This is a genomic window from Algoriphagus resistens, from assembly GCF_001442615.1.
Taxonomy (GTDB): Bacteria; Bacteroidota; Bacteroidia; order Cytophagales; family Cyclobacteriaceae; genus Algoriphagus; species Algoriphagus resistens.
On record NZ_LMXN01000001.1, the window covers coordinates 517,813 to 575,483 of the forward strand.

The 57,671-nt window shown below is 39.8% G+C and carries 45 protein-coding genes (1 of these 45 running past the window's edge); 42 read left to right on the forward strand and 3 right to left on the reverse strand.

The window, feature by feature from the left end:
- The 19 genes from pseC to AS141_RS02245 form a co-directional block, all read left to right on the forward strand.
- Positions 1-263, forward strand: the final stretch of a protein-coding gene (pseC, locus tag AS141_RS02155; RefSeq protein ID WP_057935968.1) for a UDP-4-amino-4,6-dideoxy-N-acetyl-beta-L-altrosamine transaminase. It extends 958 nt beyond the left edge of the window; only the last 263 of its 1,221 coding nucleotides appear in the window; its start codon lies off the left edge, out of view; its stop codon occupies positions 261-263.
- 38 nt (positions 264-301) lie between these two features.
- Positions 302-997, forward strand: coding sequence for a pseudaminic acid cytidylyltransferase (pseF, locus tag AS141_RS02160; RefSeq protein ID WP_057935969.1), 696 nt, complete (start codon positions 302-304; stop codon positions 995-997).
- Entirely contained in the window at positions 997-1,812 is an 816-nt protein-coding gene (locus AS141_RS02165) for an aldolase/citrate lyase family protein (protein ID WP_057935970.1), read from the forward strand. The genes pseF and AS141_RS02165 overlap by 1 nt, the downstream gene beginning before the upstream one ends.
- Complete coding sequence (locus AS141_RS02170) at positions 1,809-2,273, forward strand: MaoC family dehydratase (protein WP_057935971.1); 465 nt, start codon at positions 1,809-1,811, stop codon at positions 2,271-2,273. The genes AS141_RS02165 and AS141_RS02170 overlap by 4 nt, the downstream gene beginning before the upstream one ends.
- Positions 2,270-3,157, forward strand: coding sequence for an HpcH/HpaI aldolase/citrate lyase family protein (locus tag AS141_RS02175; protein ID WP_057935972.1), 888 nt, complete (start codon positions 2,270-2,272; stop codon positions 3,155-3,157). Before AS141_RS02170 ends, AS141_RS02175 begins: the two co-directional genes overlap by 4 nt.
- Positions 3,154-3,813, forward strand: a complete 660-nt coding sequence (locus AS141_RS02180) for an LbetaH domain-containing protein (RefSeq protein ID WP_057935973.1) — start codon at positions 3,154-3,156, stop codon at positions 3,811-3,813. Before AS141_RS02175 ends, AS141_RS02180 begins: the two co-directional genes overlap by 4 nt.
- The gene (locus tag AS141_RS02185) at positions 3,810-4,808 is read left to right on the forward strand and encodes a hypothetical protein (RefSeq protein ID WP_057935974.1); all 999 of its coding nucleotides are present in this window, start codon (positions 3,810-3,812) and stop codon (positions 4,806-4,808) included. The genes AS141_RS02180 and AS141_RS02185 overlap by 4 nt, the downstream gene beginning before the upstream one ends.
- Positions 4,801-5,805 (forward strand): pseudaminic acid synthase, encoded by a 1,005-nt coding sequence (gene pseI, locus AS141_RS02190; RefSeq protein ID WP_057935975.1) that lies wholly within the window; start codon positions 4,801-4,803, stop codon positions 5,803-5,805. Before AS141_RS02185 ends, pseI begins: the two co-directional genes overlap by 8 nt.
- A 173-nt stretch (positions 5,806-5,978) precedes the next feature.
- On the forward strand, positions 5,979-7,061 hold the full coding sequence (locus AS141_RS02195) for a DegT/DnrJ/EryC1/StrS family aminotransferase (RefSeq protein ID WP_057935976.1): 1,083 nt from the start codon (positions 5,979-5,981) through the stop codon (positions 7,059-7,061).
- 10 nt (positions 7,062-7,071) lie between these two features.
- Positions 7,072-9,078 (forward strand): NAD-dependent epimerase/dehydratase family protein, encoded by a 2,007-nt coding sequence (locus tag AS141_RS02200; protein WP_057935977.1) that lies wholly within the window; start codon positions 7,072-7,074, stop codon positions 9,076-9,078.
- Positions 9,078-10,547 (forward strand): glycosyltransferase family protein, encoded by a 1,470-nt coding sequence (locus AS141_RS02205; RefSeq protein ID WP_057935978.1) that lies wholly within the window; start codon positions 9,078-9,080, stop codon positions 10,545-10,547. The genes AS141_RS02200 and AS141_RS02205 overlap by 1 nt, the downstream gene beginning before the upstream one ends.
- 10 nt (positions 10,548-10,557) lie before the next feature.
- Positions 10,558-11,472 carry a glycosyltransferase gene (locus tag AS141_RS02210; RefSeq protein ID WP_057935979.1) on the forward strand — a complete coding sequence of 305 codons (915 nt, stop codon included), beginning with the start codon at positions 10,558-10,560 and terminating at the stop codon, positions 11,470-11,472.
- A gap of 28 nt (positions 11,473-11,500) precedes the next feature.
- Entirely contained in the window at positions 11,501-12,694 is a 1,194-nt protein-coding gene (locus AS141_RS02215) for a glycosyltransferase family 4 protein (protein ID WP_057935980.1), read from the forward strand.
- A gap of 87 nt (positions 12,695-12,781) precedes the next feature.
- Complete coding sequence (locus AS141_RS02220) at positions 12,782-13,843, forward strand: GumC domain-containing protein (RefSeq protein WP_057935981.1); 1,062 nt, start codon at positions 12,782-12,784, stop codon at positions 13,841-13,843.
- Positions 13,840-14,967, forward strand: coding sequence for a glycosyltransferase (locus AS141_RS02225; protein ID WP_057935982.1), 1,128 nt, complete (start codon positions 13,840-13,842; stop codon positions 14,965-14,967). The genes AS141_RS02220 and AS141_RS02225 overlap by 4 nt, the downstream gene beginning before the upstream one ends.
- A complete protein-coding gene (locus AS141_RS02230) occupies positions 14,951-16,210 on the forward strand; it encodes a hypothetical protein (RefSeq protein WP_057935983.1) in 1,260 nt (419 codons plus the stop codon). Before AS141_RS02225 ends, AS141_RS02230 begins: the two co-directional genes overlap by 17 nt.
- A complete protein-coding gene (locus AS141_RS02235) occupies positions 16,197-17,285 on the forward strand; it encodes a glycosyltransferase family 4 protein (RefSeq protein ID WP_082632134.1) in 1,089 nt (362 codons plus the stop codon). Before AS141_RS02230 ends, AS141_RS02235 begins: the two co-directional genes overlap by 14 nt.
- Positions 17,282-18,565 carry a TolB-like translocation protein gene (locus AS141_RS02240; protein ID WP_057935984.1) on the forward strand — a complete coding sequence of 428 codons (1,284 nt, stop codon included), beginning with the start codon at positions 17,282-17,284 and terminating at the stop codon, positions 18,563-18,565. Before AS141_RS02235 ends, AS141_RS02240 begins: the two co-directional genes overlap by 4 nt.
- 13 nt (positions 18,566-18,578) lie before the next feature.
- The gene (locus AS141_RS02245; protein WP_057935985.1) at positions 18,579-19,367 is read left to right on the forward strand and encodes a glycosyltransferase; all 789 of its coding nucleotides are present in this window, start codon (positions 18,579-18,581) and stop codon (positions 19,365-19,367) included.
- Between the two features lie 5 nt (positions 19,368-19,372).
- Here the strand turns inward: AS141_RS02245 and AS141_RS02250 are convergent, their stop codons facing one another.
- Entirely contained in the window at positions 19,373-20,755 is a 1,383-nt protein-coding gene (locus AS141_RS02250) for a pectate lyase (protein ID WP_232424795.1), read from the reverse strand.
- A 247-nt stretch (positions 20,756-21,002) separates the two neighbouring features.
- Here AS141_RS02250 and AS141_RS02255 point away from each other — a divergent pair, with 247 nt between their 5' ends.
- The 11 genes from AS141_RS02255 (at position 21,003) to AS141_RS02305 (ending at position 36,365) form a co-directional block, all read left to right on the forward strand.
- Positions 21,003-22,727, forward strand: coding sequence for a capsule assembly Wzi family protein (locus AS141_RS02255; RefSeq protein ID WP_057935986.1), 1,725 nt, complete (start codon positions 21,003-21,005; stop codon positions 22,725-22,727).
- A gap of 236 nt (positions 22,728-22,963) precedes the next feature.
- On the forward strand, positions 22,964-24,268 hold the full coding sequence (locus AS141_RS02260) for a nucleotide sugar dehydrogenase (protein WP_057935987.1): 1,305 nt from the start codon (positions 22,964-22,966) through the stop codon (positions 24,266-24,268).
- The gene (locus tag AS141_RS02265; protein WP_317043010.1) at positions 24,265-25,137 is read left to right on the forward strand and encodes a polysaccharide biosynthesis/export family protein; all 873 of its coding nucleotides are present in this window, start codon (positions 24,265-24,267) and stop codon (positions 25,135-25,137) included. Before AS141_RS02260 ends, AS141_RS02265 begins: the two co-directional genes overlap by 4 nt.
- A 2-nt stretch (positions 25,138-25,139) precedes the next feature.
- Positions 25,140-27,500 (forward strand): GumC family protein, encoded by a 2,361-nt coding sequence (locus AS141_RS02270; RefSeq protein WP_057935988.1) that lies wholly within the window; start codon positions 25,140-25,142, stop codon positions 27,498-27,500.
- A gap of 76 nt (positions 27,501-27,576) precedes the next feature.
- On the forward strand, positions 27,577-29,376 hold the full coding sequence (locus tag AS141_RS02275; RefSeq protein ID WP_057935989.1) for an ABC transporter ATP-binding protein: 1,800 nt from the start codon (positions 27,577-27,579) through the stop codon (positions 29,374-29,376).
- A gap of 5 nt (positions 29,377-29,381) precedes the next feature.
- A complete protein-coding gene (locus AS141_RS02280; RefSeq protein ID WP_057935990.1) occupies positions 29,382-30,389 on the forward strand; it encodes a glycosyltransferase family A protein in 1,008 nt (335 codons plus the stop codon).
- Between the two features lie 19 nt (positions 30,390-30,408).
- A complete protein-coding gene (locus tag AS141_RS02285; RefSeq protein ID WP_157243363.1) occupies positions 30,409-31,476 on the forward strand; it encodes a glycosyltransferase family 4 protein in 1,068 nt (355 codons plus the stop codon).
- 4 nt (positions 31,477-31,480) lie between these two features.
- Positions 31,481-32,908 (forward strand): hypothetical protein, encoded by a 1,428-nt coding sequence (locus AS141_RS02290; protein ID WP_057935992.1) that lies wholly within the window; start codon positions 31,481-31,483, stop codon positions 32,906-32,908.
- 2 nt (positions 32,909-32,910) lie between these two features.
- The gene (locus AS141_RS02295; protein ID WP_057935993.1) at positions 32,911-34,050 is read left to right on the forward strand and encodes a glycosyltransferase family 4 protein; all 1,140 of its coding nucleotides are present in this window, start codon (positions 32,911-32,913) and stop codon (positions 34,048-34,050) included.
- A gap of 473 nt (positions 34,051-34,523) precedes the next feature.
- On the forward strand, positions 34,524-35,183 hold the full coding sequence (locus AS141_RS26970) for a glycosyltransferase (protein WP_232424796.1): 660 nt from the start codon (positions 34,524-34,526) through the stop codon (positions 35,181-35,183).
- A 105-nt stretch (positions 35,184-35,288) separates the two neighbouring features.
- A complete protein-coding gene (locus AS141_RS02305; protein WP_057935995.1) occupies positions 35,289-36,365 on the forward strand; it encodes a glycosyltransferase in 1,077 nt (358 codons plus the stop codon).
- 174 nt (positions 36,366-36,539) lie between these two features.
- Here AS141_RS02305 and AS141_RS02310 read toward each other — a convergent pair whose 3' ends face one another.
- Complete coding sequence (locus AS141_RS02310; protein ID WP_057935996.1) at positions 36,540-38,474, reverse strand: hypothetical protein; 1,935 nt, start codon at positions 38,472-38,474, stop codon at positions 36,540-36,542.
- 314 nt (positions 38,475-38,788) lie between these two features.
- Here AS141_RS02310 and AS141_RS02315 point away from each other — a divergent pair, with 314 nt between their 5' ends.
- The 12 genes from AS141_RS02315 (at position 38,789) to AS141_RS02370 (ending at position 56,268) form a co-directional block, all read left to right on the forward strand.
- Positions 38,789-39,325, forward strand: coding sequence for a serine O-acetyltransferase (locus AS141_RS02315; RefSeq protein WP_057935997.1), 537 nt, complete (start codon positions 38,789-38,791; stop codon positions 39,323-39,325).
- A gap of 28 nt (positions 39,326-39,353) precedes the next feature.
- On the forward strand, positions 39,354-40,271 hold the full coding sequence (locus AS141_RS02320) for a glycosyltransferase family 2 protein (RefSeq protein WP_057935998.1): 918 nt from the start codon (positions 39,354-39,356) through the stop codon (positions 40,269-40,271).
- A gap of 47 nt (positions 40,272-40,318) precedes the next feature.
- Positions 40,319-46,543, forward strand: a complete 6,225-nt coding sequence (locus AS141_RS02325) for a PKD domain-containing protein (protein WP_198293477.1) — start codon at positions 40,319-40,321, stop codon at positions 46,541-46,543.
- Positions 46,544-46,734: 191 nt separating this feature from the next.
- Entirely contained in the window at positions 46,735-47,418 is a 684-nt protein-coding gene (locus AS141_RS02330) for an acylneuraminate cytidylyltransferase family protein (protein WP_057936000.1), read from the forward strand.
- Positions 47,408-48,445: an N-acetylneuraminate synthase family protein gene (locus AS141_RS02335; RefSeq protein ID WP_057936001.1), complete on the forward strand. Its 1,038-nt coding sequence runs from the start codon at positions 47,408-47,410 to the stop codon at positions 48,443-48,445. Before AS141_RS02330 ends, AS141_RS02335 begins: the two co-directional genes overlap by 11 nt.
- Before the next feature lie 6 nt (positions 48,446-48,451).
- On the forward strand, positions 48,452-49,576 hold the full coding sequence (gene neuC, locus AS141_RS02340) for a UDP-N-acetylglucosamine 2-epimerase (protein WP_057936002.1): 1,125 nt from the start codon (positions 48,452-48,454) through the stop codon (positions 49,574-49,576).
- Positions 49,577-49,605: 29 nt separating this feature from the next.
- On the forward strand, positions 49,606-50,958 hold the full coding sequence (locus AS141_RS02345) for an O-antigen ligase family protein (RefSeq protein ID WP_157243364.1): 1,353 nt from the start codon (positions 49,606-49,608) through the stop codon (positions 50,956-50,958).
- 1 nt (position 50,959) lies between these two features.
- On the forward strand, positions 50,960-51,973 hold the full coding sequence (locus AS141_RS02350; RefSeq protein ID WP_057936004.1) for a glycosyltransferase family 4 protein: 1,014 nt from the start codon (positions 50,960-50,962) through the stop codon (positions 51,971-51,973).
- Entirely contained in the window at positions 51,970-53,292 is a 1,323-nt protein-coding gene (locus tag AS141_RS02355) for a phenylacetate--CoA ligase family protein (RefSeq protein ID WP_057936005.1), read from the forward strand. The genes AS141_RS02350 and AS141_RS02355 overlap by 4 nt, the downstream gene beginning before the upstream one ends.
- Positions 53,293-53,344: 52 nt before the next feature.
- Entirely contained in the window at positions 53,345-54,541 is a 1,197-nt protein-coding gene (locus tag AS141_RS02360) for a glycosyltransferase family 4 protein (RefSeq protein ID WP_057936006.1), read from the forward strand.
- The gene (locus AS141_RS02365) at positions 54,538-55,431 is read left to right on the forward strand and encodes an NAD-dependent epimerase/dehydratase family protein (protein WP_057936007.1); all 894 of its coding nucleotides are present in this window, start codon (positions 54,538-54,540) and stop codon (positions 55,429-55,431) included. Before AS141_RS02360 ends, AS141_RS02365 begins: the two co-directional genes overlap by 4 nt.
- A 159-nt stretch (positions 55,432-55,590) precedes the next feature.
- On the forward strand, positions 55,591-56,268 hold the full coding sequence (locus AS141_RS02370) for an FkbM family methyltransferase (protein WP_057936008.1): 678 nt from the start codon (positions 55,591-55,593) through the stop codon (positions 56,266-56,268).
- A gap of 575 nt (positions 56,269-56,843) precedes the next feature.
- On the opposite strand, the gene AS141_RS02375 is transcribed toward AS141_RS02370, so the two are convergent.
- Entirely contained in the window at positions 56,844-57,542 is a 699-nt protein-coding gene (locus AS141_RS02375) for a class I SAM-dependent methyltransferase (RefSeq protein ID WP_057936009.1), read from the reverse strand.
- Positions 57,543-57,671: the final 129 nt, after the last annotated feature.

A 57,671-nucleotide genomic window follows, 5' to 3' on the forward strand; every position in this document is an offset into this window, starting at 1 on the left:
TATATATTCTGGAAGTAAAAGATCGTCTGGGGTTGTATAACTGGTTGAGAGAAAAGTCTATCTATACCCAGATCCATTATATCCCTACCCACTTAATGCCCTATTACAGGGAGTTAGGTTGGAAGCAGGGAGATATGCCTTTCGCTGAAGAATATTATCGTCACTGCATCAGTTTGCCAATGTATCCCACCTTATCTCCTGATGAGCAGGGATTTGTGATAGATTCAGTACTCGCGTACTATTCTGAAGAGAATCAGTACTAAGTGCATTAGCGATAATTTGAAATTTTAATTTAGAATTTGTGTCTGCATCAACTCCTGGGAAAAAGCTTTGCATCATACCTGCCAGAGGTGGGAGCAAGCGAATTCCGCGAAAGAATATTAAGGACTTTTTGGGAAAACCGATTATAGCTTATTCTATCGAAGCTGCACTTAATTCAGGGCTTTTCGATGAGGTGATGGTATCTACAGATGATCAGGAGATAGCAAAGATTGCATTGAAATACGGCGCTAAAGTTCCTTTTTTGAGGTCTTCCATTGCGGCTAGTGATTTTGCAACACTGGCAGAGGCTATCGAAGATGTAAAGATCAACTATGAGCAACTTGGAATTTCATTTCAATATATTTGCTGCTTGCTTCCAACTGCTCCGTTAGTCAATACAGAAATCATCTTCAGGGGATTTGAAGAGCTTATATCAAATTCTGTAGATTCTGTAAGGCCAGTAGTTCAATTTTCCTACCCTATCCAAAGAGCCTTAAGAGTAAAAAATGGAAAAATATCATTCTTTTATCCAGAAAACATGTCGATTCGGTCCCAAGATCTTGAGCCTGCCTTTCACGATGCGGGGATGTTGTACTGGATGAAGTACAATGTAGGGCTTAAAGGTGACAATAAATATGGATTTGAGATTTCAGGAGACTGTGCGCAAGATATAGATAATGAAACAGACTGGAAATTGGCTGAGCTTAAGTTTAAATTAATGGGATCAAGGAAATAATGGATTCATACTTTTTTGTACCAGGAAATAGGTTACATAAAATTAATGATGCGCTGATAGCAGAAACAGCTCATATTATAATAGATATGGAAGATGCCATTAAGGAATCAGAGAAATATACTATTCTGAAACAACTTGAGGAAGAGCCAAACTATAAAAACCATTATATCAGGATTCCCATATATGATATATTTGGAAAAATAGATACTTCTAATTTTGAATATCTTTTAAGCTTGGGGTATACAAAATTTGTATTACCCAAGTTACTTTCACTAGATAACTTCCAGCTTGTTTTTCCAGTTTTTGAGAAAAAGACGGTGGAGATCATACTTCTGATTGAGACCCCTAGATTTTTAATGGAAGTAAAAGATGTTTTACTTAGATTTAAACCATACATCGTTGGAATAGGGATAGGGAGTCATGATTTTATGTCCATAATCGGCGGAATACATTCTTTGCAAAACCTTGAATATCCCAGACAACAGATTCTGTATCTTGCAAGGTTGATTGATGTTAAAGCGATCGATTTTGCTTCGATGGAGCTGAGCGATGCAAAAATATTTGAAACAGAACTAATTGATGGGTTTCAAAAAGGCTATGATGGGAAATTTTTAATTCATCCTTGGCAGCTGCAAATTTTAAGGAATACTAATTTTTATACTTTGCAGGATTATACGTGGGCCTTATCAATAAATGAAAAATTAGATCAGGTTGGAAAACCGTCTGAATTTTCACCTATTATTATTGATGGTCAGGTTATTGAAAAAATGCACCTTAAAAAGGTGAATAAAATTTTGCAACTATACAAAAAATGAAAGCAAGTAATTTTGGAAATTATTATGAGGATTTTGTAGTAGGTGATGTAATCGTGCACTCGCTTTCAAAAACCATTTTTGAAAGCGATAATAATTTGTTCAGTTTACTTACCATGAATCATCATCCTTTACACCTTAACCTGGATTATAGTTCTTCCCAGCAGCATTCAAAAATCTTAGTGGTGGGAACATTGGTTTTTAGCGTAGTAGTAGGGATGACCGTCCCGGATATCAGTGGAAAAGCAATTGCAAATCTAGAATATGAGTATGTGAAACATCTAAACCCTGTTTTTCTAAATGATACTATTTATGCAAAGACAGAAATTCTGAACAAATGGGAATCCAAATCCAAAAATGACAGGGGTATAATCTATGTTGAAACAATTGCCTATAATCAAAACCAAGTGCCTGTTCTTAGTTTTAGAAGAAAAGTGCTAATCCCAAAAAAGAAGGTGTCATGAATGAATACTTGATGAGGAGTTTGATGTTTGTTCCTGCGCATAGCGACAAATTTATGCAGAATGCAACCAACGTAAACGCGGATGTATTGATTTTTGATATTGAGGATTCTGTCCAACCTATAGAGAATAAGCAGGTGGCCAGAGTTAAAATAATTAACTATATAAAGGAAGGGAAATTCCAAGGGAAGGTAATTTATCTCAGGATTAATGACAGGGAAAGTGGAGAATTGCTCAAAGATGTAACCCAATTATGTATTGAGGGTGTGACGGGATTTATGTACCCTAAGGCCAAAAGCGGTGATGATATTTATTTTTTTGATAAGCTCTTGGAGACTATAGAATATGAAAGGGGGATAGAAATTGGACACTATAAGATTATTGCTCTTATAGAGACTACTTCAGCAGTAGTCAATATACAAGAGATTTGTACTGCTTCTAAACGGTTAGTTGCAATAGCTTATGGTTCTGAGGATTTTATTACTGATTTAGAAGGTATTCATGATGAAGAGCATATCAGTCTGTTCACTCCAAGAGCATTGATTGCTATGGCTGCTAGGGCAAACAATATAATACCTATCGATACGGTCCATGTGAGAGTAAAAGATTTGGAGGATCTGGAGAAAAATCTGATCCTTTCAAGGAAATTGGGATTTGAGGGTATGTTGGTTTTGAGTCCGGTCGAACTTCCATTGGTACATCAATATTACTCTCCACGGGAATCTGAAGTAACTTATTTCAATGAAATCCTTAGGCTTGATGAGGAAGCGAGAAAAAGTGGTAAAGGAGTTGCCATTATGAACGGTAAATTTGTTGGTCCTCCTTTTGTGTTGCAGGCAAAGAAAATTTTGAAAAAACTTGAATTGATAAATAGCAAAAATCAATGAAAAAATTGATAATTATTGGAGGATACGGCAATGGCACTGTTGTACAATCGACTGTGGAGGACATTAATGCGCTAACTCCGGAATGGGAAATTTTAGGATTCCTTAATGATAAGGAAGTAGGATTAATTAATAATTCACCTGTACTAGGTCCAGTAGATAAAATAACTGTTGATAAGTATTTAGAGGATCCGGACGTATTTTTTTTCTATTCCTTAATCTCAGTAAAATTAAATTTCAAGTTTTTGAATAAACTTTCTGATTTGAAAATTCCCCGTGAAAGATTTGCAACGATTATACACCCGACGGCTGTAATCTCAAAATTCTCTGAAATCGGTTATGGCACTTGCATTCAACCTTTAGTGGTGGTGGGGCCTAATACAAAAATTGGAAATCATGTGCATATTTTTGCGCAAGCGTTGATTGGGCATGGTGCGAAGTTGGAGGATTATAGTTATGTGGCCAACAATGCGTGTATAGGGGCTGATGTTAATTTGAAAGAGGGAGCTTATCTCGGTACTAATGCCACCACCTTGGAATTTGTGACTTTAGGTAAATGGTCAATCACGGGTATGGGGGCTGTAGTGCTTAAGACTGTTCCTGATTACGCGAAAGTGGTCGGAAATCCCGCAAGACAAATTGGAACAGTCTTAGAATGAGTAAATTCCTATTCAGGGTCGACGCTGGGGGCAAGGTTGGTTTAGGACATTTTTATCGTAGCTGGCACTTAGCAAGGGAATTAAAAAAGCGGGGGCATACAGTAGAATTTATCCATAGAGCCTCCCACTTTTGGAAAAACCTGGTGGGTTTTGACTTTATCCATAGTAATCTTGACACTGAAAAAGAACTTGTACAAACGTTAGCTATCCTTAAAGCGGGGGATTTCCACACCTTTTTTGTAGATGGAATGTTGGAATTTGAGGAAGAAGCATTTAAGACAATCAAGGAGTTGGTCAAGGTTGTGTTTTATCAGGTTAATACAGCTTCCAGACACCTTTCTGATATATTTATTTTGCCATCCATCCACCAGGAAGCTGATTTTTTTAGCGTATTTGATTCCAAAACGAAAATTTTTCAAGGTTTGCGGTATTTCACATTTAATCAAGATATCTCATCCCTTAGTACCAAACCTTTTGAAAGTTTGGAAGATGTAAAGAATGTTGGGATTATTACTGGCGGGAGTGATCCTGAAAATGTTCTGCTCAGAGTTTATAATATGATCGATTTTAAAGAGTTCGAGGGTATTATATTCAGCTTTTTTTTTGGGGAAAACTTTTTGCACTTGAATACTATACCTTTAAAAGTTCCAAAAAATGTAGTATTTAGTCCTTTTGATTTTGACCAGATTGTTCAAACAGAGCTACTGGTGTCAACCTTTGGGGTGAGTACCTATGAATTTATGTGTTTGGGAATGCCGATTTTAAGTTTGGGCCATCAAAAATCAAATGCATATGCATCCAAAGTATTGGCGCAAAGAACAAACGCCATATTTCATTTGGGTGATATCAATGAGTTAAACAGTAAAGACCTAATCAGGAGTTTGAAGAGGTTTATTAATGATAAATCCAGCCGGGAATTTTTAGTTATAAATTCCAAAAAAACTATTGATTTAAAAGGAGTGGACAGAGTGGTAAATATTCTAGAAAATGAATAACAACAATACATTTATAATAGCAGAGTTATCTGCCAACCATAATAATAATTTTGATTTAGCTGTAAAGACAATCCAAGAAATGGCTAAAGCAGGTGCTGATGCTGTGAAAGTCCAGACTTATACTCCTGATTCATTGACCTTGGATGTAGACAATGAATATTTTGGACCTAAGGAAAGCGGGCTTTGGAAAGGGAGAAGACCTTACGAGTTATTTCAGGAAGGGAGCTTGCCCTATGAATGGCATGAGCCATTGAAAAGAGCTGCTGAAAAATTGGGATTGTCTTTTTTTAGTACTCCTTTTGACAAAAGCGGAGTTGACTTTTTAGAGAATTTAAATATCCCGATCTATAAAATTGCTTCCTTAGAGATTACAGATATTCCTTTGATTGCGTATGTGGCCTCCAAAAAGAAACCCATGATAATTTCTACCGGGGTTGCAGAATTAGCGGATATTGAACGTGCTGTAAATACCTGTAGAAAAGTGGGCAATGAAGATATAACACTGTTAAAATGTACTTCTGAGTATCCAGCTACAGTTGCTCAGGCAAATTTGCTGACCATCCCTAACCTCAGAGATACGTTTGGTGTTAAAGTAGGCGTTTCAGACCATACGATGGGAAGTACTGTGCCGGTAGTAGCGGTGTCTTTGGGAGCTTCAGTAGTTGAGAAACATTTTATTTTAGAAAGAGGATTAGGCGGCCCTGATTCGGGGTTTTCTATGGAGCCTGATGAATTTAGAAGGATGGTTAATTCGGTGCGGGAAGCAGAGATTTCCTTGGGGAAAATTACCTACCATGTAAGTGAGCCTAACAAATTAAGAAGAAGATCATTATTTGTTGCCCGGGATATTAACAAAGGCGAACTATTTACCAGTGATAACATACGTTCTGTGAGACCTGGAAATGGTTTGCATCCTTGCCATTATGAAGAAATAATAGGGAAAAAGGCGAAAATGGACTTAGTAAAAGGCCAGCCCCTCGCGTTTCATCATTTTTAGCAACTATGAATATATTTGCAGTAAGAGGGCTTTGTAGCTTGAAATTAAACACTGGCAGTGATTAACCTTATCCAGAAAATGGATATTCTTGGATTTCTGTTATAATAGACCTGTCTGTGCAGAAAAAAATATTAGATCGAAAATACTCATTAAAATTATAATCGTTACAACTAATGATTCCTGTTACTAAGCCGTTTCTTCCTCCTAAAGAAGTTTACAATGCCTATTTGGATGGTATATGGAAGCGTCAGTGGCTGACTAATATGGGGCCGCTTGCCAGCGAGCTTGAAATTCGGATTAAAGAACGGGAAGAATTAAATCACCTGTTATTTGTCACCAGTGGTACCATTGCCCTTCAGATAGCCATTAAAGCACTGGCCTTGAAAGGGGAAATAATCACAACTCCTTTTTCTTTTATCGCAACAACCAGTAGCATTGTATGGGAAGGTTGTAAGCCAGTGTTTGTAGATATTGACGCATCCAGTTTGAATATTGATGCCAATAAAATTGAGGCAGCCATCACCAAGGATACTAGTGCAATTTTGGCTACTCATGTGTATGGGAATCCTTGCGATGTTGAAAAAATTGCTGAAATAGCCAAAAAGCATAACCTTAAAGTCATCTATGACGGAGCCCATGCTTTCGGGGTGAAGTTGAAAGGAAAATCAATATTTGATTACGGTGATGTTTCTATCTGTAGTCTACATGCTACCAAGCTTTATCATTCCATAGAAGGGGGCTTGATAGTGGCTCAGGATGCCACAACTTTAAAGAAAATGGAGTATATGCGGAATTTTGGATTTGCAGGACCTGAAAGATTTGCCGAGCTTGGGATTAATGGGAAAAATTCGGAATTCCATGCTGCCATGGGACTAGCCAACCTGGATTATCTGGACGGTATTCTCCAACAGAGAAAAGAACTGACCGAGCGTTATTGGCATCGCTTAGTCCAGTCCAAATTAGCTGCTCCTATTTGGCACAAGGCAGCTACTAATAACTATGGATACATGCCGGTCATATTTGAGAATGAGGAGGTTTTGCTAAAGTGTATGGAGCAATTAAAATTAAGGGAGATTTTTACAAGAAGATATTTTTATCCGTCCTTAGCTGCAATCTTACCCTATTTAGAATCTGTTCGAATGCCCGTAACCGAGGCGTTGGCCAAGAGGGTGCTTTGCCTTCCACTGTATTATGATCTCGCCGTCGAGGAGGTGGATTTAATCTGTAGGACCATGCTTAATGCAAAGAATAATTAAAATCTAGTTAATGAAATTTTATACTATTGGGATTTCCTGTATTGGAAGTGGGGTTGGAGAATCCGTAATTAATTCCTGTCGCTTGTCAGGTTTACAATTGAAGACTGTGGGGCTGGGAACAAATCCCTTCGCTTATGGGGCGTACGCCTGTGATGCATTCGATTATACCCCCACTATCTATGCTTCAGATTTTGTAGATAAGCTAATTGCAAAGTGTAAGGAGCATCAAATCGATCTTCTTATTCCGGGTAGAGATGATGAAGCATTTATATATGCTAAGAATAGAGAAAGATTTGCACTTGAAAATATCGAAATCCTGGCAGCGAGTGAAGACATGATTTCGATTTGTAGAGACAAAGAAAAAATGAGTCGGGAGTTAAATCCTATAGTAGATGTTTTTGTGAAATGCTATCAAAAAGATAGTATTTCAGAACTCATTGCTAAAGGGGAAGCCGAATATCCCCTGCTTGCAAAGCCTCGAAGTGGATTTGCTTCGATGGGGGTGGAAATCATAAGAAATGAAGCAGACCTAGGGAAAATATCTGATGATCATATTGTTCAGGAATTAGCAGTGCCTACCCCTGATGATCCCAATTATCAGCTATATATGAATGGTATAGCCAAGAATCAAAATCCCCAGGTTTCGGAGATTTCGATCCAATTGGTTTTATCCAAAGAAGGGGAGGTAATTGGTAAAATGGCTTCCTATAATAAATTAAACAACGGAGTTCCGATTGAGATTTTACCTTATGAAAATGAGGAAATCTGGGCAGTTGTGGATAAACTTCTTCCAGTTTTCAAAGAGAAAGGATTGGTTGGCCCTTTGAATATTCAAGGCAGATTGACTAAGAAAGGCCTCAAAATATTTGAGATGAATCCCCGGTTTACCGGCATTACCGGATTGAGGGCTTTAATGGGATTCAATGAGGTAGAAGCCTGTATAAAAAGCTGGCTGGGAATAGGGCCAAATTTAAAAATTACCATCAACACTAATCGGTTTGGGATCCGGCAGACCGCAGATAAAGTACTCGCATTTGACAGGAATGAACTAGCTCAATCACTTGCACAACAAGCCAGTCCAAGTGTTTTTCCCCTGACAAGGACCATCTTGGTTACAGGTGCATCAGGATATTTGGGAAGGAGCTTGGTAAAAGAATTGAATACCAAACCGCAGGTCCGGGTGATAGCCATGGGAAGGAGCCTGGACAAGTTAAAGGAACTTTTTGGTAAATCCGGAATAGAATATTACGACTATTCGGCTCTTTTCAATGGGGAATTTGCAGTAGGGAATATTGATATCGTAATCCATTCGGCATTTGCAAGACCTCATTGTACTGAAACTGAAATAGCAGAAAGTCTAGCTTTCACCTCAGACTTATTTGCATGCCTGGCAAGCCATCAGATTCCGTATATTATCAATTTATCCTCCCAGAGCGTATACGGTCAGACCCTTGCACCTTTATGGAAGGAGTCAGACCCTGTTGCTCCGACTATGCCCTATTCACAGGCTAAATATGCCTCTGAATTAATGCTCAAATCAATTGCTAAGCTGTACCCCCATATTACAACCACCTCCTTAAGATTGGCAGCCATATCGGGAGGGAAAGAGGGACTGGTACCGGTAGATCTCCTTTCCAAATTGGTATTGAAAGCAATGAAAGGTGAAAAACTAGTAATAATCGGCGGTAAGCAGGAACTGGAAATAATGGATGTGAGGGATGCGGTTACCTATATCGTTCGATTCACAGAGCAAATCAGCCCCTCTTCTGAGGAAGTGTACAATTTGGGTGCTGAAGGTATTTATAATATAGTGGACATCGCCAAAATGGTCAAACGTATAGTTGAAGATCAATCCAATCAGAGAATTGTTGAATTGGAGCTGAAACCCACAGAGACAGATTTGAAATTTGGCATGGACTCCTCCTTGATCAGGAGCAAGTTGGGTGTAACTCCCGAGCATGACCTTGAATCTATCGTTAGATCACTTGTTGCATTTTTTTATACAAATACCCACTAATGAAAGTATTAATTTTTGAAAGTTGGCACGAAGCTCCCCAATTCGAAACTAGTTTGGAATTGGCAGAAGAATATGCTGAAAAAGGACATGAAGTACATTACGTGCATATCGGGGGAATTCTTCCTTATGTAGAATGGTATAATGGAATAGACAAGGGGATTTCCAAAGGACTCTATAAAAGGAGTGTTCAGCACAAGATAAATTTGGCGAAGAGGATAATAAATCCCCATATTCGAGTATCTACAGATTCGCTGCTGTCTGTTAAAGAAGTTGAATGTTTGGATAATGAACTGATATTTAAGAATCTTGAAGAACTTAAAAAGTATGTTTGGGAAGGGATTGATATCGGGTTAGCTGCTGCCTCTTCGCATATATCAGTCACCAACGATCTTGATCCGGATACTATAGCGGATAAAGCGGTCATCAATCGAATTATACATTCCTCCAAGATTGTTGCTACTTCCTTCCAAAAATGGCTGGAGAAGGTTGAGCCGGACTTGGTACTTTTCCGAAATGGGAGGGTAGCTACCTATCGTCCAATCCTTCGCATATGTCAACGGCAGAAACAACATTTTTTCATACATGACCGGGCTTGTAATAAATTTCATTATTCCCTGGGGACTAATTATAGGCACGATTGGGAAATGAGGAAAGATGAACTGGAGGAAAACTGGGAAAAGTCAGCCTTACCCCTGAGCACCAAGCAAAAAATCGGTCGTGAATTTTTTGAAGAAAGAAAAGTAAGGAAAAATGATTCTTTTAGAGTCCATGCCAAAGATCAACAGGTAGGCCTGTTGCCAACTTCTTGGGATAAAGAGCACTTCAATGTCGTTTATTTCAATTCCAGCATATCAGAATATGCCGCCGTGGGCGATGAGGTGAATCCTCATGTGCTTTTTGATTCGCAAGAGCAGTCTCTGGTTGAAATTGCAAACCATCTTTCCAACAGAGCCAATGCAAAATTATACCTGCGGCTTCATCCAAACCTGCTCAACCAAAGTGAGCGGGAGAAAGAATTGTGGTATAATCTCGCCTCAGATCAGCTAGAAGTGATAAAGCCGGATTCTCCAATTGATACGTATACTCTTATAGAGCAGGCAGATTTGGTGATATGCTATCTCTCTACTGTCGGTGTAGAGGCAGCCTACAGCGGAACTCCTACCATTTCCCTAAGCCATTCTTTGTATTCACGGTTAAATGTGGTCTATCAGCCTTCCACAAAACAAGAGTTGTTTGCCTTGCTGGACACTAAGAATTTGCCCCCCAAACCCATGGATAGAAGTCTTGAGTATGGGTTTTATATGAAAACACATGGAATCAGGCATAAATATTTCCAAGCCATCACTCATCGTGCAGGGAGGTATAGGGGAGTTAATTTACAGAAACTTGATTTCAAGCAGACGAAGAAAAAGTTGATCAGGCCCTTCAAGAAGATCTATAAAAAGTTTATAAAAATGAAAAAAGGCTGATATCCGAATAATGAAAGTTAATCAAAATAGCTCTTCTAAAGTAGTAGTGAGCATATGTTGCCTGACCTATAATCACGCAAATTTTATTGAGCAGGCAATAGAAGGATTTTTGGCCCAAAAAACAGACTTTTCGTATGAAATTCTTATCCACGATGATGCATCCACAGATGGGACTACGGAAATTATCCAGACTTACCAGACGCGTTACCCTCACCTCATAAAGCCGATAATCCAGAAGGAAAATCAATGGTCTAAAGGTCTCCGTGCTGTATCTGCAACCTATAATTTCCCAAGAGCAGCGGGGAAATATATTGCCATGTGTGAAGGGGATGATTATTGGACAGATCCTTTAAAACTTCAAAAGCAGGTTGATTTTTTAGAAAATAACCCAGATTATGTCATTACCTATCACGATGCAATGGTTATTGATGACCATGAAAAAGTAATAAAAAAGTCCAAGATGCCTGATCACAGCAAAAGGGATTATACCCAAAAGGACCTGATAGGGGGTAAAACGAATATTCTGACTTTGTCAATGGTTTTTAGAAATCTGGATAGTATCAAAGAAAAGGCAGAAGAAACTAGCTATTTTATGAACGGGGATAATTTTATCACCGCGCAGCTAGGTCTGTCTGGGAAAGGGAAATATTTTTCAGAAATCAAACCTGCAGTATACCGGCAACATGCCGGAGGCGTATGGTCAGATATTTCCAAAGAGAAAAAGATCGCCAATAAAATCAATACCCATTATTGGATGTATCGATACTTCACAAGAATCGGCAACGAAGATGCTGCAAAACTTTATTTGCGTAAATTATCGGGGAGTGTCAGTTTAACTGACAAAAAATATCGTTTCATTCTTGTGAAACATGGAGTATTCGCGCGGATAATTTCAGGGATTTCTCAATTTTTCCTGAAATTTTAGTTTTTTAGATAGCACGCTTATTCATATTATGAATATTCTTTTTTATACAAATAGATCCCCTTACAAAACGACAAGCCAGGGTGGGGCAGAAACTTCTTTGCGATTAATTGCTTCCAAATTTGCAGCCTTGAATCATACTGTGATTTATGTAGCCAGAGACAGGCAAGTGCAGTTAAAAAAAATAAGCCAAGTCAACGGCGTTACTGTTATCCATATAAAAGAGTTTGACTTTCCTTTTTCAAAATCTGGAATCGGCAAAAGAATAAAAGAGAGGTTAAACGAGTACGTGACTTTTCTTTTGATGCCGCCTATATTAAGAAAAAATAAAATAGACATAGTCCATACCTATTATTTGCTGCGTCCGTGTTTGTGGTTTTTGAAATTTAAGGAACAGAAAAAGTTTGATTTTAAGCTGGTTGTCAGAATGGCTGGAATGCATTGGGAGAAATCCATTAGGCTGAAGCCTACACTCAAAAGCCAGTACCAACAGATCTTCACGCAGGCTGATGCATTGAATTTTATTTCCAGTGGCTTATATACTATGTTTTTGGATGCTACCGAGCAATTGGGTTTATCCAGGGGTACTGGGTATTTCATCAAAGATATTGGTGTGGAGCCGTCTATTTCAGAAGGTGCAAAATGGAAGCAGGACCAACAGGTTACCTTTAAATTGCTGATGGCGACCAGAATGGCAAAGCTGGCCAAGCGCCATGATCTTCTTATCAAAGGCCTGTCTGAACTTGATCCCAACATTGCCTGGGAATTGACACTTGTAGGAGAAGGGGAGAAAAAAGAAGAAATTGAGCAATTGATTTTAAGGTTGAATCTGCAGCACCGGATTCAGATCTTACCTTATATGAACCAGGAGAAGCTGAAAAAGTTAATGCTTGCTTCTGACTTACTATGTCTTGCTACAGATTATGAAGGATTGAGCAAAATCGTAATCGAATCCATGTCAATAGGTTTACCTGTGTTGGCATCTGATGTAGTACCCTTGAACCAATATATTATTGATGGTGACAATGGCTATTTGGCAAGCAACACCGTAGATGGGTGGAAGGATAAATTGACCAAAATTATCAAGAATAGGGAAAATTTGGCATTTGTTTCCAGTCGATCAATTGAATTTATTGAAACTAATTACAATTCTGATAAGAATATTCTTACTTACGAAAAGGAATTTCTAACCTTATTGGAGAAAAAATCACAGACAATCTCATGAAATCGAGCATGTCACAAGCATCACACACAGGGACGATTATAATGCATGCGAGATTCCTTGTGACCTTTGAAAAACAATTATAAACACATGAAAGAAAAAGAGATACGTTTTTCAGATATCATAAAAGCCCTTCAACTAAACCGAAAATTGATATTGATCAGCGTTTTAGTAGGGCTCTTTCTGGGTTTTATACAGTTTTTAGGTTCCCCTAACGAATATATATCCACAACAACACTTCTGCCGGTGATAGAACAGTCAGGCAAACTGCCCGGAGGATTGGGAAGTTTGGCGGGTTTGGCAGGAATACAATTAAATGAAAACAGCGGAAGTACTATTCCTCCGAATCTCTACCCGGATGTTGTTAACAGTACTCCATTTGGGCTTTACCTGATCAAACAAGAGTTCTATTTTAAAGAGCTGGACCAACATATCCTGTTGGAGGATTATTTTGTCAATTATCAAGAACGGACACTTTTTGAAAAAATCAAGCGATTGCCCTCGGGTATAATTGGTCTGTTCAAAAACGGGGGTAAGCCAAAGACTTCAGCCGTTGACACTGCTGAAGTCAGGCGGGATTCCAGAAAGTTGGCCCCTAAAGAAAACTCCGCACTTTCACAGATCAGGAGTAGGGTGAGTGCAGAGGTAGATATGGCGATGGGACTCGTTACAGTCCAGGTTAAAATGCAAAATCCTGAAGTAGCTGCCAGATTGACCGAACTTACCTACAGTTACCTCTCCGAATACATTATGGATTACAAGGCAAGTGCGGATAAGCGTAACTTATTATTTATACAAGAAAGACTGGATGATGCAAAACTATCGTATGAGGAGGCGCAACTTAATCTGGCCAATTTCAGAGATAGGAACTTTAACCTTTCTAGTTCAAGTTCACAAGTGCGGGGAGAGCAACTTCAGAACGAGGTGTCTATCCAGTTTAATGTTTACAATGGTTTGGCCCAAGAAGTAGAGCAGGCCAAAATAAGGGTTCAACGTGCGTCACCTGTATTTAATGTATTGGAACCCCCTTATGTTCCGTTGAAAGAATCCAGTCCTAAATTGGTTCTAAACTTAGTGGTATTCGGTTTTTTAGCCGCAGCTTTGTCAATCTGTTATGTTTTGATTGCTAAGCCAGTGGAATTGGACCAATGATGACAAAACCCATTTTGTTTGTCATAAACTCACTGCGTTTGGGTGGGGCTGAGAAAATATGTGTCGAACTGGCCAATGCATTTGTGCAACAGGGTATTCCGGTAGATCTGGTTGTATTGGAATTACGGGAAGCTGTTTTGCGGGAAAATCTGGACCCAAAAGTCAGATTGACCAATCTGGAGATAGGCCATGCTCGGCAAGCCTTTTTTTCCTTAAAGAAGCTGATCCAGGCAGGAGACTACACCCAGACGCTGGTTTTTACTTTTCAGTTAAGTGTAGTCCTGGTATTAATCCGAAAATTAAGTGGACTCAGATTTCGGATTATAGCCAGAGCAATTAATAATCTCACCGAGAAATTCAAGCACGAAAGATCCCTTTGGCATAAATATGCAAGCTACTTTTTAATCAGGCAGTTTTATTTTGATGTTGACCATATTATTGCTCAATCCTCTGGCATGCACAGGGAATTGGAAAAACTGAGGGGGGGCAGGAAAACGGGTATTTCAACGATTTTTAATTTTCATCAAATCCGGCCCCTGAATAACTTAATCGGAACTGCAAGCCTGGATGGGCTTCAGAGTCAAAATAAGTTGCTTTTTGTAGGAAAATTGAAATTGCAGAAGAATGTAAGTTTTTTGTTGAAAGTCGCAGGTGAACTGGCCAGGACCAGACAGGATTTTCACTTTACCATTGTAGGAGATGGGCCTGAAAAGGAATCCTTACTGCAATTAAGGGGAGAACTTGGGCTTGCGGACAACGTAACCCTGGTTGGAGCCCAAAAAGAGGTGGCACCTTTTTATGCCAAAACTTCCGTACTGGTTTTGGGTTCTTGGTATGAAGGTTTTCCAAATGTGCTGCTGGAAGCACTGGAATTTGGCATCCCTATAGTTAGTGTGAACTGTCCCAGCGGGCCTGAGGATATTATTATCAATGAGGTAAACGGGAAATTGGTCAATGGCTACGATGTCGGTGAATTTGCCAAGGCAGTAACTGAGACCTTGCACAGAAAATGGAATAAGGAGGTTATAAGGAGTACGTTGAAGAGATTTTCAAAGGATACTGCTGTACAAAGCTACCTTGATCTGCTGACTGAAAAAAAAGACTCGGGTGCTGCTAAGACTTAAAATAAAAACAGTTATCGACTGGCTCCTTATAGGGTATTTGGTGACGCTTATTTTTTTATATCCTTATGGTTTGCCATTGTTAGGCAAAAACAATCTACGTGTATCCGACCTTTTGGCCCTTCCGCTTATTTTTTTGTGCCTTGTGGTGTTGTCCAAAACAAAATGCATCAAAGATTATCCAGTATTGAATTCCTTTGTTCTTGCATTTATTGCCTTTGAGTTATGCTATCCGATTTTAGGCCTTTTCTCCGGTTATGAAGGGTTGGGTGCTATTTCCAATACGTTGAGAATGGCACTTATATGGTTGCCTTTTTTACTTTATATCCATGTGTCAGAATCTGAAAAGGCGGATAGCCTGGATGGATTGTTAAACAATCTATTGAAGATCAGCATACTGATCAACCTGGTGTATGGGCTTATGCAGATCGCAAGCAGATTGGGGGTGGTCTCACCATCATTTTTGATCACCAAACACATGATCCCATTTGCAGTAGATGAGCATTTTCGTGTAACAGATGGCATCAGGGCTTCCGGTTTTTTTGTGAATACGACAGGTTTGTCTGTCTTTGCAATTCTTACCATGACCTACTTTCTTGCTAGGTTCATTGGCAAGCAGAGGAGTTGGGATGCTTTGTTTATACTTGTGAGTTTTGTGACTGTGGTAATCACTACTTCCAGAGCCGCGGTCTTGACAGCCTGCCTCACCTTGTTTTTAGGCTGGATATTCTTCGGGAAACGGCATAAAATTTATACCGGGCTGGTGTTTTTAAGTTTTGCCGTACTTGCTTTGGTTTTGATTGACCACTTTATTGGGCTGGATGTTCTATTTGGACGGTTTTTTAGACTGCTGGAAGGTGGGGCTTCTGACAAGTCATTTTCAGCGAGGTCGGGACGGATTTGGCCAAAGGTATTCCAGAAACTGGAACCCTATGAGTATGGTACTCTTGTGAATGCTGTCAGCAAAGTGGGATTGGTAGATTCCGGATATTTAACCTATTATGCGCAAGGTAAATGGCCGTTTATAGTGGTGCTTGTACTTATGCTGGTCGGGAGTTTTATCAAGTCGGTTAATTTATTTATAAACAGGGATAACTGGGGTCTTTTCTTGGTGATGGGAACCGTAGTCTATTTAGGGTTTACGATGGTTGTTTTAAACCCTATACGTTCGCCATTTGCTATATTCTTTCTCTTGTTTGGTCTTTGGTTATCAGAAACATACGCAATCAGAAATGCGAAAAATTAAAATTCTGTTCCTTGTTTCCACCTTGGAGCGAAAAGGTCCTACCAACCAGCTTTATTACCTCATCAAATACATGGATCCCAGGCAATTTGAGGCAAAGGTTATAACCCTTTCCAAAGAGCCTGAAAATTCAATGTTGGAACATTTCACTTCACTTGGGGTGGCTGTTTCATCCCTTAATTCTGGAAGGCTTAAAGGGCTCTTATTAAATAAAAGCGCAATTGATAGAATTGTGAAGGCGTATTCTCCGGATATCCTGCAATCTATGGGGCTGCGATCGGATGGGTACCTTACCCGGTATCAACAAAGCATACCCTGCATTACGACTTCCAGAAACTTCCCTAGGATAGATTATCCCAAAAAATACGGGAAAACCAAGGGAGGGATGATGGCAAGACAGCATTTACAATACTTTAAAAAACTACAGGTTGTATCATGCTCTTACGCAATAGCTAAGCAGCTCAGCACGGTAGGGGTTGATTCAGTGGTAATCCAAAATGGAATAGACCTGGATGTTTTCAAGCCGGTACCCAATAAGATTCAAAAAAGAGCTGAATTGGACCTACCGGCTTCAGCCCGGATTTTCGTAGTGGTCGGGAGCCTTATTGAAAGAAAAAATGTAAGGATGATCGTGGATGCATTTACGGTTGACCCTACCGATGCACTGCTGTTGATCATCGGTGACGGTCCAGATCGCGAAGATTTGAAACATGCAGCAGAAGGTAAGAATATTAGATTTTTGGGGGAAATATCCAATGTGCTGGATTATTTACAATGTGCTGATATTATGATTTCAGCCTCTCTGGCTGAGGGATTGCCCAACTCTGTTCTTGAAGGGCTGGCTTGTGGACTATCTATGATTTTATCTGATATAGAACCGCATAGGGAAATCATACAAGGCTCAAAATTAGAAGGTTGCCTTTTTCAGACTAAAAAGCAATTAGTTGATTTAATTGATGAATCCATAAATTCATATGATCAACCTATTTCCTCAAGGGAAAGTCTTTCTTTAATAGAAAGATTCAGTGCAAAAAAAATGTCCCAAAACTACCAGGAACTTTACCTATCTAAGTTATGAGTACGCAATTTAGTGCTTGGGAAAGATTATTGGCCAGATCCCTTAGTGCATTTCCACAAGCTAAAAATAAAATAAAAAAAGTCTACCAACGGATAAACTACACCATTCATAAAAAAGGGTATAGGTATAGATCGGATTACCAAGTGAATGAACTAGCAGAAAACCAGGGGGAGACATTTTTTGGATACTACGATAAATCTCCCGAATCCAAGGATGGGAATTTTATTCTATATCACTACTCTGAGTATTCTACCAAGAAAATCCCCTCTTCCTCACACCCAATAGAAGTGAGGCTGTGGGATATTACGAAAGGAGCTTGCGTTTATAAAAGAAAGGTTAAGAGTTACAATTGGCAGCAAGGGGCCAGACTTCAGTGGCTTTCGGCAACTAAGTTTATATTTAATGACTTTTCCGCTGAAGCGGGGTATCATGCAATAGTGGTGGACTACTCTTTAGGAGATTTTTCTGAGACAACCATAGAATTGCCTGTGTACGATTGCTATAATGACGACTATGCGTTAAGTCTTGATTTTCCAAAACTCCATGAGCTGAGGCCCGATTACGGATATAGAAATCACGGTGGCCAATCGGGAGATGCCCATCTGATGAAAAAAGAAGGGATTTATAGAGTGGATTTTGGTACTAAAACTTATCAGACCATACTAAACCTTTCTGATTTAAGTAAAGATGAATTTAATAGTTCCTCTTTTGAGTTGAAATCAGTTTCTTTGGGGGCGCAAAAAATCAATCATATAATGATTTCCCCTGATGGGGCCAGGTTCGTATTCTTACATAGGCTGTATATCAATGGTAGAAGATTTGACCGGCTGTTTGTAGCGGATCAATATGGTGACAACGTAAAGTTGGTAGCGGATGATCAAATGGTGAGTCATTATAGCTGGATAGATAGTGAACAGTTGGTTGTCTACATGAGGGTTTTGGGAGAGGGGGACAGGTATTATATTGTTCATGTAGTCACTGGAGAGGTATTTCCTTTGGGGGAGACCGTTCAGAGGTATGGTGATGGGCACCCAAGTACACTAGGTGAAATGATGATCACGGATACCTATCCAAATAAAGGAAGAATGAAGGAATTACTTTTATATAATCTAAATCAGGACATGTTGGTAAGTTTAGGGGAGTTTTTCGAGAGTTTAGAGTTCTACGGGGAAACCCGTTGCGATCTTCACCCGAGATTTTCACGCGATGGCAAAAAAATATATTTCGATTCTGTACACAGCGGTAGCCGAAAACTACATTGGATAAATCTGTATGGATAAGTTTTCATGCCTAATGTCTTTTTATAAAAAAGACAGTCCATCACATTTAGACCAGGCATTTGAAAGCTTGAGAGGACAAACCTTAGCCGCTGAAGAGATTATTTTGATTCAGGATGGGCAGGTAGGAAAAGAATTGGAGCAAATTGTGGAAAAATGGACCAGACTACTACCTATTCGATTATACGTCAATAAAGAAAATATAGGCTTGGGGCTGAGCTTAAAAAGGGGATTGGAGTTATGCTCATTTGAAATTGTTGCCAGAATGGATTCGGATGATATCTGTCATCCAAACAGATTTGAACACCAATTTAAATTTCTTAGTGCGCAACCCAACATATCTGTTGTAGGAAGTTGGATTGCCGAATTTTCGGATTCCATTGAGGAGATTTCCAACTATAGGAAATTGCCTTCCGAACCGCATGAACTCTTTTATTTCGCAAAGAAACGTTGTCCCTTGAACCATCCTACGGTCATGTATCGGAAATCTGACATCAATAACGTGGGAAGTTACTTTAATTTCAGATTCCAGCAAGATTATCACCTGTGGGGCAGATTATTGAATTCTGGATATAAAATAGCCAATATTCCTGAATCTCTGGTTTATATGCGGGTCGATGAACGGCTCTTTAATAGAAGGGGAGGGTTACGTTATTTTCAGATAGAGACACAGGTCCAAAAAACATTTCTGGATATCGGATTTATAAACAAATTAGAATTCGTACGGAATTATATTATCAGGGGGAGCATCCGGCTAGTGCCAAATTCCCTGCGTAAAATTTTCTATGAAACCTTTCTACGTTAAGGGGATCAGTTGCTGTTGATGAGCTTTAGTATCCTGTCAAACAATGATTCGGACTGGTCTTTCTGATTGAGCAATTCCTCAAGATATACTTCCAAATAGGTATAGTGGGAATGGGTTGATTGCGTACTGGAATCCTTGGGGTCGTTGGGATCAAGACCATTGCGGAGTTCCCAACTATCAGGAATTCCATCTGAATCGGAATCTGTAGGAAGTTCAGCAGTGGGAAGAGTAGGCCATCCTCCCACATCGACCTGACTGTCGATTATCCCATTTTGGCCATAGGTAGCTGTCTGGTCTTTGACCTCCCGGACGATTCGTTCATCGATGGGATCACGCTGTAGACTGGCACCCACTCCTTCCAAAACCCTGGTAAAAGCTACTTCTGCGGATTCAGGTTTTGTGTCCTGAAGAGAATAAGGTTTAGTGATTTTGAGCTTCGACAGATCACTGCCCCGAATTGGCCCTTTCCAGTTTCCTCCGTACCAATTGTCCGATGTGCCAGGAGAATCACCATAAATAAAATTTCCCGATATATAAAACTTCCCCTGGGGCTCCATTATTCTAAGCATCCTGAACCGCTGTTCTTCCTGGGTTGCAGGTCCGTATTTGTAGTAATTATTCACCAGATTATGAAAGCCGCCTTCACCTCCATAGGAGGAGTAATTTACCCAGTTATAAAGCACATTGTTCCGAAATTCCACGATTTCCTCATTGGGCTTTTTATGGTACCTGGATCCATTGAACCGGGGAAGTCTTGCAAATAAATGAGCCATGAGATTATGATGGAAAGTTGCTTTTTTACCGCCCCATATGCCTCCATAGCCGTGTGCTCTTCCTGAGGAATGGTAAGAATGATGCAGGCCTTCTGAGATAATCGACCACTGTAAGGTAAAATTTTCATTATCGTAAAATGATGCCACTTCATCATTTCCCCAGCTAAACGAACAGTGATCGATGATGATATTCTTCCTTTTTACCCCCGTAATAGCGTCGACCTCTTTTTTTGCTGTATCTCCGACCCTTACTCTGATATACCGGATTATTAAATTGTCCGCATCCAGTTTCACGGGGTGATTTTGAATAGTTATACCGCCTCCGGGCGCAGAATGCCCAGCAATCGTGAGGTCCCCGTTTTTTATTGTCAAGGGGCTTTCCAGGGGTATATTCCCGGAGACAGTAAAGATTATCGTCCGTTTTCCAGAAGTATCGATAGCCTCTCTTAAGCTTCCCGGTCCACTGTCGTTTAAGTTTGTTACCAAGAGCACTGCCCCCCCGCGCCCTCCGGTAGTATGTTTGCCAAAACCTTCAGCAGTAGGAAATGCAATCGGTTGGTCTTGGAAAGCAAATACCCTGAGGGGCAAAAGCATTAAAAAGACAAGAATTTTCATTTTAAGAAGAAAGTTAAACATTGAACTTAATATAAGAATTAATAACGAATTTTATAAGAGAAGTTCCTGTAAATATAACAGTTAAGAGGGTCGACTTCAAACTATATAGTTATTCAAAAATTTTACACCTTTGTCATCAGTTTAGGTTGGCTCGGTTCAAAAATCTCACCATTATTTTCAACAACAGATAGGGAAAACAAGAAAAGATATAGCGAATGGGTACAGAAAATAGAAGTGTTGGTTGGAAATGAACAATAAATTAAGGGTTAAGATAGAAGTGCGGACAGTCTTGTTTTTCTTGCTGATTTTTATTTTCCAGCAATCAGGAAGCTTCGCGCAACAGTTAAACGCTGACCTGCCTATACTTGAGCAATACTTGCGCCGTCAACAACTTCATGGAAAATTCGATTCTGCTATTTCCTTTCAGCTTAGACCCATCAGATTTGATGGAAGGGATTCCTCGGCTGCTTCGATGGTCGTTTCGGCTTACCTGACTGGTAAGACAAACCTGCCCAATCCTAAGGTCAGGTTCAATCTGCTGCCAATTCTATCTTCTTCTGAGTATAATGGAAAAAGGCCTTATGGTTGGGGGAACAAAGGTTTAGTTCCAAATGTAGGGTTTCAGACCTACCTGAGTACAGGTTTTTATGCGAGATTCCATTTTCTGGAAGTTCAATTTCAGCCAGAGTATGCCTATTCACAAAACAAAGCCTTTAGAGGTTTTTCTGATGATTTTCCCAGCAATGTTATCAGAGCAAGGTTTTTCTATTGGAATAACGGGGATAATCCAGAACGTTTTGGGGATGGCCCTACTTCAAGGGTTTGGTGGGGGCAATCAAGTGTAAATCTACTTGCCGGTCCAATTGCACTTGGGATTTCCACGCAAAATATATGGTGGGGGCCAGGTCAATTTAATTCGCTGACTTTTAGTGATAATGCAGAAGGTTTTCCCCACCTTTCCTTACATACAAGGAGACCAGTCAAAACATTTATTGGGAATTTTGAAGGTCAGGTAATCATGGGGCAGCTTGAAAATAGCGGACTTTCTCCTTCCCAGAACAATGAGCTAAATGAAGCCTACTTTGCAAATTTTGATGGGGACTGGAGGTATTTAAATGGACTATCCATTACCTATAACCCTGCTTTTCTGCCCAATTTGTTTCTTGGGTTTAATCGAACCTTCCAGCAATACAACAAATATCGGGTGAAAACATTTGAAGGGTATTTCCCAATATTTGAAGGCTTCCAAAAAGAAAAGTTTTTCTCGAATGGAAACTCAGTAGAATATGACAATAATGGTCAGGATCAGCAGGTGACAATTTCATTTCGATACCTTGTCCCCAAAGCTAAATTTGAAATTTATACTGAATTTGGTAGAAGGGACCATGCCTACAATTGGCGTGATTACATACTTAGCCCGGAACATGCCAGGGCATATCTGATGGGGTTCCAGAAGTTATTTGCTACTGGTAAAGCTGGTACTTTTATCCAACTGAGAGGTGAGATTACCCACCAGCAAGAGTCCAATAACAGGTACATTAGATATTTAGGATTAACAGGAAACCAAACGTGGCACACCCATGGTAAGGCTAGGGGATTTGTGAATTATGGAGAGACTTTAGGGGTGGGGAGTGGGGTAGGTTCAAATGTTCAAACGCTGGAAATAGCCAAAGTGTCAGGAATGAACAAAAGAGGGATTTTATTGGAAAGACTGGAAAACAATCAAGATTTCTTTTATCGTGCCTTTGGGCAAACCGAGGGTAGGAGACCCTGGATAGACCTAAGCCTAGGGCTACTTTGGGATCAGCAATGGAATAACCTTATCCTTAGTGGTAAAGCCCAGCTTATCAAAAGCTATAACTACCAATGGCAACAAAGCGACGAAAGTACGTCTGAATTTCCCAAGGGGTATAACCCTTTCGCGTTTTACGGAAATCTTAATTTAATATACAGAATTGGCGGGGCTAACTAATTAAGGGTTTTAATTCACTCAAATTCTGTTAGTTTTGCGCTCTATTTCAAATGAGTACCAAAGTTACTCATTTGAAATAGAGCGCACTGGGTGTCGGGCTTATTTTAAGGATGGGGCAAGAGTGTAATACTTTTCCCATGGATACTGCTAAGTTCTGGGACTGAAAGAGCGAAGCTATATAGTTTAGAGATTGGAAGTCAGGTTTTTAAATGATTTTTAAAGAAAGTTAGTCAACTATGAATATGGAATTAAAAGATGCGAAAATTGCCATTATTGGCTTAGGTTATGTGGGCCTTCCATTGGCTGTAGAGTTTGCCAAGAAATATCCTACGGTGGGATTTGACATAAATTCACAGCGGATCGGTGAAATCAATGCCGGCAAAGACAACACTCTTGAAGTGGAAGATGAATTGCTTCAGTCCGTGTTGGTCAAAGATTTTGCCAAAGCAGGAGCAAAGGGATTACTCCCAACCCATCAATCCGCTGATCTTGCTGACTGTACAGTTTACATAGTGACTGTACCCACTCCGACAGATAAACACAACCGTCCGGTTCTCACCCCCATGCTGAAAGCATCAGAAAATATCGGGCAATACCTCAAGCAGGGAGATGTAGTGATTTATGAATCCACTGTTTATCCAGGAGTCACTGAGGACGAATGTGTGCCGGTATTGGAAAAAGTTTCTGGACTGAAATTCAATGAGGACTTTTTTGCAGGCTACTCACCTGAGCGGATTAATCCTGGAGACAAGGAGCATACCGTTGCCAAGATTCTGAAAGTCACCTCAGGATCCACTCCTGAGATTGCGGAGTTCGTTGACCAATTATATCGTTCAGTTATAAGCGCGGGAACACACAAGGCTTCTTCAATCAAAGTAGCCGAGGCAGCTAAAGTAATTGAAAATTCCCAGCGGGATATCAACATTGCCTTTGTCAATGAACTGTCAAAGATTTTCAACCTATTGGGAATAGATACCACTGAAGTGTTGGAAGCAGCAGGCACCAAATGGAATTTCCTTAAATTCAAGCCAGGACTGGTAGGAGGGCATTGCATAGGTGTTGATCCTTTTTATCTGGCGCAAAAGGCCCAGGAATTAGGCTATCACCCTGAGATCATTTTGGCAGGGCGCAGGTTGAATGACAGCATGGGCAAGCATGTGGCCACTGAAGTGATCAAGCTTATGATGCGCAAAAACTTAAAAGTGATAGATTCGCAGGTTTTGATTTTGGGATTTACTTTTAAAGAAGATTGCCCTGATGTCAGAAATACACGAGTCATTGATATTTACAAAGAATTATGTTCCTTTGATATACAGGTAGATGTTTATGACCCATGGGCAAATCGGGAGGAAGTGAAGCATGAATACGGTATTGATATTCTCTCAGGAGGTCTTGTACCCGATTTATCCGGTTATTCTGCGGTGATTCTAGCTGTAGCCCATAAGGATTTTAAGTCTCTTCCTATAGCGAAATCAGACAATCAGGTTGTATTTGATGTTAAAGGAGTTTTGGAAAAAAGTTTAGTCGATTCGAGATTGTGATTTTAAGATTTTGCAATAATTTGCAACAAACAATTCCTATGAAAAAAAAAATAAATAGATTTTTAGCGATTTTAATTTCAAGTATTACTTTATTTTCCTGCATTTCAAATGAGAAATTAATTTATATGCAGGATGCTGGTAAGGACTCTAATCCAGTAATAAGTTCAAGCGAAAGAATAGGATATCACTTTGATGATTACCTGCTTCAGCAGTTTGATATTGTAGATATCAACATCAAGACTACCAGTGAAGACTTAAATCAGATTTTTAATGCCACCTCCATGGTCAACCAAAATAACGGGATGATGGCAGGTGGTTCACAGGCCGGAGGGGATGTTTTTTTTATGAATGGCTATACAATTGATGAGGAGGGATTGATTGAATTACCTTTGATAGGAGAAATAAATTTGGTAGGATTGACCACAAAGGAAGCTCAAGCGAAGATAGAGGAAGAAGTCAAAAAATACGTCAATGAAGATGAGTTTTTTACCAGGGTAAGATTAGGAGGTATACGGTTCAGTGCACTGGGTGAATTTAATGCTCCTGGAAAATTAACAATTTTACAGAATAGGGTAACGATTTTTGAGGCAATTGCTGCTGCCAATGATTTGAATATTCTGGCTAAAAGAGATGAATTGGTGATTGTCAGACAATATCCTGATGGATCTCAGATCCACAGGGTAAATCTCAATGATAAAAACCTTCTGGCCTCAGATTTTTATTTTATAAGACCGAATGATGTTCTTTATGCAGAGCCACTAAAAGTGCGTGAAGTTGGTGGTGCAACAAATTTCCTTCAGACCATTACTTTGCTGACATCAACAGTCACAGCTATTGCTTTGATTCTAACCCTTGTTAATAATAACTGATAATGGATTTCGAAAAAGAAAATGATCAATTATTTGAGCAAGAGGACAGCTCATTTGATTTGAAAACTTTCCTAAATAAAGCACTAAGAATCTGGCCTTGGATTTTGCTTTCAGTCGTACTTTTTTTAGTGGCTGCTTTTTTTTGGACTAAGACCACGTTGCCGCTCTATGAGGTAAAAAGTAAATTTTTTATAAAGGAGAAAGAAAATACGCTGGCTCTTTTTGAAAAGCCTGCAATCATGGACGTTGGGTCTATCGGTCTTCAAAATGAAGTTATCATTTTGAAATCTAAACCCATAGCTGAAAGAGCACTTAAACAGCTGGATTTTAATATTGAGTATTACAGGGAAAGTACATTTGTAAATGAAAAACTTTACAAAAATGCCCCTGTTTTAATTCAAGTTGATTGGAATTCAGCCCAAATTATTGATGGCTTGATATCTATGTCATGGGAGAGTAGTGAAACATTTACGCTAAGTTTCAATGATAAAAAATATACAAAGTATTTACCTGACGGAACTTATACTTCTTTGTACAATATACCTGAAGCTCAAACTTTCAGCTTTGGAGATTGGGTGGAAACGGATCATTTTAGAATTAAGGTAGCAAAAATAGATACAGATAGCACAGGCTCAATATTATTTAAGCTACGGGATATTAAATCTTTGGCAAGTCATTACTCCACCCAATTACAGGTTGAAGCTGTTGAAAGGGGGGCCACTATAATGGATTTAAGTATTCACACTCCAAATGTGTTACAGGGAGAGGAATATCTGAATACATTGATGGAAACGTATCTTGCCCTCGAACTGCAAGAAAAGAATGAGGTATATGCGAATACCATAGCTTTTATTGACAGCCAGGTTGCTGGGGTAGCAGATGACTTGAGTGCTTTCGAGCGGGAACTTGAGGCCTTTAGGTCTGAAAACAAAATTTATGATCTTAGTACAGAAGGAGAGGCTGTTTATGAGAAATTATCAGAGCTGGAATCCCTTTTAAAAGATGAGCAATTCAAAAGAACATACTATCAAAGTTTAAAAGATTATTTGCTGCGAGAAAATTACAGAGACCTGGTAGTGCCCTCGGGAATAGGGATTGACGATCCTATATTGAATGCGTTGATAGAAAACCTTCTTGCTATGCAAGTGGATAAATCTAGGCTTTTAGCCACTCAGACAGACATGTCCCCTGCAGTCAGAGAGGTCAATAGAAAAATAGAAGATGCCAATAGGTCTATCAGGGAAATCTTAAACAATGTAGACGAAAATTCGCAATTAGTGATTAAAGATTTGGAATCCCGGATTGTTGATATTGAGAAGTCATTTCGTTCATTACCGCAAACCGAACAGAATCTTATTCGAATCCAAAGGCAGTTTACGTTGAATGAGAATCTCTACACATTTCTGATGGAGAAGCGCTCAGAGGCAGCTATTACCAAAGCATCCAACACAGCCAATAATAAGATAATTGAACCTGCAGGTGGAGGTAGAAGGGTTGTGCCACAACCGCTTAGAACCTATTTAATTGCTTTGTTTCTTGGTTTCTCATTTCCGCTACTGTTTGTTTTTCTTAGGGAGTATTTTAGAACTAAAATAGAAGATGTAAAATATCTGGAGAAAAAGCTAAGGGTTCCGGTGCTGGCCACTATTTTATTTAATAAGCTAGAAAACAACCTTGTAGTGTTAAATCATGGTAAGTCGGGTATTGCGGAAGGATTCAGATCGCTTCGGGCCAATTTAAAATTTGTGCTTCCAAATGAGAATAAGATAGCTATTATGGTGACATCTACTATCTCGGGAGAAGGAAAGACGTTTTGCGCGATGAACCTGGCCTCTGTTTATAGCTTGACAGGTAAAAAAACTATTCTGGTCGGCTGTGATATGAGAAAGCCAAAGATTTATGATGATTTTAAAATTGATAATAAAAAGGGACTTTCCACTTACCTAAGTGGTCAGGAGAAAAACTGGAAGAACGTAATCAACGAGTCTGGTTACAGCAATCTAGATATTCTTCTTTCGGGCCCTACTCCTCCTAATCCTGCAGAATTATTGTTTACAGATAGATTTAAAAACCTGATAAATGATTTAAAGGAATCATACGATGTAATTATTCTGGATACGCCTCCTATAGGTTTAGTTAGCGAGACGCTCGAACTGTTTAGCCACGTTGATCTTACGCTATTTGTTTTTAGACAGAATTTTAGTCAAAGATCTTTTGTAGATGCGCTTAATGGCATAAAAAGGAGCGCAGAAATTCGAAATATTTATGGTGTGTTCAATGGGGTAGATTCCAGAGAGGTGACCTATGGCTATGGGTATACCTATGGCTATGGTTATGGGTACTATGATGATGATAAAAAATAAAGAAACAGCCCATTAATTTCGTAATACAACAAATCAGGCCTATTTCAGGCCTGATTTGTTATTGTAACATATACCCATGAGTTTGTTGACTGATATAAAGAAGAGATACTTTAAGTACTTTTCTTTGTTTTATAAGTACTTAAAGCATAGGATTTTTGTTTTATTATCCTTAAGCTTTTTTGTAGGGATTTTTGATGGTTTTGGAATAGCCCTATTCATACCATTGATCCAGTCATCTATTGGTGGAGAAGGTGAATTGACGGAATCTTTAGGGAATTTTAAGTTTATCTTTGAGTTCTTTGAAGGAATGGGATTGGATATCACGGTTACATTTTTACTGGGATTAATGATATTCCTGTTCCTACTCAAAGGATTTTTTAAATTTTTGGACACGTATTATAAAACGCTTCTTCAGTCCTACTTTGTCAAAAATTTAAGGTATAAAATGGTAAATTCTTTGGAAGAAATGAAATTTACCCATTTTACTACCATGGATGCGGGTGAAATCCAGAATACCTTATCAGGTGAGGTGTATAAGGTTACCGCTTCTTTCATAGCATATTTTAATACGGTTCAATCTTTCGTATTGTTGCTTGTTTATTTTGCTTTGGCATTCTTTTCAAATTGGCAATTTGCACTGCTGGTTTCTATAGGTGGAGGACTTTCCAATTTTCTTTTTAAGCGATTGTATTATTCCACCGAGAAAGCCAGTAAGGGGATTTCCACTTCAAGTCACACTTTTCAGTCTTATATTATTCAAGCCGTACAGCATTTTAAATACCTAAAAGCAACTTCACATTTTGATATTTATAAGAAAAAGGTACTTGCGACTATTGATCAGATAGAGGGAAACCAGCGTAAAATAGGTTTTTACAATGCGATACTCTCTGGAACACGGGAGCCTATAATTTTAATTGTAATAATTCTGGTAGTAATTATTCAGATAAGCTTTATCGGAGGTGATTTTTCGACAATTGCTATGAGCTTGATGTTTTTCTACCGCTCGATGGTGCATGTGATTGCTATCCAATCCAGCTGGCAAGGCTTCATTTCAAATATAGGAGGCATTTACTCTGCTGAGAGCCTGATTGAGACGATGGAATCCGGCAAGGAAGATGCTGTTGAAAGTGATTTTCAACTGAAGTCTTTCAATTACAAAATTGAAGATGTTGAGTTTAGCTATGGGGATACGGCTCCAATTTTGAAAAATATAAACACAGAATTTGGTGAAAAGGAAACAATTGCTTTTGTTGGGCCGAGTGGTGGAGGTAAATCAACCTTCATCAATATGATTGTTGGGTTGATTAAACCTACTAAAGGTAAAATATTAGTAGGAGGGATTGAACTTAATAGCTTGAATATTAACAAATTCAGAAAAAGAGTAGGTTATATTACGCAAGAACCGGTCATTTTCAATGACTCGGTATTTAATAATGTCACATTCTGGAGTAATCCTGATCCGGAAAATGTTAGGCGTTTTTATCATGCGCTTGAACTTGCCAAAATGGACGGTTTCGTTAAAGGAATGTCAAATGGACATAATACAATACTAGGTGATAATGGGATGATTCTAAGTGGAGGGCAAAAGCAACGTATTTCCATAGCAAGGGAAATTTACAAGAATGTGGACATTTTGGTTTTTGATGAAGCAACCTCAGCATTGGATAGCCAGACGGAGCGTGATATTCAAAACAACATTGATTCACTGAAAGGTAAGTTTTCTATTTTTATAGTAGCCCACAGATTGAGCACAATACGTAAAGCTGACAGAATTATCTTGCTCGAAAGCGGTGAAATCGTAGAGCAAGGTGATTTTGAGTATTTGCTTGGAAACAGTCCTAAGTTCAACCACATGGTTAGCTACCAAAAGTTCTAGATAAGATGAGGGTAGGAGAAAATCCAACTAAAAACATTAGCTCAGAGATATCCTCTGCAGTTTACCATAGAATTATTCTCCCTGTATTCATTCCAAATCTCGTTGATTCCTATTTCAAAAGTTCTTTGGATATTCTGAAGTTGAATCTGGAATCCTTATTATTTACTATACATGATAGGAGCAGGATCACCGTAGTAAATAATGGATGCTGTCAGGAAGTAAGAGAATACTTGGAAAGGATGTATAATGAATTTCCGCTTTTCGATCAGCTCTATCATTCCAAAACTAATCTGGGGAAGATAAATGCAGTCTATTCAGGTATAAAAAGTAATATAGAAGAACTGATAACCGTTACCGATGCGGATGTAATGTTCAAGTCAGGTTGGCAGAATGCCGTAGAAGAGATTTTTTATGAGTTCCCTGAGGCGGGGATGGTATCTCCAGTACCTCACAGCTTAGGCTTTATAAATTTTTCTAACGCCACTACCTATTATGGATTATTTAAAGGGAAGTTATACTTTGATGAAGTGAGAGATCCTGATGGCTTAAAAAAGTTCGAAAATAGTATCCAGCGTACTATCCTAAAACCTATCCATTATCAAAAGTATTTGGTGGTAGACAATGGACGGGCAAAAGGTGTCATGGGCTGTGGGCATTTTGTAGCAACTTATCGAAGGGATGTATTTTCGTTTGCCCCGAATTTTCCTGCCAGGGATTTTTTATCCACTCGATCTGATAACGATTATCTTGATATGCCAAATGATAAGGGAGGCTTTTTAAGGATGGCCACCTTGAATAATTATGGCTATCATCTTGGGAACGTCCATGAACCTTGGATGGATGTGGAATTGGAAAAGATAAAGGCAGCACCTGTGGAAGAGAAATATTATAATTTTCCAGTTCCCAAGCCCTTAACAAGAATACAGTATAAAATCGGGTGGTTTTTCAACCGTTTACTCCTTCATAAGTTTAGGAAGCAGTTTTTTAAATCGAAAGGAGTTATAGGCTATTAATATGCAAGTAAAGCGTTTGATGATCAGTAATATAGGTCTTCCTGCATCCACCATAGGGAGCTGGACCAACTATATAGATAAGTTCAACAGGGAGGAAATTTACTTTGATTATATTTTGTCACCAAGCCAGGTTTCTGACACTAGATACATCCGGTGTATTAAAAATAAATGGATTACGTATACCCCTTGGTTAAGAAAGTATCAACTGTTAAAGTGGGTTGCAAAAGATTTTATCAAAGCTATTCAAGGATTATGTGGAAATGAAATATTGTTGAAGGTGGTGGTATTTGACGACCTTGCATTGCTTGAAGCTATAGCTTTAGAAAAAGAAAAATTCAAAGGGAGAGTCGAGCTTGTGTTTTTCTTTCACGGGTTTGAACTTAAGCTTTCAGATAATATCCAAGAGCGAGTAGATAAATTGCTGTTTTTAAGTAAAACTAGTTATTTACATAGTCTCCAAAATAGTGTGAAATTTGTACCTGAAGTCGCAGTGGTTGGAAATGGAGTAGATTCAAATAAGTTTTTTCCGCTAGATGATAGAGAGAAACAACAAGTAAGAGAATCACTGTCAATCCCCCCCAATACGGTTGTGGTGAGCTGGATGGCTAATGACAGACCCGTCAAGGGGCTTCATATTTTCATAAAAGTAGTAGAGCACATTCTGAAGAACCATAGCAATGTTTATGCATTGATCATTGGAGCCAAACCAGATATCTCTTTAAATAATCCTCGGATTAAGCAAGTAGGCCGTATTCCTCATGATACTATAGCTTCATATTTACAGGCTTCTGATTTTTATTTTTTTACTTCCTTATGGAAAGAAGGATTTGGATTGTCTGTGGTTGAAGCTGCTAAATGTGGGAATTGGATAATTACCTCTGAGAATGGAAGTATACCCGAAGTACTACAAGGTGTTCCTAGTGTTTATTTTGTGAAGTACCCAAATATAGTTCATGAATGGTGTAATACTTTTGAGCTAGCATTTGCTGAATTCATAAAGACTAGCTATTCAATAAGTTTCACTAAAAGTTATGATTTGCATACTTATCAAGAATGGAAATCAAAATTTGTAGATGCAGTAGGCTAAAGCGATGACCAATACCCAATCAAAATTAAACGATGTCTTGTCTCCAAAGAAAATATTAATTATAGTTCCAGATGGAATAGGTGTTAGGAACTATTTATATTCAACTCATTTTGAAAAATTAGCTAAAAATGCAGAAGTAAGTATTTGGTCAGGTGTTCCTACTGAAGTATTGTTGAAGAATTTGAAGATATCTCAAAACAATACGGTCTCGATAGCAGACTTATCGCTCTTTAGCCAACCTATACTATCTAGATTTTTTTGGGAAACTGCTTCCTGGGCCAGATTAAAGTTTTTTTCCAGAGAGGTTAAAAATAAAAGTTTGTTGTTTAACAGGGCCAATGCGAAATGGAGCCGTGTATGGAGATTGTTTTTATTTTGTACGCGGTTTTTAGGTACACTGATCTCTTGGAATTACAGGTTGATATCACTTTGTGATAAATTGAGCAAGCGTTTCTGGGGTGAGAAAACTATACGTTTTTATCAAAAACTACTGCAACACGGAGAATTTGATTCCATATTAATCACTCATCAGCGTGTTGCCCAGCTGATGCCCATATGTATAGCTGCCAATAGATTGGGAGTGAAGGTTACAAGTGTGATATTTTCCTGGGATAATATCCCTAAAGCTAAATTGGCTATACAAGCAGATTATTTCCTGGTTTGGTCGGAACACATGAAAGAAGAGCTTCAACTTTATTACAGGGAGATAAAAGCAGAAAATATTTTCATCACCGGGACTCCCCAGTTTGAGTTTTATTTTCAGCAGGAGAGGATTCTTCCAAGAAATGAGTTTGCCCAGAGGTTTGGCTTGGACATTAATCGCACGTGGATCTGTTATAGCGGGGATGATACCACTACCTCACCTTATGACGAACGATATCTTGAAGATGTATTAGAGGCTATTGCCACAATTGAGGAGGATATTAGGCCGCATGTGATCTTCAGAAGGGCTCCGGTTGATTTCTCTGACAGATATGACCGAGTCCGGGAAAAATTCAAAAGCCTTGTAACATTTATTGATCCTATCTTGCTATCTGATAGCACTATATGGAATGGTTTTCTTACTTCTCCGGAAGATGTAAATTTATTAGTAAATATGGTTAGGCATTGTGAACTCGTAATCAATATAGGATCCACCATGGCCCATGATTTTGCCGTTTACGATAAGCCTTGCATATATATAAATTACAATGTAGCAAATAGAATAAATTGGAGCATCAATACTATTTATAAGTTCGAGCATTTTCGGTCAATGGATGGAATGAATCCGGTAATATTTCTGAATGATAATTCGAAATGGGCTGAAACAATAAAGTACGTTATGTCAAATCCAGACAAGGTTGCTATTGACCGGAAGAAATGGTTAAGAAAGATCGTATTACATCCTCTCGAAAAGTCTTCTGACCGGATAATAGACCAATTGCTTAAATAATTATGCACATCGTATTCCTAACTGGCGAGTACCCACTTCACAATAAAATTCATGGAGGTATAGGATCGTTTGTTCAGACGATTGCAAAAGGGTTAATTAATGAGAATATAGCAGTTACCGTAATTGGATTTCACCCAACTGTTAATTCCGTTGATGATGATGGGGGAGTCAAGGTGATTTCACTCAGCCCAAGTAAAGTTCCTGGGTTAAAATGGTATTATAACTATCGGAAGCTGAACAATGAGTTGCGTAAATTGCATAGCAAATCACCTATATCGATAATTGAGTCACCTGAATTGCAATTAGCTTTTCTTGATAAAATTCCCGGGGTTAAATATGTTATCCGTCTTCACGGAGGACATCACTTTTTCTCAGTTGGTGAAAACAGGAAAGTTAATTTCTGGAAAGGCTTTCAGGAGAAACGCTCGTTTAGAAAAGCAGATGGTTTCATCGCTGTATCGAACCATGTCAAGGAAGAAACCCAGAGATTTTTAAGTTACGGCAGCAAACCAATTGAGATAATTAATTATCCTGTTTCTATTGAACGGTTTTACCCATCTGATCCTTCCAAGGTCAATAAGAACTCGCTGGTTTTTGCAGGTACTATATGCGAGAAAAAAGGAGTGAGACAGTTGCTGCAAGCATTGAAGTTACTGCATGTAGATTTCCCTGATTTACATTTGAACCTGTATGGCAGGGACTGGAAATTCCCAGATGGTAGATCATATACAGAATTGATGCAGGTGTCTTTTAACCAAATTAAAGATCATTACACTTTTCATGGTCCAGTAGAACAGGTCAAATTACCTTCAATATACGAACAAGCTGAAATCTGTATTTTTCCATCCCACTCGGAAACGCAAGGATTGGTAGCTCCTGAATCTATGGCAATGGAAAAACCTGTCATTTTTACCCAACTTGGGCCAGGTCCAGAGACAATAAATCATGGGATAGATGGCTGGCTTTGTAATCCTTTGGATCCTATTGATATTGCTGATAAGATTAAATTGGCTCTCAGCCAAAGGGACAGTTTTCCAGAGATTGGCCGTAGAGCTAGAGCCAGGGTGATCGAGAAGTTTTCACCTAAAAAAATCCTTAAATCTAATATAGTCTATTATACTTCCATCTGCCATCTGAAATGACCTTATTGATCGTTACACAGCTATCTCATGTTTTTAAAGACGGGAAGTATTATGCATATGGTCCATATACGAAAGAAATAAACATTTGGACCAAGTTTTTTAGCAAAATATACATTGTGGCACCATGTACCTTCAGTGATAAAATCAGTGGGATTGATTTACCCTATCTTTCAACAAATATTGAATTTATAAGGGTCCCCTCATTTAATTTCATTAATCCGGTAAATGCGATTAAAGCATTGGGGATTATCCCCTTGATTTTCTGGAAGATTCTCCGGTCAATGGGAAAAGCAGATCATATTCATCTTAGATGCCCTGGCAACATGGGGCTGTTGGGGTCTATAGGTCAGCTTTTTTTTCCTAGTAAAAAGAAAAGTGCTAAATACGCCGGAAACTGGGATTGGTCAATCAGACAGCCAAAGTCCTACCGGGTTCAACAGTTTTTGTTGCGATCCACTTTTTTAACAAGAAACATGAAGACACTTGTATATGGAGAATGGCCTGACAAGACGGAAAATATCATTCCTTTTTTCACTGCCTCTTATTCTGATCTGGACGTTCTTCCTTTTATTCCCAGAAAGATTGGTGGATTTGAGACTCCCATAGAATTAATTTTTGTAGGAACACTATCAAAATACAAAAATCCTGACATATGTATAGAGGTAGTGAAAATATTGAAGGGAAACAAAATTGCGTGCAATCTCCATTTATTCGGGGATGGGCCGCTTAAGAAAAGCTTGGAAGAACTCGTGGGAGTTTCAGAATTGGAAGGTTGCGTAACTATTCATGGCAATAAACCTGCTGAGTTCGTTAAGCGCTATTATCAGCAATCTCATTTTCTCATATTTATCTCGGATAGCGAAGGTTGGCCTAAAGTAGTTGCTGAATCAATGTTTTGGGGATGTCTCCCCGTCACAACAAAAGTTTCATGTGTTCCTCAGATGTTGGACTTTGGAAGCAGAGGGGTATTAGTATCTAAGAATCCTTCAGAAATAGCTGAACGGATACAGTTTCTGGCGAGTTGTCCTGATGAGTACAACATAATGGCAAGGAAGGCACATGAATGGTCTACTGGTTATACGTTGGAGAAATTTGAATCTGAAATTGGAAGATTGGTAAATTCCCAGAGATAGCGCTTTTGTCAACTATTCAATTCCGTCCGAGCGCTACTGTTAATCGCCATTCAGCAATGCCTAATTACTTCTGACTTCTACCCAAAACATCTCAAACTTTACCCAATGAAAATAATGCAGCTTGTTGATTCCCTTAATTATGGTGGGACGGAACGTATGTCCATTAACATGGCTAATTTATTTTCTGAAAAAAGTATTCAGAATATCTTGGTGTCGACAAGGAGAAGCGGCCCCATGGTTGAAAACTTAAATAAATCAACCAATTATTTAAGTTTAAAAAAGAAAAATGGACTCGATGTCTGGACTTTCTTTAAACTATATTCCTTTGTCAAAAAACATAAGCCGGATGTTGTTCATGCCCATTCGACATCCATTTATTGGGGTACCCTTCTTAAAATCCTTTTTCCAAAGCTGAAATTGATCTGGCATGATCATTTTGGTCTAAGTGATCAATTGGAACAATACCCACGGAAAGAATTGAACTTCTTTTTGAAGTTCGTTGATGCGATTCTTGTGGTGAATGAGAAATTAGAAATGTGGTGGAAAGCAAAAAAGATATTGTCTTCGGACAGAATTTTCTTGATTTCCAATTTCCCATATGTTGAATTCAAGGGAAGGGAAGGGATGGGCACCCCTGTAAAATTACTCCACCTGGCCAACTTTAGAAGGCAAAAGGATCATCTCAATCTACTGGAAGCTTTAAAGATAATCCATCTTAGAGCAATTGATTTCAACATATCGCTAGTTGGAGAGATCGTTGAAGAGGACTGTTTCAAAGAGATCAAAAGTAGAATCACGGAGTACGGCCTAACTGAGAAAATAACTTTTTTGGGACCAAGTATTGAGGTAGATAAATTGCTGAACGAGTCGGATATAGGTATCCTTAGTTCTGTTTCAGAAGGGTTGCCTGTAGCATTATTAGAATATGGTCTGGCAGCATTGCCCACAATCTGTACAAATGTAGGGGATTGTGGCAAGGTGCTGCCCAGTGAAAAATATGGATGGCTTGTTCCTGCACAATCACCGATAGCTATGGCCAATGCGCTTACCTACGTGATGTCCAATCAGAATCAAGCGCTGGAAAGAGGTAAAAATCTCAGGGGATTTGTTTTGAAAAACTTCGGCCCTGACAGGTTTCATCAGCTATATCAACAGATTCTTTCAGATCGTCCACAACCTTGAACATAAGCTGCTGGGGATAAGTCCACACAAGGACTTTTTATACCATAGACTCTAGTTCGAGTAGGAGTTCTCCCTAAGATCGATTATTAGGATTGTAGAAAAAGTAAAACGAAACAACTGTTGAATTTTCCTGGGGTCAATTTCAGTTGAGGTTTCAACAAAATGTAATGTTTATTACCGATTAATTTTCATCACCTGATAGCCATCGACTTGCCCTATTAATTGGGAAGGGATGGGAAGATTATTTGCCCAGGGGTGCAGTTGGTCAATAATTAGAAATTCGAGATTTATTTCTGAAATAAAATCTAGTTGTGCCTTTTCAATTTCATTTTCAGCGTATCCTTTCTCAAACGCATACTGATAAAACGGAGAGCCCACCACACCATTTACAATATATGCCTGTTGATAGGGGTTTACATTATCCCATTTGATATCGTATACCGAAAGATTTACAGGCCAATAGCCATTCATAAATCTCCTCATATTAATCATGGGGGTGACAGTTTTAGGGTTTCTCCCAAAGAAATCAGCGCCTTCGTAGAAATCTTTCCTGGTAATAAACCCGATTCGTGGGTAATTTTCCTTAGCGACTAATTTTTCTGCCAATTGTTGGTAATCCTCACCGTTGATTTCCAATCCCTTTTTAAGGAATGGGTTGTTGAATATTAACCCTATGGTAAAAAAGGCTGATAAAACTGTCCATTTTCTCCACCCTAAGCAGTAATGGTAAAATATCCAAATGGATGTAACTATGAAAATTTTTGTAAGCGGTTGGATGTAATTTTCAAAAATCTGGCCCCCGTCTACGATGAAATTAATCATGGATCCTCCTAACCATCCGGTAGCGGAAATAATAAGCAGCACCATAAGGGTTTCCTTTAGTCCTTCTGCTTTCGATAGTGTAGCCAAAATCTTTTTTCTTAAAATATATAGCAAGAGGAAGTAAGGCAGTAAGGGTATGATTTTCGACAAGAATACCTTTATAATGGAAATAAATAAGGTTCCATAGTTTTCTATCTTGCTATAGTGTTCAATGATCAGTCCCTTTATCTCTATATAAGGGAGAATTTCCGTGGGACGGTTCACTATCAAATAGAACAGCACAAAAAACAATAGGATGCCGAATGAGAGTAAGATGGAATACCAATCTGGTTTACCTCGAAAGATCCATTCCAGAATCAGATAAATCAATATTCCTCCTATAACTGTAGGTAATGGTGTTGAGTATAGAAATACACTTATAAAGAGAGGGAATAGCCGTAAATCCTGTGATTTGTAAGAATAATTGAGCAGAGCATATACCAGACATGAGGCAATGATCATTGCTTTAAGCTGCGATATATTAAAAATGGAATAATCTCCGTCTTTAACTTCGAAGCCGGAAAGAATAGAGATTTTCAAAGGGGCAATGAATAGTATTGCCAAGAAAATAAAAAGGAACTCAAAAGTTGTGAATTTAGATTTTTGTCTGAGCAAGGCTAGAAAACCCAACGTAAAGAGAGTCAGTAAGAAAGGATAAATTACCAACGTTAAACCCTTATAATATAGTGTACCAGTAGAAGAGGAAATAATAGCCGCAGCCCATAGGTCAGAAAAGTGAAAATAATCAGGTTTTTGTTCACTCACATTTATCCAGTTGTAGAAATGGGTGGATTCTTTACCAAAGTAATTGATATAATCCGCTACGGCTGAGTAAAAATTGGCATCGCCCCAAAAGTAATGTAGTCCTCCTGAAAAGTCCTGGATTTGCCATAGTGCAATAACGAAATACAGGAGATTGAGTGCCGCAACGGCACTGTACCAAGAAAGGTCAGTTGCCTTGAACCACTGCGGGTTTTCTTCTTTATCCCCCTTTTTACTGTGTCGGAGGATAAAATATAGAATGAGAAGCAATACGCCGCTGGCTATGGTATTGAATTCAGTCTTGTAGATTGCATAGCAGGTTACAATGAGGGTAAAACCCCAAAAATGTGCTAAAAACAGCCGATGTAGTGGGGTTCTATGTTTAACGGCTAAAGCCTTTGTGAAGGCCGCCCCGATGATGAAGCTACTCAAAGACCAGAGTAGAAGAATAAGGTATAAATAAAAAGCTTCTTTTATCTGAACCATAGCTAGTTGTAATTTTCAAAAAGGTGAGCTAAGTAACTGGCCTTTGTTTTTCAACAAAGAGATTAGTTTTTAGCCCTGCAAATTAGTGGTTTCTGAAGTATTTTAAGGTTTTTGAGATCCCTTTTTCAATAAATCAAGCCAGAGTTATCCTTAAAGCAGGCAAAACTATAATATCCTTAAGCCTTTGATAAAATGTTTTTTTTAAACCTATTTTACTTCGGTAAATATCGTTGATAAACTAGCTTGTTCAAGGGGATTTGTGAAAAATCCAGGCTGGTGGAAACAGCTGTTTTTTTACTCTAAATTAATTAATTATGTGGGATCAACTCTCAAAATTTAAGTATGATCTTTTGCGCCTCTCGGGAAGAAATAAGCTTAGGATTCTTATACTCTGGCTTAACAGATCTTTCTGGGCGATTTTTATATATAGATTGGAAAGAGGGATGTTTTTGACATTTGGCAATGTTTACTCAGTGATTAGAATCCCGTTTTTGCCTGTTTTAAAATTTTTTGAGGTGTTTTCCAATGCGGAAATAAACTACAGGGCAGATATAGGAAAGGGTTTTTTGATCCTTCATTCTGCTCTGGGGATTGTGATCACGGGATATGCGCAGATAGGTGATGATCTTACCCTTACCGGAGGAAATGTAATCGGAAGTAAGGATTCTGGAAAAGATGGTGATATTCTTCTTGGGAACAACTGTTTTTTGGGGGCAAATGCGGTTATTTTAGGACCGTTGAAGCTTGCCGATAACATTAAGGTAGGAGCTTCTGCATGTGTGGTGAAATCATGTCTCACTGATGGTTCTGCTTTGGGAGGAGTGCCTGCGAAAGAAATAATTAAACAGTAATTGTATAACGGAACTTTAGATAGTCAAAATGAAAATTTCCATAGTCACCCCATTTTTCAATGAATCAGAAGGTATTTCTTTTTACTTCGAGAGGTTGGTTCCTATTTTGAACAATCTTGGCTATGAGTATGAGATTGTCTGTATTGATGATGGAAGCGAAGATGAGACTTTTGAGATGTTGGTGTCCTACAAAATAAAATTCCCGCAGATGAAATGTGTACGGCTGAGCAGGAATTTTGGAAAGGAGGCTGCTCTTACCTGTGGGCTCAACTACGCAGATGGAGATGTGGTAGTGCCTATGGACTGTGATCTTCAGGATCCTCCGGAATTATTGGAGACTATGATTGAAGAATGGAAAAAGGGGTTTATGGTAGTGAATGCTAAGCGATCTGATCGGGATGAAGGATTTATGAAATCCGTGTCTGCACGGATTTTTTATAAATTGATCAACAAACTCTCAGACAGTAACATCCCTGAAAACGTGGGAGACTTCCGTTTGATGGATAAGCGGGTAGTTCAGGCAGTCAACCAGCTTAAGGAAAAAACCCGTTTTATGAAAGGGATTTTATCTTGGCCGGGCTTCAAAACCACATCCATCACCTACTCCAGGCCTTCAAGAATTCATGGTAAGCCCAAGCAGAATTACCTTAAACTTTTTGCTTTGGCATTCGATGGAATAGTGTCCTTTTCGGATATGCCTCTAAAAGTGATTGTAGGGACAGGATTTACCATAACATTTTTCTCATTTTTGTATTTGATTTTTATTGTTCTGAGACCTTTTTTTATGGAAATCGATGTTGCAGGATATAGTTCTACTATTGCCATTATTCTGTTTTTGGGGGGAATGAATATGCTATCAATCGGTGTGGTCGGAATATTTATTTCAAAGATTTTCAACGAATCGAAAAACAGGCCGATCTATCTGGTAGAAAATGAAGTTATTTAGTTTTACAATCCTGAATGCAGTCTAATTTGCTATTAGATTCCTTATATTTGAGTCTATCACCACCTAATCCATCCATGGCCATATTGGACAAGCGCTTTCTTTTCTGTCTATGGTTATTTTTTACGCTGTCATTAAACGCCAGCGCTCAGGAAGCGATTATCATCTCCAGAGAAGGGTTTCCTTACTGTGAACCATTTACCGGAACATTAGCCGAAACGAGGGGAGAAACCGTTTTTGGCGGAGAAACAGGTACTCTTGGAGCATATTTGACCAATCAGCCCGCAGGTCAAGGTGCTCTTAGGCTGACCCAGGCAGAGGGGGGGACCCAATACGGAGATGCAGGTTATGCCTATATCGATATTCCTTTTTCTTTCAAATACGGAGTCAAAGTTTCCTTTGAGTATTTCAGCTATGGCTCTACCTCAACTATTGGGGCAGATGGAATCAGTTTTTTCATGTTTGATGGGCGCTATGGGAATGTTTCGGGTCCTTGGGAGTTTAGACCGGGAGGGTATGGCGGATCGCTGAGTTATGCCCCACATACGGGAAATAGTAATCCTGGGATGACCGGAGGATATATTGGGGTTTCCCTTGATGAATATGGGAATTTTGCAACAAAGACGGAAGGAAGAAACACAGGTATTGAAGATTATGATCCAAGCGAGGCACCACCGATAGGTCTATATATCAGGCAAAATTCCATATTGGTAAGAGGACCGCAAAATGTAGGGTATCCCTATATTAGAGATTTGCATAAATACACCAACTACTCGAGTACGGCTTGTACTGTATGTGTGGATGCGGGCGAAGAATTTACCATTGATGTTCAGCAAAGTCAACGGGTGGAAGACTGCGCTGAGTCAGGCTACAGAAAAGTTTTTCTTAATCTTGAGCCTGCCGGTACAGGGTATTTACTCTCTATGTACATGCTGGTTAATACCGATGCACGTGGCCCGAGAATTGTAAAAATATTTGATGAGGTACCTTATAATTATCCAGGATTTGAGACTTTAAAGCTAGGTTTTGCTGCATCCATTGGAGGATTTAACAATATCCATGAGATCAAAAACGTCGTAGCTGAGGTTTCAGAAATTAGTGATGAACTGAAACCTAAAACCGAAGACAAAAACTTTCAGATCTGCGTGGATGAAGCTGAATTTGTCGTCCAATTCCCGATTGTAAATCTAAATGATAGAGGTTCAAACTTTATCAGATGCCTTCAGTTATTTGAAGACATTTCCCAGGTACCGCCACCGGGATCCTCAAACGCTTGGCCCCCAACGGCAGCCGGTGGGTGCGGTTTCGGAGATGCGCCTTGCTACGGAATTTGCGATCCGGAAAACTATGACGTTACCCTTCCCGGTAAGGGAACTTTTACTTCAAATTTAGGTGATCTCACCGATGTCAACCGGGATGAGGTAAAAATTGATTTTCTCGCGGATGATGGATTTGTAGGGGAGGCTGTTATTTGGTATACGGTAACTGATCGTTTTGGACTCGTATCAGATCCTAAAAAGATTACAGTCAATGTGCTGCCAAGACCTGTCCTAAGAAGTGCCGAAGAGGTATATCCTACCTGTGGAGAGCAGTATGACGGAAGTATTGAACTGGTGGTAGAAAATCTATATGATGGGTTTGAGTACAGATGGAGTGCTTTGGAGGATGGGGATCTTGGTCAGGCAGGTTCAGTGGAAGATCTCGGAGGAAATGTTCGCCGGTTTATATTACCCAATGTCAATACCGATACCTATTCATTGTATGTAGCCAATCCTTCAGATGGTGAAGGGAATTGTGAACTTGAGATTTACACTGAGACCATAGGGTTGGAATTAGGAACACCTTTGATAGTAGAACCTTTAAGTGAAACTGTATGTGAGGGAGACCAGGCACAGTTCACCGCCCAAGTAGAAGATCAATACAATTCAGGAAATGCACAGGCAAATTTCCTCTGGTACATTGCTGAGGATCGTTCAGGAGGTGCATTGACTACTGGTTCAACGGTGAATATCGACGGATCAGAAGCTAAAATAACGCTGGGGCCGAATGGTGTTTTGATGATAGATGGTCTTATGGCCGATGGCAGTAGTCCAAAGGAATATATTTTTTATGTTGAGGCAGAAAGCCAGGATAATCCCGGAGGAAATTTTTGCCCTTTTGTTAATGAGCCACAAGCGGTTTCCGTTACTGTTTTCCCTTCTATAGATGTTACGCTCCAGACCGAGGGGGATTGGTGTCTGGATGGCAGGGGTAGGGTGACCACAGACGATCTGGGAGTTTCAGGCGAAAAGACTTTCACACTCAAAGACCAAGAGGGTGCTACTGTTGATGAACGCACAGTTGTCCAATATAGCTATGCCGAGCTTCCCGTAGGGGAATACACGCTGGAAGTGAGGCATCCTCAGGTTTGCTTTTTCCCCGCGGAATTTAGCATCATAGGGCCTGACGAACCGATTTCGATCAGCGAAGTCAGACGTGTACCAGCCAGCTGTGGTCTGGACAATGGTTCCTGGTCCTTCACTGTGGAGGGAGGCAATGGCCCTTATGATGCCTCTTCCATAGCGGTGTCCGGAGGACCTATAGATGAGACTCGCTTTGAGGAAGCCACGGGGGAATTTACGCTGACAGGTTTGGCCTCAGAGACGGACTATACGATTACGGTGACTGATGAACAAAGCTGTACGCTGACCTACAGCCTGCCGGGTACTCCTGATACAGACCCGAGCTTTGAGGTGGAAGGAGATGAGATATGTGCAGAAGTGCCTGACGGGGGAGGTCCCGGGACAGCGACCGTGCGCCCTGTCGTGATTGAGTTGGCAGGCTCCACACCTATTTATCAGTGGTATTTTAAGGAGGAAGACGGGGTGGAGATTGCCCTGGAAGATGGGGATGAAGTTGTAGGTGCAGCGGTCAGTGTTTCTTCTGATGGAGAGGCTTCTTTTATCGGTCTGCCTGCCTCAGCTGTTCCCTATGTGTTCCTTTTGGAAATCACCGATGAAGACGGAAAGATATGTAATGGTCCCAAGCTGAGGGCTGAGGTTCTGGTCAATGCCATGCCTGCCCCCTCATTCCAGCTGAAGGATGTAAGCTGCTATGATGGGAATGATGGATCGATCCGACTGGACAGCGGAGGATCGGACACCTTTACCTACACCCTGCTTACGACGGGCGAATCCAATTCCAGCGGCATTTTCACAGAACTTTCTGCGGGAGATTATTCGGTGCGGGTAGATAATGGAGTGAGCGGATGTTGGGAGGAATTTTCCATGAAGATCTCCCAACCGGATTCACCGCTGACTATTCAATCCTTTGATGTGCTCAAAGCCTCCTGCGGATTACCCAATGGCATTATCCAAAACTTGACTGTGACTGGTGGTGTGGAACCCTATACGGTGACGTGGTTTGAAGGGGAGGAGTCAGGAACACCTCTGGCTCAGGGTTCTGAGGATGGCCTGGAGGATATTTTATCAGGTACTTATACCGTGATGGTCACCGATGCGGCTGGTTGCGAGGAAATACAGGAAATTGAAGTAGGAAGCATGCCCGATCCGGAATATCAGGTTGCAAGGGTTTTGGAAGAATGTGAGGGGGAAGAGGTCGTTTTGATCCCTGTTCATCTGGCCCCTGATCCAAATGACCCTCCGGCTCCTACGGAGGTGTTTTGGTATAAAGAACCTGGTAGGGAGGGGTTGATAGAGAGCGGTCAGGACGAAGATGATCCGAAGGTGAGCTATGAAGTGGATGATTCGGTATGGATCAATCCCCGATTGAAGGTTAGCGGTCTGGCCCCGGGAACCTACACCTATTATTTTTATGTGGCCTGCACCAAAGAGGAAATTCCGGTGGAAGTCACTGTGGCACCTATTCCAGAGCCTGAGTTTGACGGGACGGTGGAGATCTGTGCTGGAGCGGCAGATGGTAGGATTCAGGTGTTGTCCCCAGAATCAGATGCTTGGGAGTTTTCCATAAATGGAGGGGCATTTGTCTCTAAGGCCGCTTTGGAGTCACAAAACTTCGAACCGGGAGTGTATGAGATTCTTACCCGATCCCAATATGGATGTGAAGCCGGGTTGAAATCTGTAGAAATTCTGGGGACAGAGCCTTTGGATTTCCAGGTGATTGATACCAAAAATGCGGCCTGTGGGGTTGACGATGGACTGATTACCCTGTCGGTGGAGGGGGGATGGCCTGAATATGAAGTGACCCTTACGCACCGGGAATCCGGGGCGGTGACTACAATAAACACTACTGACAATCAACATACGTTTGATGGCTTGGTTGCCGGTAGCTATGAGCTCCAGGTTGCTGATGTTGAAGGTTGTGTGGTGGTTCTGGACAGTCCGGTAGAACTTTTGGACGGTCCTACGGAGATTTTGGTTGACAACCTGGTGGAAATCTGTGAAGGTGAGCAGGTACGATTGAGCCCCGCAGTCAACCCTCCCGTTACTGATAAAACATTCAGATGGTACTTTGGTACTACTGCTTCAGGACAGGAGATAGTGGACGGAACGGTGAACGGGAGCGCTTCATACCAGGTCGGTTCGGATGGTACGCTGATTGTATCCGGTCTCCTGGAGTCTGATTCACCGCTCAGGTACTCCGTCCGTGTAGAAGGCCCTGAAATCTGTGAGGGAGACATACAGGTAGTGGAAGCGCGAATCTATCCCGATCCTGTATTTACTGCTATGGCCGAAGATGAGGTCTGCTTTGGAGATGGCGGGGCTATTGTTCTTAACTCAGCAGTAGGGGCATCCAACATTCAGTTTAGCGTCAATGGGGGGGCATACCAAGCCTATCCGGGCAATCGGATCGAAAATCTGGAACCTGGAGTGTACCGTTTATCTGCCATACATGCTTCCGGCTGTGAATACATTCTACCACAAACAGTTGAAGTCAAGGGCCCAGAAGCTCCTTTGGAGCTGGTGTCAATGAATGTAATTGATGCATCCTGTAGCCAGGACAACGGCTTGATTCAGGGGGTGCTTTCGGGGGGATGGCTTCCCTATTCCATAACCGTAGAGACATCCCAGGGGCAATCAGTCGCTGCACAGGTCGCATGGAATGGGGATTCTTTTGAAATTAGCGGGCTTGGAAGGGGAGAATACATCCTACAAATCAATGACAACCGGGGGTGTGAACTGTCGACTGAAGTACTATCTATTGTAGATTCGCCGACTCCGGTGCTGGCAGAAGATGTGGAAATCTGTGTCGGAGATGATGCGTTACTGACGCCAAGTGTTCCTAATCCGACCTTGTCTCCCCAGTTTACCTGGTATAGGGACGAGCAAGGCACCGAGGTCATCCAAAATGGAACCTTTGATGGGGCAGCATATTCCATCGCTCCAAATGGACAGCTCACGATCAGTGGATTGCCGGCAAGTGACACGCCTTTATTACTGTATGCAGGTGCTACCGGAGATGGGGTATGCGGTAATGAACTGAAAGAAGTGGAGGTGCGCGTCACTGGATTGCCGAACCTACGGACTTCTAATCCATCCATCATCTGTGACCCCACTCAGACCGTGGATCTCACCCAGTTTATTGAGGGATTTGATCCGGAATTATACGATTATCATGTAAGAAATCCTTCAGGGGCCAATATGAGGTTAGAGGAGTTAAAGACTATATCCGAATCAGGGAATTATATAGTCCAGATGGGGATGAAGGGGAGCTCGTGCCTGACTCCTGCCGAACGGATCCTGGTAATTATTTCGGAAACGGAGCTGGTTGCAGGATTCGACTACCAGATTGAAATCGAGGATGGGAGTATTTCAGTAAACCAAGACATAAATATCGGCGAAGATGTAGAATTTTTGGATACCTCGCTAGGTGATGCAATACTATGGAACTGGGATTTTGGTGATGGGAATTTCAGTTCAGAACAAAACCCCGTTCATTTATTTGAAAAGAAAGGCAGATATGTGGTTAAACTAACCACACTGGATAAAAATGGTTGTGAATCGGAGTTTCAAAGAGCCATTGAGGTATTTGACGATTTTCTGGTTATTGTACCGGATGCATTTACTCCGGACAGATCAGACGGTAAAAACAATTTGTTCAGTCCCAAATTCCGTGGACTGTCCCAGATTGAGCTTTTGATTTTTAATACATGGGGTAATTTTATCTTTAGTTCAGACTCAATGGAAAACATTGGATGGGACGGGAAATTTGAAGGGAAGGATGTACCCAATGGAAATTATGTTTATAAAGTCAATTATACCAGTCGGGGAGGGCAGAAAGGTACCCAGACCGGTGTGTTTATTTTGATAAGGTAAGCTGGTTTTCTTTATGCAGTCAGCTAAAGGTGACCAATTTGATAGCAACAATAAAATAAGAATTAAGCTGATTGGTAGAATTGTGTATTTTTGGATTCGAATGTAAGCTTTAGGTTAAGCCGTGGTAGATTGCTTTAGTCAGCGTTGCATCCCTTGAAGTAAGTTATTGTCAGAATTCCCCTAAATAAAAAATGAATTTTAAAGTTGTGGTACCTGCCAGGTTTGGCTCAAAAAGATTTCCGGGGAAAAATAAAGCCAAGCTCAGTGGAGTTCCTTTAATTAATCACTCAATCCAGTATGCAATTGATTCGGGAATTGATCCAGATGATATCTGGATCAATTCAGATGATCCGGAAATTTTGCAGATAGCATCTTCTTTCGGAGCCAATTCATATATGAGACCTGAATATTTAGGTGGAGATTTAGTTTCCACAGTTGATGTTCTGAAAGATCAGATTGATTATTGGGAGAAAGAAAATATTAAGGTTGATGCAATTGTGTTATTGCAGGTGACCAATCCTCTTAGACCGCCTAATCTACTTCAGGGTGGGATTGAAGTGTTTTTGAGAGAAAATAGATCTAGTTTGGTTACTTTTTCGAAGTTAAACAAGAAATTTGGGGCTATAGAGAATAAGCTTTTCAAGCCAAGGAATTATTTACCTGGGCAAAGAATGCAGGATATAGAGCCGATGTTTTATGAGAATGGCCTATTATATATTTCATCCGTAGATCTGGTTAAAAAGGGCTTTGTGGTAGGTGATGATGCCTTTCCTATGGTCATTGATCATGCGTTTGCACAGGTAGATATAGATCATCCCGAAGATTTGATTTTTGCGGAGGCAATACTTAAAATATACGTTAATAATGGAATTTAGAATTGGAAACAGATCCGTAGGAAAAGCATATCCACCTTTGGTGATTGCAGAACTTGGGATTAATCATGGTGGAAATTTAGAAGTGGCATTTGAAATGGTGGATGCCGCTGCAAGGGCAGGGGTGGAGGTACTGAAGCATCAAACCCATATTGTGGAAGATGAGATGAGTAAAGCTGCCAAATCCGTGATTCCCGGAAATGCTACTGAATCCATCTACGAGATTATGGCCAAGTGCGCTCTTAATGAAGACGATGAAAAAGCTTTAATGGACTATGTAGAATCTAAAGGGATGATTTTTATTTCAACACCATTTTCCAGAGCAGCAGCGGATCGTCTTCAACGGATGGGGGTGTCTGCTTTTAAGATAGGAAGTGGAGAGTGTAATAATCATCCGTTGTTAAACCACATAGCCTCTTTCGGAAAACCCATGATTTTGAGCACAGGTATGAACAGTCTGGAAAGTGTGAGAAAATCGGTGAAAGTAATTCAAAAACATAAGGTACCGTTTGCCTTATTGCACACAACAAATCTGTATCCTACCCCTAACCATCTGGTTAGGCTAGGGGCAATGCAGGAATTAATGCAGGAATTTCCTGATGTACCTGTTGGATTAAGTGACCATACAATTTCCAATCATGCCTGTTTTGCAGCTGTAGCGTTGGGAGGAGTGATTCTGGAAAGACATTTTACTGACCATATGCAAAGGCAGGGCCCTGATATTGTGTGCTCTATGGATGAAGATAGTGCGATGGAGTTAATTCGTGGAAGCAGAGATATTCAGCAAATGCTAGGGGGTAAAAAAGAACCTGCTTTGGAAGAGCAGGTAACCATTGATTTTGCATTTGCGACCCTGTGTTCTATTAAAAAAATATCGAAGGGTGAGGTGTTCAATAAAGAAAACACCTGGGTAAAAAGGCCGGGAACAGGAGAGATTAAGGCCGAATTCTATGAAGATGTATTGGGCAAGGTAGCAGCGAGAGATATTGAAGAAGATGAGCAGATCAGCTGGAAGGATGTTGTTAAGTAAGGTAAAATGAGGAAAATTTTATTTTTGACCGGAACCCGGGCAGATTTTGGAAAATTAAAGTCGTTGATCAGAGTATGCGTGGATTCAGGTCTGTTTGATGTGCAGATATTTGCTACCGGCATGCACATGCAACATCAATATGGCATTACAGTAAAGGAAATTGAGAAGTCAGGCTTTTCCAATATCTTTAAATTCATCAATTTTACTTCAGAAACAACGATGGACCTAACCTTGGCAAAGACCATTGATGGATTATCTTCTTACATCAAAGAAGAAACCCCTGATATGATAATTGTGCACGGAGACCGGGTGGAGGCTTTAGCCGGGGCTATAGTTGGGGCTTTGAACAATATTTTGGTCGGACATATTGAAGGAGGAGAAGTCTCAGGAACTGTAGATGAAATTATCAGACATTCTGTGAGTAAAATGAGCCATATTCATTTTGTGGCGAATGAGCTGGCGAAGAAGAGGTTGATACAAATGGGAGAATTGGAAAATCAGGTTTTTGTGATTGGATCTCCGGATATTGATATTATGTTTTCGGAGGGACTTCCAGATATTGCTGAGTCAAAGCACTATTATGACATAGGATTTGAGAGCTTTGCTATATTGATGTTTCATCCAGTGACTACCGAAATTCATCAGTTACCAAAAATCGTGGAGGAATTAATCGCAGCCATTTCTTCAGATTCAAATAATTACATAATCATTTACCCTAACAATGATCTGGGAAGTTCCAAAATATTAGAGGGTTATGATACTTTGATAAAAAATCCAAGGATTAGGATATTTCCATCAATACGATTTGAACATTTCCTTGTTCTGCTCAAACACGCAGAATTTTTGATAGGGAATAGCAGTGCCGGAATAAGGGAAGCTCCTTATTATGGAATCCCAAGTATTAATATTGGCACCAGACAGAACAATAGAGCTTATGGCCCTACTATTATCCAATCTTCATACGAAAGGGAGGATATTATTTCAGCTATACAAAAGGCAAAGCAAACAGAAATAAATCCTGGTCAGCAGGATTTTGGTAATGGCTCTAGCAATGTTAAGTTTTTGGAAATACTTAGTGATGAACAGACTTGGGAAATTTCATGTCAGAAACTGTTTAATGATTTAGTTTAGTTAGAGGATCTCATCTTAAATATCATAAATTGAATCTAATAAAATCTATTTTATTAACGAAAAGGCCACTATTTTGGGTGTTGTTCCATCTGCTTATAGGAGGGATTACTGCATTTACTCCCTATTTGTTTATTTTTTGGTTTTACCTTGTTCTGCTCTCGTCACTTGTTTTTTTCTTTAGCAAGAGATTCCATGTTTTCCCTATAGTAGCTTCGTTCTCTTATCTTATTTCATTTGAATTGTTGGCAAGGATGGGGCAAACATCGCCATTAATTCCTTATGAGATGGGGAAATATTTGCTTTTTATCTTCTTGTGTGCAGGTATAGTCAATGCCCGTTCAAAAAGTAAAGTTGGCTGGGTTTTATTGATTTTACTTTTACCGGCTTTCTTTTTTGATTTTTCTGGAGAAGTTATTTTTTCTGATATTGTTTTTAATGCTTTAGGAGCCATCAATCTATGTCTCATAATTATTTTCCTGAGAGGACAGGCATTTACAAAAAAACGCCTAGTAGCTGTTTTAAAGTTGTGTATCTATCCAATTATTTCAGTTTTGTCTTATCTATGGATAAAAAATCCAAGCCTAAACGAGATAGAATTTGAGCTCTCAGCTAATTTTTCTACAACTGCCGGGTTTGGCTCCAATCAGGTATCTACCATGCTTGGCCTGGGCGCTTTCCTTATGTTTATTTTTGTGGTGAACCGTTGGGAGTTTTCAGGATTTAGAATTTTGGATTATTTTCTTGTGTTTTTGTTTACATTTCAGGGACTTATTACTTTTTCCCGAGGTGGAATGGTAGGTGCCTTATTAGGTGTTTTGATAATTATGGCCACCTTGACTTTTACTTCTCGCAGAGCTTTACATCATTACAGACTTCCAAACATTAACAAATATGTGTTTTTTGGTATTCTTTTATTAGTAGCTGCTTTTTTTATTGTGGATGACTTCACGGATGGAGCGTTAACTTTGCGCTATCAGGGTGAGACAGCGGGTACACTTTCAGGTAATAAGGAGAAATCTTTGAATACACTTACTACAGGAAGATATGATATATTCTTAGGAGATGTAGAATTATGGCTAGATCATTTAATAATGGGAGTTGGGGTGGGAGCATCCAAATATATGAGAATGCTTCATAACGGAGTGGTAGCCCATGTAGAGCTTAGTCGGCTACTTTCTGAGCACGGCGTTTTTGGATTGTTGTTTTCAGTTATCCTTGTAAGAATTGGTTTTAGCATAAGAAATAAGAGTGTTAACCCCATGATAAATGCAATTCTCATTTCCTTTTTCGTAATTGCACTTTATACAACTTTCCATGCGGCAATGAGAACTTATATCACCCCCTTGCTTGTAGGGCTTAGCCTTTTGAATGTCCGCAAATAGCATGAGATTAGTATATATTGGTAATAAACTCGCAGGGAAAGGTTTTAATCCTACCACTATTGATACATTAGGTGACATTCTTTCAAGTATCTGTCCTACTGTTTTCGCTTCAGAAAAAAAGAACCCCCTGCTGAGATTTATTGATATGGGGTATACAATCATAAAACATCGCAGAGATAATCCAATCGTTTTAATTGATACTTACAGTACTTCAGCTTTTTACTTTGTAGTTTTATCATCTTTTATCTGTCAGATTTGCAGAATCCGATATATACCTTACCTCCATGGGGGTGGCCTTAAAGACCGTCTTGAAAATAGTCCTCAACTGTCCCAGTTTGTATTTAACAATGCGTATAGAATAATTTCTCCGTCAGGATTCTTAAAAGAGGTTTTTAAAAACCAGGGATTTGATGGAGTTTGTGTTTTTCCCAATTTCATAGAAATTGATAGATATCCGTTTAAAGAGCGGAATCACCTGAGTCCAAAATTCCTATGGGTAAGGTCTTTTCATGAAATTTATAAGCCGCAGCGGGCACTTATAGTACTGTTACATGTTCTGAAGTATTATCCTGAGGCTGAACTTTGCATGGTGGGACCTGATAAAGATGGCTCTTTGGAAAAAGTTCAGAATGAAGCAAACGCCCTTGGTATAGCCGGACAGGTGAAATTTACGGGAGTGCTTTCGAAGGAAGAATGGATTAAACTTTCAGTAGATTATGACATTTTTTTAAATACAACAGATTATGATAATACCCCTGTAAGCGTTATGGAAGCTATGGCGCTGGGGATGTGTGTTATTTCTACTAAAGTGGGAGGTATACCTTATTTGTTTGAAGATGGGGTTGAGGGATTAATGGTTGATCTTGAAAACGATGAACGCTTTTCAGATTATGCACTCAAATTGTTAGCTTCACCAGAATTGTCTAAATCCATATCTTTAAATGCCCGACTGAAATCAGAGTCCTGGGACTGGCAGGTAGTTAAAAAGCTATGGGTAGAACTATTAGTAAAATGAGCTATTCTTATCTTCTTGAAAAAATTATACTGCCTGTGGCTGACCGTCTAAACGGTACGGTGTTTATTCGCGAATTATCAGAATGGAGGAAAATACTTGCGCTTAGTAAAGAAGAACTCTTAACCCTCCAAGAAGAAAAACTTAAGAGAATTTTGCGTCATGCCAATTCAAAAAGCCGGTTCTATTCCAGGTTATCTGTTTCTGAAGTAAATGATACTGTAGCTTGGTTAAAATCTTTCCCGATACTGCGAAAAAAGGTATTCCGTGAAAATCTGGGGAATATCGTAACCAGGCAAAATCTGGAAAGCCTACATGTGATACAATCATCTGGCTCTACAGGACCTCCGGGAAAAGTGTATTTTGACAATAAGGAAATTTCGATTGGAAGGGCAATACAGGTATTATGGTGGGAATGGTCCGGCTATAAAATGGGGAATTCGGTCTTACAGACCGGGGTTAATCTTAATAGAACCCGTGAAAAGGCGATCAAGGATATACTTTTTAATACTACCTATATAGAAGCGCTGAAACACAATGAGGAAGATATCCTTGAAGTGTTGGGTACTCTTCAGGCTAAGCCAGTCCAACATTTTGTTGGATATGCCTCAAGCCTTTATTTATTCGCTAAAGTGGCAAAAGCAAACGGGATTGAAAACGTGAGATTTGTGTCAGTGATTTCCCTTGGAGAAAAACTGCTGCCTCAATTTCGTGATCTGATAGAGGAAGTGTTTGACTGCAAGGTTTATGATACCTATGGCGCTTCTGAAGGGTTTAGGATCGCTTCCCAATGTGAGGAAGGCAACTATCACTTGATGATACCCCACCTTTACATTGAAATAGTCGATGGTGATGGCAATGAGGTTGAACCTGGTGAAACGGGAACTGTATTGGTGACAGACCTGGACAATTATACCACGCCGATGATCCGGTATGAACTCGGTGATATGGCCGTCAAGGTGAATGATTTCCAGTGCAAATGCGGCATGCAATTGCCTGTTTTTGGAGAGGTGATAGGGCGGTCAACCGAGTTTTTGGAGACTCCAGGAAAGAACTTCATAACCGTACAGACAGTGATCAGAGTGTTGAAGCACTTTCCCGAAGTGGAAGAATTCCGTTTTAGCCAGCTGGAATCCAATCTTTTCGAATTGGAATACGTGGCCCCTCACGAATTAAGAGAAACTAAAGATAAGATTGCTGAATTTTTCAATACAATGTTTAAGGAAGAATTGAATATAAGGTTCATTAGGCTACAACAGATTCCAAAAGGACCCACTGGAAAATTCCAGCTGATCAGGAATAGCATGTCTGTATCCTCTTGATTTTTCCACAGATTTATCAATATCCATTTTCTCTTGAACCATAAAACCTGAGATGAGAATCGTCTATATCTACCCATATTTTGGGACCCCAAAAGGGGGCTGGAGTACCAGAGTCTACGAATTTGCCAGACGATGGGTGAAAGAAGGGGTAAAGGTTACCGTAATAACTAGCCCCTATTACAAGTCAGATATCACAGCAAACGGATTTATAGAAAAGAAGACTATTGAAGGTATAGATCTTATCGTGGTTAATTCACCGGATTCCAATAAAGCCAGCTTGTTTAACAGGATGTTTAACGCTTTAAAATTTTCTGTGGTAGCGTTGTATTATTCCCTTACCCTCAAGTATGACATTGTTATTTCAAGTTCTGGTCCTATTACTACAGCAATACCAGGTTTGGCCGGAAAGTTTTTCCGCAATAAGAGATTTGTATTTGAGGTGAGGGACTTGTGGCCCACTGGGGCCATTGAATTGAAGTTGATCCGTAACCCCACCTTGATAAAGGTTGGGCTTTGGTTTGAAAAGATGTGCTACAAAAATGCCGATTTGGTTGCTGCCTGTTCCAAGGGGATGAGGGAAGGGATCTTAAAGGTATCACCGACCACAGAAACAGTAGTCGTCCCCAATTCTTCTGACACCGCGCTGTTTAAGAAGACGGATTTGTCACCTTATGATTTTCCTACAGAATGGATTGGAAAGAAAATATTTATTTACACTGGGTCATTGGGATTGATGGATGATTGCTTTCAGATCTTATCGGGAGTGAAGTATACCACTTCGGATCAGGTCAGGCTGGCAATTGTTGGTGATGGAGCGGAAAAGAAAGAGCTTGAGGAATTTGTTAGGAATAATAATCTCCAAGATAAAATACGGTTTTTCGGTCTGATTCCTAAAGAAGATGTTGTAAAGTGGTACAATATTGCAACGGCAAGTTTTGTGACATTTAAAAATTTGCCAGTCCTGCACACTAGTTCACCTAACAAGATGTTTGACTCATTCGCAGCTGGTGTCCCTATCATCCAAAATACCACAGGTTGGATCAAGGAATTGGTTGATCAGGAACAATGTGGAATCAATGTCCCACCGGATAATGGCATCCTTATGGGAAAGGCTATAGATTTGATGGTCGCCCGAGAGGATCTGCATTTGGAATTTTCGGAAAATGCAGGTAGGTTGGGAGCCACACAGTTTGATAGGGGACGTATAGCTGAATTGTACTTGGGGAAAATTAGAGAGATTGACGGATGAAGATCCTACTTACAGGTGGAAATGGGTTTTTAGGGAAAAATATTCAGGCAGTGCTCCGGGATGAGCATACATTCATTACTTTAGGAAGGAGCCAGGAAAACCAACTTGTGGTAGATCTTGCAACAGAAATTCCTATGATGCCTACATGCGACATGGTGGTTCATGCTGCTGGAAAAGCTCATTCCCTTCCAAAAGAAACAAAAGAAGAAAGGGATTTTTTTAATATCAATTCTGGAGGTACAAAAAATCTTTTGGAAGGGATCAACAAATCCGGAAAATTCCCTAAAGCATTTGTTTTCATTAGCACAGTGGCAATCTACGGAGTTGAATCTGGGGAAAAAATTACGGAGTCTTTTCCCTTAAACGGGAATACTCCATACGCTCTCAGTAAAATTGAAGCTGAAAATCATGTAAGAGAATGGGGTGAAAACTATGGGGTTAATGTGGTCATTCTCCGTTTGCCATTGATTATTGGGAAAGATGCCCCGGGTAATTTTGGCGCGATGGTAAAAGCCATACAGAAAGGGTATTATTTCCGAATAACAGGTATGAACAGCAAGAAGTCAATGGTTATGGCTAATGACATAGGGCGACTTATTCCTTCCCTCACAGATAAAAACGGTACCTATAATCTGACAGATGGAGTACATCCCCATATGGCGGAGCTTGACATGTATATAGCTTCTCAGTTTCAGAAAAAAGTATGGACTGTACCTAAAAGTGTACTTCTTCCAATTGCTAAAATAGGAGATCTTATCCCAAAGTTTCCACTGTCAACCTATAGATTGGAAAAATTGACTAACTCGCTTACTTTTGATGATCAAAAAGCGGTTGAAGAACTCGGTTGGTCACCTAGACCGGTGATTGGAACGTTTCGTGTGTTGAATTGAGGCTATGAATTAGGACCTGTCGCAGGCAACACAGGGTAATGACCACAGCCGTGCGAGATTCCATCTGATCATTGAAAAACAATTATAAACACATGGAATTTCCTACCTACTGTGTGTTATATTATTGAATTTTAGCAGGTTATCATTTTCTATTAATTAATGAACATTTTCAAAGAATTTCTCTACCGACGGTACAAAATTAGCTTTTCCAAGTCTGGAGAGGATATTTTGCTATCCAAGATTTTACAAAACTTCAAATCAGGTACCTATGTGGATATCGGTTGTTGGCATCCGATCAAAGCTTCCAATACCTACTTCTTTTACCTGAGAGGGTATAGGGGGATTTGTATAGACCCTAATCCTCAACTTAAACTGGAGTTTTCAAAATCCCGAAAGACGGATACCCTGATCACATGTGGAGTTGGTGGGACAGCTTCAGAATTAGATTACTACGTGATTAAGCATGATGAATCTATGAATACGTTTAACCCGCTTTTCATTGAAGAAAACGGTCTTCAGGATTCCGTAAAGGAGATTTTAAAAATACCTGTCAGACCCTTAGCTGGTATTTTAAGGGAAACTTGTAGCCCGGGGCAGGAACTGCTTTTTTTTGATGTGGACGTAGAAGGATATGATTTTGAAGTCCTCCAGTCAAATAATTGGGAGGATTTTCGGCCCTACGCCGTCATGGTCGAGTCCAATCTTTGCCTGAAGGAAGATATGAATTCGGACATCAACGGATTTTTAGAGGAAAAAGGTTATAGTATTTATGCAAAGACAGTAATTAATAAGGATCTGGGAAACCTGATATTCTTAAGGAATGATTTTTATAAATAGAACTGCGCGATGCAATAACCAGGAGCCAGGCAATGATTTACCATTTCAGTAATTATTAATATAATCTGGCGCACTTGCAGGATAAAAATCTCAAACAGCCTACTAATGATTTCTTGATAGAATTCGTAAGAGATATGGCAATTTAAATTTGTTGACTTCCCCTATTCGATAATCAGTGGATAAGAACGATCTAAGATACCTTTCGCAAAATACCTCTCTTTTATCCAGGTGCTCAGCGTGTAAATCCCGCGTCCTGTCATGTAAAGGATCTTTTAGTTAGCTTTCTTTTTCATAGACGGAACTTACTTCATCTGAATACGAAGAACTTCCTAGGAACTTCTCGAAAAAAATATGCTTTAATTAACTTCCTGTCAATAGCACTACTCTTTTCAAGTTTTAGATATATCCCGGTTGGGCCCTTCAAGTAGAATAAGGTAAGTTGTAGAGGCCCTTCGCTAAACCATCACTAGTAAAGGTATATTGGGGATTTCTTTAATTCCAGACGTACAACCGACTTTCTTATAAGAAACTCTCTCATGCTTCCTTTTGTTTAATCCCCCTTTGCTTAGATCACTTCAGTCAGTAAGCTTTGCCACATACACCCAGTCACCGCCTATATCTTTGCAGGTAAAGTCAACCAATCCGATCTGTTGACAAAGTGGTTCAGCAATAGGAAAAAAATTCACATGCAAATCCAAGGTATAGTAATAGTATTTTTGGCGGGGAGTTACTATTATTAATTGTTTTTTAGCCACTCTTTTCAGTTCATGTATAGCTTTTTTTAGATCAAGTATATGTTCCAGGGTGTGGGTACAGACTACGATATCAAAGCTCTTGTCAGGAAATGGAAGGTTTTCAACAAATCCGCTTTGAAACTTAATATCAGCATGTTTTAGGCCGTTGTGGATTTCACAGCCTGTTAAATCAAAGTTTTTCTTTTCACGTATTTCGGATAGAAGATACCCACGCCCACATCCGACATCCAGTAAGGTGCTCAAGCTTTCGTCCAAACTGCGTATGATATGCTCGACAGACTCCCTATTCATGTCCGTTGGACGGTCGTCGGCCCGATTGCTGATTTTTTTGTAGAAGTCCGAATATTCTTCTGGGGTATAAGAGTAGACGTTTTTTTTGAACTGCATAATTTCACTGATATATTTTCCTTTAAACCAGTAATAAAATATAGGGTACATGAAATATTTGTTGTCCCGTAGAATAGGAGGCAATAACTCATCTAAAAAAAACCGGACTAGGTTGGTGTACTCTCTTTTCATTTTGTCAAGTGAAGCTAAAATCCTAAACTATCTTTATGCAAAGTTAGTAGTTCTTGAATAGAAAATAGTTCCTAATTAATGGAAATAAGTAGCCAGAACAGCAGGAATCTCTTGTCCAGATCACACTGT

Excerpts from the sequence above, each read along its gene's own strand:
- AS141_RS02335 (WP_057936001.1), top strand. The coding sequence starts at position 47,408 with ATGGAATTTAGAATTGGAAACAGATCCGTAGGAAAAGCATATCCACCT.
- AS141_RS02215 (WP_057935980.1), top strand. The coding sequence starts at position 11,501 with ATGAATATTCTTTTTTATACAAATAGATCCCCTTACAAAACGACAAGC.
- AS141_RS02355 (WP_057936005.1), top strand. The coding sequence starts at position 51,970 with ATGAGCTATTCTTATCTTCTTGAAAAAATTATACTGCCTGTGGCTGAC.
- AS141_RS02330 (WP_057936000.1), top strand. The coding sequence starts at position 46,735 with ATGAATTTTAAAGTTGTGGTACCTGCCAGGTTTGGCTCAAAAAGATTT.
- AS141_RS02365 (WP_057936007.1), top strand. The coding sequence starts at position 54,538 with ATGAAGATCCTACTTACAGGTGGAAATGGGTTTTTAGGGAAAAATATT.
- AS141_RS02270 (WP_057935988.1), top strand. The coding sequence starts at position 25,140 with ATGGATTTCGAAAAAGAAAATGATCAATTATTTGAGCAAGAGGACAGC.
- AS141_RS02235 (WP_082632134.1), top strand. The coding sequence starts at position 16,197 with ATGCGAAAAATTAAAATTCTGTTCCTTGTTTCCACCTTGGAGCGAAAA.
- AS141_RS02165 (WP_057935970.1), top strand. The coding sequence starts at position 997 with ATGGATTCATACTTTTTTGTACCAGGAAATAGGTTACATAAAATTAAT.
- AS141_RS02205 (WP_057935978.1), top strand. The coding sequence starts at position 9,078 with ATGAAAGTATTAATTTTTGAAAGTTGGCACGAAGCTCCCCAATTCGAA.
- AS141_RS02220 (WP_057935981.1), top strand. The coding sequence starts at position 12,782 with ATGAAAGAAAAAGAGATACGTTTTTCAGATATCATAAAAGCCCTTCAA.
- AS141_RS02255 (WP_057935986.1), top strand. The coding sequence starts at position 21,003 with ATGAACAATAAATTAAGGGTTAAGATAGAAGTGCGGACAGTCTTGTTT.
- AS141_RS02170 (WP_057935971.1), top strand. The coding sequence starts at position 1,809 with ATGAAAGCAAGTAATTTTGGAAATTATTATGAGGATTTTGTAGTAGGT.
- AS141_RS02240 (WP_057935984.1), top strand. The coding sequence starts at position 17,282 with ATGAGTACGCAATTTAGTGCTTGGGAAAGATTATTGGCCAGATCCCTT.
- neuC (WP_057936002.1), top strand. The coding sequence starts at position 48,452 with ATGAGGAAAATTTTATTTTTGACCGGAACCCGGGCAGATTTTGGAAAA.
- AS141_RS02305 (WP_057935995.1), top strand. The coding sequence starts at position 35,289 with ATGAAAATAATGCAGCTTGTTGATTCCCTTAATTATGGTGGGACGGAA.
- AS141_RS02185 (WP_057935974.1), top strand. The coding sequence starts at position 3,810 with ATGAGTAAATTCCTATTCAGGGTCGACGCTGGGGGCAAGGTTGGTTTA.
- AS141_RS02285 (WP_157243363.1), top strand. The coding sequence starts at position 30,409 with ATGATCAGTAATATAGGTCTTCCTGCATCCACCATAGGGAGCTGGACC.
- AS141_RS02350 (WP_057936004.1), top strand. The coding sequence starts at position 50,960 with ATGAGATTAGTATATATTGGTAATAAACTCGCAGGGAAAGGTTTTAAT.
- AS141_RS02245 (WP_057935985.1), top strand. The coding sequence starts at position 18,579 with ATGTCTTTTTATAAAAAAGACAGTCCATCACATTTAGACCAGGCATTT.
- AS141_RS02260 (WP_057935987.1), top strand. The coding sequence starts at position 22,964 with ATGAATATGGAATTAAAAGATGCGAAAATTGCCATTATTGGCTTAGGT.
- AS141_RS26970 (WP_232424796.1), top strand. The coding sequence starts at position 34,524 with ATGAAGACACTTGTATATGGAGAATGGCCTGACAAGACGGAAAATATC.
- AS141_RS02370 (WP_057936008.1), top strand. The coding sequence starts at position 55,591 with ATGAACATTTTCAAAGAATTTCTCTACCGACGGTACAAAATTAGCTTT.
- AS141_RS02180 (WP_057935973.1), top strand. The coding sequence starts at position 3,154 with ATGAAAAAATTGATAATTATTGGAGGATACGGCAATGGCACTGTTGTA.
- AS141_RS02310 (WP_057935996.1), bottom strand. The coding sequence starts at position 38,474 with ATGGTTCAGATAAAAGAAGCTTTTTATTTATACCTTATTCTTCTACTC.
- AS141_RS02195 (WP_057935976.1), top strand. The coding sequence starts at position 5,979 with ATGATTCCTGTTACTAAGCCGTTTCTTCCTCCTAAAGAAGTTTACAAT.
- AS141_RS02295 (WP_057935993.1), top strand. The coding sequence starts at position 32,911 with ATGCACATCGTATTCCTAACTGGCGAGTACCCACTTCACAATAAAATT.
- AS141_RS02375 (WP_057936009.1), bottom strand. The coding sequence starts at position 57,542 with ATGAAAAGAGAGTACACCAACCTAGTCCGGTTTTTTTTAGATGAGTTA.
- AS141_RS02280 (WP_057935990.1), top strand. The coding sequence starts at position 29,382 with ATGAGGGTAGGAGAAAATCCAACTAAAAACATTAGCTCAGAGATATCC.
- AS141_RS02225 (WP_057935982.1), top strand. The coding sequence starts at position 13,840 with ATGATGACAAAACCCATTTTGTTTGTCATAAACTCACTGCGTTTGGGT.
- AS141_RS02290 (WP_057935992.1), top strand. The coding sequence starts at position 31,481 with ATGACCAATACCCAATCAAAATTAAACGATGTCTTGTCTCCAAAGAAA.
- AS141_RS02315 (WP_057935997.1), top strand. The coding sequence starts at position 38,789 with ATGTGGGATCAACTCTCAAAATTTAAGTATGATCTTTTGCGCCTCTCG.
- AS141_RS02210 (WP_057935979.1), top strand. The coding sequence starts at position 10,558 with ATGAAAGTTAATCAAAATAGCTCTTCTAAAGTAGTAGTGAGCATATGT.
- AS141_RS02250 (WP_232424795.1), bottom strand. The coding sequence starts at position 20,755 with ATGAAAATTCTTGTCTTTTTAATGCTTTTGCCCCTCAGGGTATTTGCT.
- AS141_RS02275 (WP_057935989.1), top strand. The coding sequence starts at position 27,577 with ATGAGTTTGTTGACTGATATAAAGAAGAGATACTTTAAGTACTTTTCT.
- AS141_RS02320 (WP_057935998.1), top strand. The coding sequence starts at position 39,354 with ATGAAAATTTCCATAGTCACCCCATTTTTCAATGAATCAGAAGGTATT.
- AS141_RS02360 (WP_057936006.1), top strand. The coding sequence starts at position 53,345 with ATGAGAATCGTCTATATCTACCCATATTTTGGGACCCCAAAAGGGGGC.
- AS141_RS02175 (WP_057935972.1), top strand. The coding sequence starts at position 2,270 with ATGAATGAATACTTGATGAGGAGTTTGATGTTTGTTCCTGCGCATAGC.
- AS141_RS02200 (WP_057935977.1), top strand. The coding sequence starts at position 7,072 with ATGAAATTTTATACTATTGGGATTTCCTGTATTGGAAGTGGGGTTGGA.
- pseI (WP_057935975.1), top strand. The coding sequence starts at position 4,801 with ATGAATAACAACAATACATTTATAATAGCAGAGTTATCTGCCAACCAT.